Source organism: Minwuia thermotolerans (assembly GCF_002924445.1).
GTDB classification, from domain to species: Bacteria; Pseudomonadota; Alphaproteobacteria; order Minwuiales; family Minwuiaceae; genus Minwuia; species Minwuia thermotolerans.
In genome coordinates this window covers 110,184-155,948 of record NZ_PIGG01000037.1, presented here as the reverse complement: position 1 = coordinate 155,948, position 45,765 = coordinate 110,184, and the positions used below count along the sequence as shown (strand labels likewise).

The following is a 45,765-nucleotide window of genomic DNA, read 5'->3' as shown; positions in this document are numbered from 1 at the left end:
TTCGACATCGAGAACCCCGCATCCATCCCCGCGCGGCTGAACCGCTGCTGATCTCCGCCGACCCGGCGGTCCGCCCGCAGACCCAGGCGGCGATGCTGGAACAGCTTCGCGCCCACGGCCTCGCCCACATGGCCGAGACCCGGCGCACCGATGCGCTCTACGGCTTCGAGGCCGAAGACGCGCTCGACGGCGGCGACGCCCAGGACACGCCCCTCGATGAGGACGAGCCGGAAACGGCCGAACTGGCCGCTGAGGGTGAGGCCAACGCCCGGCCCGAGGCGGCGGCAGAGGAACACGGCGAGAACGGGGAAGCGGGAGAAGAACAATTCGAACTGCAAAATGATTTCAATTATGTACAGGGAACAAAATTCCTTCAGCAAACAGAATTCGTCCAAGCCATGGAAGATCGGGCCAGGTTTGACGAGATCTATGCAAGTGAGAAGGCGATATCTGAAAAATTGCCATTAGAGGGACACGAACAGAGGTTAAGAGGCTTGGTCTCCCGTACTCGTGTCCCGTTCGAAAAATACGGACCTCGAACCAATCCTTCCGATCAGAAATATATATTAGATTATTATCGTCGGATTGTCGCACAGACGATGTTACTTCGTGAAAGGTACCTAATAGAGAATGCAAGGCTGCATCCAGCCTATGTCAATCAGCAAGTGTTCGCGCGAGTTGCCGAAGGAATGGGTATTCCTCGCAAAGATGCCAAAGTTCTTTTGGATTTGGTACCTATCCTGGGCGAGGGCCTCGCTGTTGCGCAGGCGGTCGCTGCGTTTGCGGAGGCGGCGAAAGCCGAGTCCCCCAGCCTTCATCGCGAGCAGTTGCAGAGAGCTGCGAAGATACTGGTACTCGGTCTTTCTGGAGCCAAGAAGGCAAAAGCCATATTTGCACTTGTCGACACGTTTGGCGCATCTTCGTTCACCCAAACCAGCACACTTGCCGAACTCGAAGAGGAGTGGCACGTAAGTCAACCTACCTATAGCGTTCATCAAGCCGTAAGATTTTTTGGTCGGGGCGAAGAATTTACTCCGAAAGAGATACACATTGCTGAAGGGATAACCAGCTATAACAAGGGAAGACTTTCAGAAAAGAGAATTGATGAATTAATTGAAGGAAGTGCTTTAATTATAGAAAATTTTTATCATGGGTCAAGAAAATTCAAAATAAAACCATTTGGCAAAGATGAAATGAAGATCATATTTGATCAAGTCATCCGCGGACGATTTCGGAAGGATGACAATGGTGTGGTGCATCCCGTAGATCTCGACAAGCTATTTCCGGTGGAGACAAAGCAAGGTAATGCAAAATACTCCAAGAATCAAGCAATTGCATACCCTGCTCTGGCTGAAGATGGCACCACCATGGCGCCTGCGTCAAGCAAGGTAGCGAGCAGTGACTTGCCAGAAATACAGAAGTATCTTGTCAAAATTAGGGTTCCATTGTCGATTCTATCCGAAAAAGAAACAATAGAGGCGCTGTCATCGGAACTGGATCGACCGGAAATACCAAGCGCATTGAGATCGTTGATACTGGACTACTTCAGGACAGCATTCAAAATGGACCGGAAGCTGCAGCATCGTCGTGGAAAATTCCTGCTCTCAGGAGTCACCTTTCTTTCCGTCCTTGCAGCCGCGTTGGCGGAATTCGACCGGACTGATTCGCAAACGAGGGATCGGGGAGCGCCAGAAATACAAGATCCAAATCAGTAGCGTAGAAACGGCGCCGAAGGGCCATAATTTCTTTTTACGTACTGGTCAAAGGCAGAGAAATCCATGTGCGGCGGCGTTACGTCTATTTGGAGGGCTCGCAGGATCGCACGGGCCAGTTTGGCTCGTGCGTAAGCCTGAAGAAGGTTGTCGGTGACATGGGCGCGATGTTCGGAGCGCGGGCTCCCGACCTCAAGAGACGCAAGGTCAATACCCTCCTCCTGCGCCTTGTCGGCCCACTCTGAGGCCAGACTGTGGAGGTCAACCAGAGTTTCGCCGATGAACGCCAGGTCATCGGCAAGGGCCGCAGCGCCGAAATACCAGGGTGTGACAGTCGTCGGTGAATGGGTCCCTGGGCCCCAATGGAGCCGGTAGAGTTCCCTGAAACTCAGCCGCGACTCTATCCATTTCCAGCTATATGCTTCCCAGAGATCGGTAACAAAGCCCGAAAGTTCGCCAAGATCGTGACCCTTGGTCAGGAAGGCGCGTTCGCGGGTCCGTGGTCCGGCTTGACCCAGATACGGAATCTCGAACGGGCCGGGAAACTGTTCGCGCTGGCGCCATGTTGCCTGTCGAACATCCGTCCCGGTATCGCTTTGCATGTGGACGCGCTGGCCGCCGCCGTGGAGATATTCGCTGGCCTTCGAGCCGTCCCACCTGGCACAGAGTTCGTCCAGGCCGTGGACCAGCGCGCCGTGGACAGGCAGGAAGGATGTCGGCGTCGCCTAGTAGCCCTGCACGAGCCGGACCCGCCAGGTGAGCCCCTCGCTCTCCATCTTCCAGTGGGTGGCGTTGACCCGCTTGAATCCCTTCGATTCCACCGCATCGGCGAAACCCATCTCCGCGATCCGCTCCCAGACCGGTTTTTCCGTCTCCGCGCCCATGGCCGCAGGATGCCAGCCGCCACCCGTTCCGGCAATGTTCGAGAGCGCAAGGGGCCGGCTCGCCACCGGCAAGGCGCCAAACTGGCCGTCAATTTCTCGGCTACGATGGGGGCCTTGAACGACGAGATCGAGCATCAGGCCACCCATGCTGCCTAGTGCGACAGAACCGGCGCCCCGGGGCCATAATTTGTGAGGATGTATTTCTCAAATGCCAGCAGATCGATCTCTGGCTCTGGAATGCCAAGTTCGAAAGCGCGAGAGATCCCGACCAGCATACGCGCCTCCGAGAGACAACCAATCAATTGCCCGATAGTTCGGTCACGTGCCGTAGAATGCGGACGATCACGATGCAGCGTCGCCACCTCCTCCAGACGGAAACCCATCCGCGCTGCCATTTCGATGGCCGATTCCGCTTTCGCGAAAGTTCTCCTAGCCATTGAATCCATGAACGACCTGTCCTCAGCAAGCTTGGCAACAGCATAGTCGAATGGCAAGACCGCCTCGCAGCGATGCAGATTCCCTGCCCAATGAAGACGGTAGAGGTCGTCGAAATCTTGTCGCGCCTCAATCCAGGGCCAGCTGTATTTTCTCCAGTAGCCGGTGACGACACGGGCGACATCGCAAATGTCATGACCATCAGTCAGAAAGGCTCTTGCAGTGAGCCTGTTTCCGGCAACGCCCCAGAATTGGATATTTAGGAAGTCCCTGTCGAATATCGGTCGGGAACGTACCACGCCGACATCCTCAAGAATGTCCTTGAAGAGACCGAGCCAGCCGCCATAGATCCGGGGCGGCGGATACAGTCGGTCGAACTCCCGCTTCTGAGCATCCCAGACATTGCCGCCGGTATCGCTCTGCATGTGGACGCGCTGTCTGCTGCCGTGGAGATACTGGCTCGCCTTGCTGCCGTCCCACCTGGCGTAGAGTTCGTCCAGGCCGTGCACATAGGCGCCGTGGACCGGCAGGAAGGAGGTCGGCGTCGCCTTGTAGCCCCTGACCAGCAGAACCCGCCAGGTCAGGCCCCCGCCCTCCATCTTCCAGTGCGTCTTGCCGACCCGCGTGAATCCCTTCGATTCCACCGCGTCAGCGAAACCGAGTTCGGCGATCCGCTCCCAGACCGGCTTTTCCTTCTCCGCGCCCATGGCCGCAGGATGCCAGCCGCCGTCCGTTCCGGCAATGTTCGGCGTCCGGGCATGGCCGGAGGAACGACGGGATCAGAACATGGGTACAAATGGATCGAGGGGTAGATGGTGCCCAGGAGAGGACTCGAACCTCCACTCCGAATTTCGGAACCAGCCCCTCAAGCTGGCGCGTCTACCAATTCCGCCACCTGGGCAGGGGGCCGGCCGGAGCCAGAATGTCCGGAGCCGGGCCTTTGCCGCCGACCGCGCCGCGTGGTGCCCAGGAGAGGACTCGAACCTCCACTCGGTTACCCGAACTAGCACCTGAAGCTAGCGCGTCTACCAATTCCGCCACCTGGGCGGACGCGATCGTCGAGGGCGCGTATCTAGCGTGCGCCGCACCCCTGTGCAAGGCCCTTTTTCGCCCGCCTGTCCTTTGCCAAGCCGCCGCGTTCGCCGCTACAGTGGCGCGGGGCCGCAGCGCCCGACGGGAGGAGAGCATCATGACACTGGACGTCGATCTGTTCTGGTCGTTCCGCAGCCCCTATTCCTATCTGGGCATGGAGCGCTACAAGGCGATGGTCCGCCACCACGACCTGGTCATCAACGTCCGGCCGGTCTATCCCATCGCCATCCGCGATCCCGGATTCTTCCGGCAGATCAACCCGCTCTGGCCGCGCTATCTGATGCGCGACGTCTACCGCGTGGCCGAGTACGAGGGCCTGCCCTTCGACTGGCCGAAACCCGATCCTGTAGTGATGGACATGAAGACCCGCACCATCCCGAAGGAACAGCCTTACATCCACCGTCTCACCCGGCTGGGCATCGAGGCGGTGCATCGGGGCCGGGGGCTGGAATTCATCGATTCCGTCTCGCGCCGGATCTGGGGCGAGGGCGTGGAAAACTGGCACGAGGGCGGCCACATGGCCGAGGCGGCCGAACGCGCCGGGCTGGACCTGGCCGACATGGAACGGACCATCGCCGGCCGGGAAGCCGAATACGAAGCCGAGATCAGGGCCAACGAGGACGCGCTGGAGGCCGCCGGCCACTGGGGCGTGCCGACGCTGGCCTTTCGCGGCGAGCCGTTCTTCGGGCAGGATCGCATCGACATGTGCGTCTGGCGCATGAAACAGGCTGGACTGAAGGCGAGAGCTGAATGAGCGGACGCGGCGATCGCGACGAGGAAGACCGGACCGGCCGCGCCAATGGCCACAAGGTCAACGGCCACAAGCTGCCGCATCTGAGCGGCCTGCTGGGCCGGCCCACCGGCGAGGACGTGCACGCCGAACTGCCCGAGGACATACCGTTCGACGTGGAGGCGGCGCACCGGGCGCTGACGCCGCTGCAGGCGGAAATCCCCGAGGACGCCTTCACCGCGCCGATCCTGGGCACCGAGCGCCAGGGCGGGGGCATCGTCATCGGCTCGGGCGGGCTGATCCTGACCATCGGCTACCTGATCGTGGAGGCCGACAGCGTCGCCGTGCTGGACGGCGATGGCCGGCCCACGGAGGCGGAGGTGCTGGCCTACGACTTCGAGAGCGGCCTCGGTCTCTGCCGCGCCATCGCGCCGCTGAAGCGGCCGGTGCTGAATTTCGGCACGGTGAAGGATCTGGCGCCCGGCGCGCAGGTGGTGACCAGCTGCGGCGGCGCCGAGACCATCGTCCAGACGGTGGTCGAACGGCGGCCCTTCCAGGGCTACTGGGAGTACGCCCTGGACGAGGCGGTGATCACCACGCCGCCGCATCCGAACTGGGGCGGCGCGGCGATGATCGGCATGGACGGCCTGCTCTACGGCGTCGGCTCCCTCTACATCGAGGACGCGACCGAAGGGGCGGAAGGCGCCGCCGGCAACATGGTGGTGCCCATCGACCTGCTGCCGCCCGTGCTGGACGATCTGATCGCCCATGGCCGGCGCAGCGGCCCGGCGCGGCCCTGGCTCGGTGTCTTCGTCGACGAGCGCATGGGCCATGTCATCGTTCTCGGCGTCTCGCCCCGGGGGCCCGCGGCCTCGACCGGCCTCGACCAGGGCGACGTCATCCTGCGCGTCAACGGCGAGGCGGTCGGCGGGCTGGCGGATTTCTACCGCCAGCTCTGGTCGAGCGGCGAGGCGGGCGTGGAGATCGGCCTGACGCTGATGCGCCAGGGCCGGGTCTTCGAAAGCAAGATCCGCTCCGCCGACCGCGACAGCTATCTCAAGATCGACCGCTGGGAGCGATAGCGATGGTGAAGCGCACCATCCACGGCGGACCGCCCGCGGCGCACGCGATCGAACACCTGGCCGACACGGTGCACGCCGATCCGGCGCTGCTGCACCGCGGCCGTTTCGTCGACCTGGAATGGCTCTGGGAGATCGGGGAGACGCCCTATCACGTGCGCATCCAGAACGGCTTCATCGCCGAGCTGGTGCGCGGCCCGGTGCTCATGCGGTCCTGGGTCTTCGCCATACGCGGCCCGGTCGAGAGCTGGGAGCGGTTCTGGGCGCCCGTGCCCAAGCCCGGCTGGCACGACCTGTTCGCCATGACCAGGACCGGCCGCGCCACGGTCGAGGGCGAACTGCAGCCGCTGATGGCGAACCTGCGCTATTTCAAGGACGTGCTGGCCGCGCCCCGGGCCATGGAGGACCACTGACCATGGCCGATTTCCAGCCCGGCGACTTCGAACCCATCACCGGCCGCTACGTCCACCTGAACATCGCCGGCCGCCCGGCGCGGCTCTATTTCGAGGAGGCCGGCAGCGGCATCCCCCTCCTCTGCCTGCACACCGCCGGGTCCGACGGACGGCAGTTCCGCCACCTGATGACCGACGAGGACGTGACCGGCCGCTTCCGGGTCATCGCCTTCGACCTGCCGCACCACGGCAAGTCCAACCCCTATGCCGGCTACCAGGACGAAGAGTACCGGCTCACGACGGAGCTCTACGACGCCGCGGTGATGGCCTTCTGCGACGCATTGGCGCTCGAACGGCCGGTCGTCATGGGCTGCTCCATGGGCGGGCGGATCGTGCTTCATCTGGCCGGAGCCCACCCGGAGCGCTTCCGCGCGGCGATCGGGCTGGAGGCCGCCGACCACCAGCAGCCCTGGTATGACACGGACTGGCTGCACCGCCCGGACGTTCATGGCGGCGAGGTCTGCGCGGCGATGATCTCCGGCCTCGTCGCGCCCCAGAGCCCGGAGGAATACCGCTGGGAGACGCTCTGGGGCTACCTCGCCAGCGGCCCCGGCGTGTTCAAGGGCGATCTCCACTTCTACCGCGCCGACAGCGACTTCCGCGACCGGACGCATCTGATCGACACCACCGCCTGCCCGGTGTTCCTGCTGACGGGCGAGTACGATTACTCGTGCACGCCGAAGGACACGCTGCGCACAGCGAAGGACATCCCAGGCGCGGAGGCGGAGATCATGGAAGAGCTGGGTCACTTCCCCATGTCGGAGAACCCGGCGAAGTTCCGCGAATACATCCTGCCCGTCCTCGACAAGGTGTCGCGGCTGTGAGCGCGCCGGTCGCGCTGATCACCGGCGTCGGCCCCGGCACGGGCGCGGCGGTGGCGCGCCGCTTCGCCGCCGGCGGCTACCGCGTTGCCATGCTGGCGCGGACGGCCGAGCGGCTGGAAGCGCTGGCAGACGAGCTGCCGGGCGCCCGCGCCTTCGCCTGCAACGTCTCGAAGGCCGACGAGCTGGCCGCCGCGATCGGCGAGGTGCGCCAGGCGATGGGCGACCCCTCGGTGGTCGTCCACAACGCGGTGCGCGGCACCTTCGCCGAGGGCGTTCTCGATACCAGGCCGGACGACCTGGAGCGGAATTTCCGCACCAACACGCTGAGCCTGCTGCATCTGGCGCAGTTGCTGGCGCCTTCGATGATCGACGCCGGCGGCGGCGCCTTCGTGATCACCGGCAACACCGCCGCCCATCGCGGCACGCCGCGCTTCGCCGGTTTCGCGCCGACCAAGGCGGCCCAGCGGGTGCTGGCCCAGGCCATGGCCCGGGACCTGGGGCCAAAGGGCGTGCATGTCGCCTATGTCACCATCGACGCCATGATCGATCTGGCATGGACCCGCGCCGGTCCCGGCCGGGACAAGCCCGACGAATTCTTCATCAAGCCCGCCGCCATCGCCGAGGAGATCTGGCACGTCGCGCACCAGGACCGCTCGGCCTGGTCCTTCGACGTGGAAATCCGCCCCTTCGGGGAGACGTGGTGAAACCGCCAGCCCGGCGCTCCTGGACCTGATCCAGGGGCCCAGCGAAACAAGGGACTGGGTCCTCGGGTCAATCCCGAGGCCGCCCTATGGAGAGCGTGAGAAAGGGAGGAACCCGACCATGGCCCGTGTGCCGCTGCTCGGCGAAGCCGACATCAACGACGAGAACCGCGACGTCCTCGGCCGCCGCATCAACCTCTACTGGACCGTGGGCCATTCCCTGGGCGGCGCCCGCGCCTATTCCACCATGGGACTGTGGCTGCGCCATGAATCGAAATTCGATCCGCGCCTGAGGGAACTGGCGATCCTGACCGTCGGCTGGCTGGCCCGCGCCGAGTACGAATGGGCCCATCACATCGAGATCGGCTACGACTTCGGCGTCACCGATGCGGATATCGAGCGCCTGATCCGGGAGCTGGACGGCGAGGAGACGGACCTGGAGCCGGTGGCGCGTCACGTCATCCACGGCGCGAAGGAGATCGCCCGCGACGGCGCCATGGGCGACGACAATTGGGCCGCCCTGTCGAAGGCGTTCGACAACGAGTTGATGGTGGAGCTCACCCTCGGCACGGCCTTCTACTGCGCCATCGTCCGGGTGCTGAAGACCCTGCAGGTGCCGCTGGAGGAGGACGCGAAACAGTATCTGGAGAAGTACCCCTTGCCGGCCTGAACCGACGGGGTATTTTCGGGGCCGCAATACTGACGGGAGGAGCCGCGCAATGGATCTCGCGCTGACCGAGGACGAAATCCGCTTCCAGGACGAGGTGCGCGAGTTCCTCGCCACCGCCGTGACCGAGAAGGCGAAGGAGGCCGGGCGGCTGACGGCCGGCGTGGTCTCGGATTTCGAGGGCTCCATGGACTGGTACCGGGCGCTGGCCGAGAAGGGCTGGTCGACCCCGGCCTGGCCCGAGGCGCATGGCGGCACCGGCTGGACGCCGATTCAGCGCTACATCTTCGAATCCGAGTGTCAGCGCGCCAGCGTGCCGCGGCTGTTCGCCATGGGCGTGCGCATGGTCGGGCCCGTCATCATCAAGTACGGCACGAAGGAACAGCAGGATTACTACCTGCCGAAGATCCGTTCCGGGGAACACATCTGGTGCCAGGGCTATTCCGAGCCGGGTTCCGGCTCCGACCTCGCCAGCCTGCAGTGCAGGGCCGAGCGCGACGGCGACGACTATGTCATCAACGGCACCAAGATCTGGACCACCGGCGCCCACCACGCGAACATGATGTTCTGCCTGGTGCGCACCAGCCGGGAGGGCAAGCCGCAGCAGGGCATCAGCTTCATCGTCTTCCCCATGGACCTGCCCGGCATCACGGTCGAGCCGATCCTGACCATGTCGGGCGACCACGAGGTCAACCAGGTCTTCTTCGACGATGTCCGCGTGCCCGTCGCCAACCGCATGGGCGAGGAGAACGACGGCTGGACCGTCGCCAAGTACCTGCTGGAGTTCGAGCGCGGGGGCACGGCCTACAGCCCCGGCCTGCACGGCATGCTGGCGAAGCTGAAGAAGATCGCCGGCGAGGAGCGCGCGGGCGACGGCGGCCCGCTGCTGGCCGACGACGCCTTCCGCAACCGGCTGGCCGACATCGAGACCCAGGTGACGGCGCTGGAGTTTTTCGAGAAGCAGACCATGAGCGCCCTGACCGCCGGCCAGAACCCGGGCGCGTCGTCATCGGTGATGAAACTGCGCGGTTCCGAATGCCTGCAGGCGACGGCCGAGTTGACGGTCCAGGCCATTGGCTACTACGCCAATCCGTATGAGCCGGAAGCGCGGACGCCCTTCTCCAACGCAATTCCCGTCGGCCCCGACCATTCGGTCGGCGTCATGGCCAAGCATCTCAACAGCCGCGCGGCGACCATCTACGCCGGCGCCAGCGAGATCCAGCGCAACATCATGGCCAAGCTGGTGCTGGGGCTTTAGGGGCCCCTCGACAGCTCCACTAGGTGATGCGATCACTTGGCGTCCTGGGGCTTGACCCCAGGACCCAGTCTTTTGATCGGCTGGGCCCTTGGATCAAGTCCAAGGGCCACAAGACTGTACGATTCCCGCAAATATTCGAACGCTCCGGGCTGGAACGAGAACCCCGATCGCGCTGATGCGAGATCACCCTCCCCCTTCGGGAAGCGGGAGGGCCGGGGCGGGGGATCGTCTTCGATCGGGCCATGAAGGACGAAGGGCCCGGCGGATCGCTCCGCCGGGCCCTTCCCGTTCCGGTCCGTGTCCTTGGGATCAGGCGCCGTGCAGGCCCACGATCGCGATGGACGAGACGTTCTGGTGCGGCGCGCCGCCCAGATTGTGTGTCATGCCGATCTTCGGATCCTTGAGCTGGCGCTTGTCGGCGCGGCCCAGCAGCTGGCTGTACATCTCGTAGAGCATGCGCAGGCCAGAGGCGCCGATCGGATGGCCGAAGCACTTCAGGCCGCCGTCGATCTGACAGGGCACCTTGCCGTCGGCGTCGTAGAAGCCGTCCAGGAAGTCCTTCCAAGCCTCGCCCTCGCGGGAGATGAACAGGTCCTCGGTGGTCACCAGCTCGGTGATCGAGAAGCAGTCATGGCATTCGAACATCGAGACTTCGTCGCGCGGGTTCTTGATGCCGGCCTCGTCATAGGCCCGCTTCGCCGCCTGGCGCGTGGTCATGAAATAGCTGCCGTCCCAGGAGCTGTGCTGCGCCTCGGTGCCGTTGGAGACGGCGAGCTGCAGCGCCTTGACGGTGACCATCTCGGCGCGCTTGCGGCCCAGCTTCTCGGCGATTTCCGGCGTGGTCACGATGGCCGCGGCGGAGCCGTCCGAGACGCCGCAGCAGTCGAACAGGCCCAGCGGCTCGGCGATCATCGGCGCGTTCAGCACCGTGTCCATCGTCACTTCCTTCTGGAGATGGGCCTTGGGGTTCTTGGCGCCGTTCTGGTGGCTCTTGACCGAGACCTGGCCGATCGCCCGCTTGAGATCCTCGGGGGAAACGCCGTGCTTCTTGCGGTAGGCCGACGCCAGCTGCGCGAAGTTGCCGGGCGCCGAGCTGTTCGGGTTGACCATGTCGTTCAGCGGGCCGCGGCCGCGCTGCGGCAGGCCGCCATAGCCGGTGTCCTTCAGCTTCTCGACGCCGACCGCGAGCGCGATGTCGGCAGCGCCGGAGGCCACGGCGTAGACCGCGCCGCGGAAGGCTTCGGTGCCGGAGGCGCACATGTTCTCGACGCGGGTCACCGGGATGTACGGCAGACGAAGGGCGGTCGCCAGCGGCAGCGCCGACTTGCCGACATGCACTTCCTCGATCGCCGTGGAGAACCACGCGGCGTCGATCTGGGACGTCTCGATGCCGGCGTCCTGGAGGCACTCTTCATAGGCCTCCATCATCAGGTCTTCGGCGTCGCAATCCCAGCGCTCGCCGAACTTGGAGCAGCCCATGCCGAGAATGGCTACCTTGTCGCGAATTCCTGACGGCATTGTCGTGTCCTCCCACCGTGGAAACAGAAGCTTGTCTCAACCTAGCATGAAATGGGGAGGCGTGAACAAAGTCAAATGCAGGGGGGCGTTGCGCCGCGCTCAGGTCGCCCGGCGCCCCGCCGGCCCCTCCTGCGCCGCCCGCTCGCCGCGCGCACGGCGCAGTTCGCCACCCGCGCGGCGGATGATCTGCACCGCCGAGGTCACGAACAGAGCGGCCATGAGCCCGGCGACGATCAGGTCCGGCCAGCCGGTCGAGGAGCCCCAGACGCCCAGCGCCGCGATCATCACCGCGACATTGCCGATGGCGTCGTTGCGGCTGCAGAGCCAGACCGAGCGGACATTGGCGTCGCCGTCGCGGTATGCCAGCAGCAGCGCCACGCTGGCCAGGTTGGCCGACAGCGCCATGAAGCCGACGACGCCCATGGTCGCGGCCTCCGGCGTGCCGCCGGCGAAGACGCCCCAGACGGTCGAACCCAGCACCCACAGCCCCATGGCCAGCAGGCTGATCCCCTTGGCCATGGCCGCGGTCGCCCGGACCCGGAGCGACATGCCGATGACGAACAGCGAAATGGCGTAGGTCAGGGAATCGCCCAGGAAATCCAGCGCGTCGGCCTGCAGCGCCAGCGAACCCGACATGCGGCCGGCGACGATCTCGACCGCGAACATCGCCGCGTTGATGGCGATGACCATCCAGAGCCGGCGCCGGTAGCCTGGCGAAAGGCCTTCGAATTCCTGTTCCCCGCCACAGCATCCGGCACTCATCGGAACCTCCTTGATCCGTCCATGCGCCATACCTAATGTCTCTAGCAACTATAGCTTCAAGGGAAAATTCGATGCTCTCCATCGGAAATCTCGCCGAGCGCACCGGCGTGAAGGTGCCGACCATCCGCTATTACGAGCAGATGGGCCTGCTCGACGCGCCCGAACGCTCTGCCGGCGGGCAGCGCCGCTACACGGAGGCCGAGCTGGAACGGCTCGCCTTCATCCGCCATTCGCGCGATCTCGGGCTGTCGATCGAGGCGATCCGGGAACTGCTCCGGCTCAGCCGCCACCCGGATGCGCCTTGCGAGGATGCGGACCGCATCGCCACCGAACACCTGGCCGGCGTGCGGGCGCGGATCGTCCGGCTGCAGCGCCTCGAGGGCGAGCTGGAGCGGATGGTTGCGCACTGCCGCAACGGCACGGTTGGCGAGTGCCGGGTCATCAGGGCATTATCCGATCATGAACTCTGTGCGGGCGAGCACTGATCGCTCCGCATCCAACGAACAGCCGGCCCCGGGGGAGAGAGACGAGCATGGATCTGCAATTCACCGACGAGGAGATCGCGTTCCGCGACGAGGTGCGCGCCTTCCTGAAGGAGAACATCCCCGCCGACATCAAGGAGCGGGCGAAGATCGGCTGGAACTACCTGCCGAAGGAGGACTACATCCGCTGGCAGAAGGCGCTCTACGAGAAGGGCTGGATCGCGCCGGGCTGGCCGAAGGAGCATGGCGGCACCGGCTGGAACGCCGCCCAGCGCTTCATCTTCGAGGAGGAATGCGCCCGCGCCAACTGCCCGCGCGTGCAGCCCTTCGGCGTCACCATGGTCGGCCCGGTGATCTACACCTTCGGCAACCAGGCCCAGAAGGACCGCTTCCTGCCGCGCATCCTCTCCTCCGACGACTGGTGGTGCCAGGGCTATTCCGAACGCGGCGCGGGCTCCGACCTCGCCGGGCTGGCCACGAAGGCCGTGCGCGACGGCGACGAATACGTCGTCAACGGCCACAAGATCTGGACCTCCGGCGCCCACCGCGCCGACTGGATGTTCTGCCTCGTCCGCACCTCGGCGGAGGGCAAGAAGCAGGAGGGCATCACCTTCCTGCTGATCGACATGAAGACGCCCGGCATCGAGGTGAAGCCGATCATCTCCATGGACGGCTACAACAATCTCAACGAGGTCTTCTTCGACGACGTCCGCGTCCCGGTGGAGAACCGCATCGGCGAGGAGAACAAGGGCTGGACCTACGCCAAGTTCCTGCTGGGCAACGAGCGTACGGGCATCGCCGGCATCGGCCGCTCCAAGTCGCGCCTGGCGGAGCTGAAGGACATGGCCCGCGCCGAGCCTGACAACGGCGCCCGGCGCCTGATCGACGACCCGGGCTTCGCCGTGAAGCTGGCGCAGATCGAGGCCGACCTGAACGCCCTGGAAATGTACAACCTGCGCTGCCTGGCCGACACCGCGGCGGGCAAGCCGCCCGGCGCCGAGGCGTCGATGCTGAAGATCCGCGGCACCGAGATCGAACAGGCCATCAACGAGACCATGGTGGAGGCCATCGCCTATTTCAGCGCGCCCTATGTCCACACCGGGCTGAACTGGCAGGGCAACGAGGAACCGGTCGGGCCGAAGCACGCCGACGGGGTCATGCCCGAACACCTGCTGAAGCGCGCCGCCACCATCTATGGCGGCACCACCGAGGTGCAGAAGAACGTCATCGCCAAGGCCGTGCTGGGACTTTGACCTTCCGTTTCCTTCTCGCCGCGGCCGCCATGCTGATGACTGCCGCCTCCGCCGCGTCCGCCCAGACCGCGGCGCCGACCTACGCGGAGAAGTGCGAGGCCGCCGGCCATCCGGACTGGGCCTTCGGCGGCGAAGACACGCCGCTCCAGTACAGGCCGCTGTTCGGCTGCAGCGAGCGTTCCGGCCCGCGCCGGGACGCCGACCGGCAGTTCGTCGAGGAATTGAAGGCGAAGGGATTTTCGGACGCGCGGCTGGGCGATGAACTGATCGGCATGGGCTGGAAATGGCTCGGCGCCGGACAGCTTCCGGCGGCGCTGAACCGCTTCAACCTGGCCTTCGAATATGCGCCGGAAAACGGCGAGGTCTATCAGGGTATCGCCATCGTCATGGCCAACGCCGGGATGCCGCCGCGGGTCGCCGGGTACTGGTTCCGCCAGGCGGTCGAGGCGCCCGAGGGCCGCTCGGGCCGCTTCGCCGACTACGGCCAGTTCCTGACCATGCAGGGCGACTACGACGCCGCGCGTCCGCAGCTCCAAAAGGCGCTGGAGAAGGAACCCGGCCACGCCTGGGCGATGATGCACCTCGCCCATGGCTATTTCGAACAGGGCAAGGTCGAGGCCGGCTGTGACATGGTGGAGCGGATCGCGGCCGCCGCCCCGCCGCCGGGCGGCGACGCGGCGCGCTTCCGGGAACTGGTCGGCCACTGGCGCGGCCGCGCCGCAAAGGCCGGCTGCGAGTAGGTATCGCCGGCCAGCGCGCGAGCCCCCTTCCATCGGCCATGATCTGTGCTAAATGCTACCGGCGAGTAGCCATTTGCACGAGGTTCAGGGGAGGACCGAGAAATGAGCGTTGCCGAAGACCGCGCCGCGCCCGCCCGCGCCGATCTGCGCTTCGCCGTCATCGGCGCCGGCATGTCCGGCATTCTGGCGGCGATCCGGCTGGAGGAAGCCGGCTTCCGGAATGTCGAGATCTTCGAGCGGGAATCGAAGCTGGGCGGCACCTGGCGCGACAACACCTATCCGGGGCTGAGTTGCGACGTGCCGAGCCACGTCTACCGCTACCGCTTCGCGCCGAACCCGGACTGGTCGTACCGCTTCTCGCCCGGTCCGGAGATCTGGGAATATCTGAACCGCGTCGCCCATGATTACGGCATCGCCCGGCGCGTCCGCTACGACACCGAGATCGCGCGCGCCGAATGGGACGACGGCGTCTGGAAGGTCACGCCGAAGGGCGGCGAGACGGAGATCTTCGACATCGTCATCACCGCGACCGGCGTGCTGCGCGATCCCGTCTATCCCGACATTCCGGGCCTGGAGGACTTCGAGGGACCGATGTTCCACTCGGCCCGCTGGGACCACAGCCACGACTGGCGCGGCAAGCGCGTCGGCCTGATCGGCACCGGCTCCACGGCGATCCAGATCACCTCGGCCATCGCGAAGGAGGTGGGCAAGCTGTCGCTGTTCCAGCGCACGCCGCAATGGGTCGTGCCCGTCGAGAACCCGGAAATCACCGAGCGCGAGCGGGAGGCCCTGCGCAAGGACCCGAAGCGCATGGACGACCTCTACGAGTTCCTGGCCGACCGCTTCCAGAACACCTTCGCCCGCGCCGTGGTGGGCGACAAGGAGGAGCTCGACAAGGTGGCCCGGGCCTGCGAGGAGCACCTGGCGACGGTCAAGGATCCGGAGCTGCGGCGGAAGCTCACGCCCGACTACCAGGTCGCCTGCAAGCGGCTGATCATGTCCGACACCTTCTACCGGGAAGTCCAGCGCGACACCGTCGAACTGGTGACCGAGAAGATCGAGCGCATCGAGAAGAACGGCGTGCGCACCGCCGACGGCCGCCTGCACGAACTGGACATGCTGGTCTGCGCCACCGGTTTCGAGGCCCACAAGTTCATGCGCCCGATGGAGGTCGTCGGCCGCGGCGGCCACACGCTGGAGGAGGAATGGTCGGAGGCCAACCGCGCCTACCGCTCGGTCGCCGTGCCCGACTTCCCGAACTTCTTCATGATGGTCGGGCCCAACAGCCCGATCGGCAATTTCTCGCTGATCATGATCTCGGAGATGCAGTTCGACTTCATCATGCAGCTTGTCGACCGCATCGCCAGCGGCGAGGCGCGCGAGGTCGAGCCGACCCGCGAGGCCACAAACCGCTTCAACAAGGCGATCCAGGACGCCATGGTGAACACCGTCTGGGTCGCCGGCTGCTCCAGCTGGTACCTGGACAAGAACGGCAACCCGGCGATGTGGCCCTGGGATTTCGAGCGCTTCGAGCGCGAGATGCAGGCGCCGGATCTCAAGGACTTCAGGCTGGTGGCATGAGCGGACTGCCCGAGACGACGATGCTGCTGCTGAACCGGGACGGTTCGCGGCTGGACCTGACGCTGAACAACCCCGAGCGGCGCAACGCCCTTTCGGGGGAGATGGTCGACGAACTCCATCAGGTCCTCGACGCCATCGCGCCCGACCGCTCCATCCGCACCGTGGTCATGCGCGGGGCCGGCGGCATGTTCTGCGCCGGCGGCGACATCAAGGGCTTCAAGGCCGGCTTCCAGGCCGACGCCGACCCGAAGGCCATCGCCGCCTCCAACCGCACCTTCGGCGACTTTCTGATCAAGCTGAACAACCTGCCGCAGGTCGTCGTCATGCTGGTGGAGGGCGCCGCCATGGGCGGCGGCCTGGGGCTGGTCTGCGTCTCCGACGTCGCCATCGCAACCGCCGAAACCCGCTTTTCCATGACCGAGACCAGCCTCGGCATTCCGCCGGCCCAGATCGCGCCCTTTGTCGCCGAACGGCTGGGCGTCACCCAGGCGCGGCGGCTGATGCTGACCGGCGCGCGCTTCAAGGGCGGAACGGCGGCCGAACTGGGCCTGGTGCACTTCTGCGAGGCCGACACGGCGGCGCTGGAGGCGCGGCTGGACGAGGTGCTGGGCGAGATCGACCGCTGCGCCCCGGGCGCGAATGCGGCTACCAAGGACATCGTGCTCACCAGCCGCCGGGAACCGCTGGCGGCGACGCTGGACATGGCCGCCGACCACTTCGCGGCCTGCATGCTCTCCGACGAAGGCCGGGAGGGCGTCGGCGCCTTCCTGGAGAAACGCAAGGCGCGCTGGATCGAACGGCAGTAGCGCCGGCGGGCCGCACTTTCCCCGCCGGCCATTGCCCTTTCCGCCGCGGCGGCTAAGCTCGGGACGGTCGGGATCGCAGGGGGAGCCAATGGACGATCTGCCGCTGGTCGGGATCCGCGTACTGGATCTCACACGCGTGCGCGCCGGACCGACGGCGGTGCGCCAGCTCGCCGACTGGGGCGCCGAGGTCATCAAGATCGAGGTGCCCGACAGCGCCGGCGGCGACGGCGGCCTGGGCGGCCCGCGGGAGGGTCCGGACTTCCAGAACCTGCACCGCAACAAGCGCTCCATGACGCTGAACCTCAAGGACCGGCGCGGCCGCCAGATCCTGCTCGACATGGCCCGCCAGGCCGACGTGGTGGTGGAGAACTTCCGCCCCGACGTGAAGAAGCGGCTGAAGATCGACCACAAGGCGCTGAAGTCGGTGAACGAGGGGCTGATCTACTGCTCCATCTCCGGTTTCGGCCAGGACGGCCCCTATGAAAAGCGCCCCGGCGTCGACCAGATCGCCCAGGGCATGGGCGGGCTGATGTCGATCACCGGACAGCCCGGCCGGGGGCCGATGCGCGTCGGCATTCCCGTAGCCGATCTGACCGCAGGCCTGCTGGCCGCCCAGGGCATCCTGATGGCCCTGATCCAGCGCCAGCGCACGGGCCGCGGCCAGTGGGTGCGCACCAGCCTGTTGCAGGCGCAGGTCTTCATGCTGGACTTCCAGGCCGCGCGCTGGCTGGTCGGCGGGGAGGTCGCCGGCCAGGTCGGCAACGAACATCCGACCGGCGTGCCGACCAACGCCTGGGCGACCGCCGACGGCCACATCAACGTCGCCCCCGCCGGCGACCGCCTCTACACCCGCTTCTGCAATGCGGTGGGCGCGCCGGAACTGATCGAGCATCCCGATTTCGCCACCGGGGCGCTGCGCTACCGCAACCGCGCGGCGCTGAACGAACGCATCGCCGAGATACTGGCCGGCCGGACCACCGCGGAATGGGTCGAACTGCTCAACGCCGCCGGGGTGCCATGCGGTCCGATCAACGCCATCGACGAGGTCTTCGAGGATCCGCAGGTGCGCCATCTCGGCATGGCCCGCCAGGTCGAGGACGACGGCGACCCGCTGAGCCTGGTCGGCCAGGCGATCGAGATGGACGGCTGCGCGCCGCGCCTCACCCGCCGCGCGGGCGCCAAGGGCGCCGACACGGTGGCGATCCTGAAGGAAACCGGCTACGACGCCGAGACCATCGAGGGTTTCCGCCGCGACGGCGTCATCTGACGGGGAGAGGGATGCAGCTCAGCACGACGAAAATGAAGGCCGAGGCCCGCGACGGCGTCGGCTGGATCATCTTCAACCAGCCGGAAAAGCGGAACGCCGTCTCGGTGGAGATGTGGGCCGCGGTGCCGCAGATCATGGCCTACTACGACGCGGACCCGGAGGTGCGCTGCGTGGTGCTGAAAGGCGCGGGCGAGCAGGCCTTTATCGCCGGCGCCGACATTTCCGAGTTCGGCGAGAAGCGCAACTCGCCCGAGGCGACGAAGCACTACGACGCCGTCTCGGCCGAGGCGCACCGGGCGCTGGCGCTCTCGCCCAAGCCGACCATCGCCATGATCAACGGCTTCTGCATCGGCGGCGGCGTCGCCGTGGCGCTGTCGACCGACATCCGCATTGCCGCCGACAACGGCCGTTTCGCGGTGCCTGCGGCGCGGCTAGGGCTCGGCTATGGCGCGGGCGGACTGAAGCGGCTGATCGACGTGGTGGGCCCCGCCTTCGCCAAGGAGATCTTCTTCACCGCGCGCCAGTTCGACGCCGCCGAGGCGCTGGCCATGGGCCTGGTCAACCGCGTCGTCCCGGCCGCCGAGCTGGAGAGCTACGTGCTCGACTACGCGCGCCGCATCGCCGAGAACGCGCCGCTGACCATCCGCGCCGCCAAGATGACCATCGATGAATTGCTGAAGGACGCCGAGCGGCGCGACCTCGCCGCCTGCGAGGCGGCGATATCGCAGTGCTTCGCCAGCGCCGATTACGCCGAGGGCCGCACCGCCTTCATGGAAAAGCGCAAGCCCCGTTTCCGCGGGGTGTAGGATCTCCGGGCAGGCTGGCAGATATTGGTGTCATCCGCCGACGGCCCGCAGGGCCGCTCGGGTTTCGGGTGAAGCAGGAATGCAGCAGTCCTTGGGGCTCGCGATGCCCGCGCGCCCCAGAGCGGCGGGCATGACAATGATCTTTCCGCCGTCATTCACGCCCTCGCCGGTTTCGGCTCCCTCGGCAGGCCGAGGCCGCGTTCGGCGATGATGTTCTTCTGGATCTGCGCCGTCCCGCCGCCGATGATCAGCCCGAGATCGAACATGTAGCGGTACTGCCAGTTGCCGCCGTCGCGGAGGTATTCGCCCTCCTCGTAGAGCACGCCCAGTTCCCCCATCACGTCGATGGCGAGCGCAGCGAGCTGATGGTTCAGTTCGCAGCCCTGCAGCTTCACGATCAGTCCGGCAAGACCCTTCGATTCCCCACGCTGGGTCATGGTCATCAGCCTGAGCCCGTGGAACTTCATGGCGTGAACCTCCGCCTGGAGGCGGATCAGCCGGTCGCGGAAGACCGGATTGTCCATCACCCGGTAGCCGTCGACGGTTTCGGTCTCCATCAGACGGATGATGGCGCCGAGGCGGTTCAGCCCGGCGTTCGGGTCGCCCAGCATGCCGCGTTCGTGGGTCAGCACCGCGTTGGCGACCTGCCAGCCCTGGCCGCGTTCGCCGACGATCTGCCCGACTGGCACGCGGACGTCAGTGAAGAAGACCTCGTTGAAGGTCGCCGAGCCGGTCATGGTCTTGAGCGGCCGGACCTCGATGCCCGGCGTCGCCATCGACAGCAGCAGGAAGGAGATGCCGCGATGCTTCGGCGCCTCCGGCTCGGTGCGGACGAGCGCGAACATCATGTCCGCCTCCTGCGCCGTCGAGGTCCAGATCTTCTGGCCGTTGATGACGAAATGACCGTCCTCGACCGTCGCCGAGGTGCGCAGACTGGCGAGATCGCTGCCCGCCCCCGGCTCCGAATAGCCCTGGCACCAGACCACCTCGCCGCGCAGCGTCGGGCCGATCCATTGCCGCTTCTGCTCTTCCGTCCCCAGCTCCAGCAGCGTCGGCACCAGCATGGAGATGCCCTGGCTGGCGATGCCGCCCGGCACGCCGGCGGCGGCGAATTCCTCCGCGATGATGCGCGATTTCAGGATGTCCGGCTCGGCGCCGTAGCCGCCATATTCGGCGGGGATGGTGCGCGCGGCGTAGCCGTGTTCGATCAGCGTCTTCTGCCAGGCCAGCCGCTTCGGATCGCGCGGGTCCCGCGTGCCCCGCGGCGCCTCGGGGCCGCGTTCGCTCAGGAAGGCGCGCACCGCCTCGCGGAAGGCCTCGTATTCAGGGCTGAGGTTCAGTTCCATTCCGCTCTCCCTGAATGAAGCCCCTGGACTTGATCCAGGGGCCCAGCGAACAGAAAGACTGGGTCCCGGGGTCAAGCCCCGGGACGACAGATCGGATTCACTTCGCCTGCCAGACCGGCTCGCGCTTCTCGATGAAGGCGCGGGGGCCTTCCTTGTAGTCTTCCGTCTTCGACAACTCCTTCATCGACGCGGCGCTGGCGGCCCAGAGCTGATCGTCGGTGTCGGTCAGCGCGCGTTCGGTGATCTTCTTCGCCGCCTGCACGGCCAGCGGCGCGTTGGCGGTGATGCGGCCGGCGAGCGCCAGCGCCTCGTCCATCAGCTTCGCCTGCGGCACGACCTTGTTGACCAGGCCGAGCTCGTAGGCGCGGGCGGCCGGAATCGGGTCGCCGGTCAGCATCAGCTCCATGCCGACGGCCGGGCCCACCGCGCGCGGCAGGCGGAACAGCCCGCCGGCGCCGGGGATCAGCGACCGCTTGACCTCCGGCACGCCGAAGACCGCCTCCTCGGCGGCGACGCACATGTCGCAGGCCAGCACGATCTCGCAGCCGCCGGCCAGCGCCGCGCCATTGGCGGCGGCGATCAGCGGCTTGGTGCGGTCGCGCTTGACCAGGCCGGCAAAGCCGCCGCGGTCGGTCCAGAGCTCGTTGCCCTTGCCTGCCGAGACCGCCTTCAGGTCCGCGCCGGCGGAGAAGACCTTGCCCGAGGATGCGATGATGCCGACCCAGAGTTCGCGGTCGTTCTCCAGCTCGTCGATCGCCGCTTCGATGCCGCGGGCGACCTCGCCATTGACGGCGTTGCGCGCCTCCGGACGGTTCAGCGTGATGATCAGGATGTGTTCGCGGCGTTCGGTCTCGACGACGGCCATGGATGTTCCCTCCCCGGTATGTCCGCCGGCCATGATGACGCCGCGCGCGCGCCAGGTCCATCCATGCGGGCCGGGCGGCGGGTCCGCGCAGGAAGGGCTTGAACGCAGGCCACCCCCTGGACGATGCTTGACGCAAAGGTCAGTCGGGGAGGAAGGCCATGAAGTCGCCCATCTGCGAGATGCTGGGCATCGAATTCCCGCTGCTCGCCTTCAGTCATTGCCGCGACGTCGTCGTGGAGGTTTCGAAGGCCGGCGGCATGGGCGTGCTGGGCGCCGCCGGCATGTCGGCGGAAAAGCTGGAGCAGGAGCTCAACTGGATCGACGCCCATATCGGCGGGCGGCCCTATGGCGTCGACCTGATCGTGCCGGCGAAGTTCGCCTCCAAGGGCCAGACCACGAAACCGGGCGAAAGCGTCTCCAAGGTGCCGGAGGAGCACCGCGCCTTCGTGCGGAACCTGCTGGAGAAGCACGGCATCGATCCGTCCACCATCGTCACCGAGGAACGGCTGAGCCGCGGCACGCGGCTGGGCGACAACATGGGCGACCAGGGCGCGGGCGCGCTGCTGGACGTCTGCTTCGCCCACCCGATCCGGCTGATCGCCAACGCCCTGGGCACGCCACCGCCCTACATGACCGAGCGGGCCAAGAGGGAAGGCGTGCCGGTCGCCGCGCTGGTCGGCGCCAAGGAGCACGCCATCAAGCAGGTCGAGGCCGATGTCGACATCCTGGTGGTCGCCGGCGGCGAGGCCGGCGGACATTGCGGCGACGTCTCGACCCTGGTGCTGGTGCCGGAGATCGTGCAGGCGGTGAAACCCATTCGCGACGTGCCCATCCTGGCCGCCGGCGGCATCGTCACGGGCCGGCAGATGGCGGCCTGCATGGCCATGGGCGCGGACGGGGCCTGGACGGGCTCGGTCTGGCTGACGACCACGGAGGCCGAGACCTCGCCCGTGGTGAAGGAAAAGTATCTCGCCGCCTCCTCGCGCGACACCATCCGCTCCAAGGCCAGGACGGGGAAATACTCGCGCCAGCTCCGCTCGGCCTGGACCGACGCCTGGGAGGCCGAAGGCGCGCCGGCGCCCCTGCCCATGCCCTACCAGTCGATCATCACCGAGCCCGTCATGGGGCGGGTGACGCGGCTCGCCGAAGGCGGCCACGAGGGCGCGAAGCAGCTCGCTTCCTACTTCGTCGGCCAGGGCGTCGGCATGATGAACGAGACGCTCGGCGCCGGGCAGGTGGTCCAGGCCTTCAAGGAAGACTTCCTCGGCGCCTGGGAGCGGATGACGGGGCTGTTCGAGGAATGAAGGCGCACCCGTTGGCGCGCGGGGGTTGGCATGGCTGGCCAGCGCGCCTGCTGTACCGGCATCCCGGACCTCCGTCTTGCCGTCACCCCCGCCTTGTGCGGGGGTCCGGAAAGGGCAGCGCCTCCTTCAATTCGGCAACCGGATGCCCGCACAGGGCGGGCATGACACCGAGGTTCGGATGACTCTCCCCCTCGCGCCCCTGCACGAGGCCGTCGCGGCCGCCCTGCCCGAACGGGAGGCGATCGTCTTCCGCGACCGGCGGCTGACCTACGCCGAGGTCGCCGAGCGTTCCCGGCGGCTGGCCAATTTCCTGCTCTCGCAGGACATCACGATCCACCGCCCACGCAGCGAGTTGGAGAACTGGGAGTCGGGACAGGATCACGTCGCGCTCTACATGTTCAACTGCAACGAATACGTCGAGGCCCTGCTCGGCGGCTACAAGGCGCGCGCGGTCCCCTTCAACGTCAACTACCGCTATGTCCGCGAGGAGCTGGAGTATCTGCTGAACGACGCCGACGCGAAGGCGATCGTCTATCACGGCTGCTTCGCGCCGGTGGTCCGGGAGGTGCTGGCCGACGTGCCGACCTGCCGGCTGCTGATCCAGGTCGATGACGGCTCCGGCCAGCCACTGCTGGAGGGCGCCTTCGACTACGAAGCGGTGCTGGCGGAGAGTTCACCGGGACCCACCGGCCAGACCTGCGAACCCGACGACCTGTTCATCCTCTATACCGGCGGCACCACCGGCATGCCCCGGGGCGTGCTCTGGCGTCAGGCCGACGCCTATCTCAGCCAGATGGGCGGCCGCTATGACGGCGTGAACGTGGTCGGCAGCCTGGATGAAGCGGTCCGGCGCGCCGTGAACAAGAAGCGCTACACCATCTTCCCGCCGCCGCCCTTCATGCACGGGGCGGGCAAGTACCTGGCGCTGAGGACCCTGTTCGAGGGCAACACGCTGCTGATCCAGAACGTCACGGACCGCTTCGATCCGGCGGACGTGCTTTCGCTGGCCGAGAAGGAGCGGGCCAATCTGATGCTGGCGATCGGCGACGCCTTCGGCCGCCCGCTGCTCGACGAACTGCGCCGCAAGCCCTACGACACCAGCAGCCTGAAATTCGTGACCAACACCGGCGCGATCATGTCGAAGGGCGTGAAGGCCGGCCTGATGGAAATGATCCCCGGGCTCACCATCATCGATTCCCTCGGCTCGTCCGAGACCGGCATCCAGGCGCAGAACGTCTCCGGCGCGAAGGCGGGGGTGGAGAGGGGCGACTTCCGCACCATGGCCGACACGCGCGTGATGGCCGAAGACCGCCGCCGTTTTCTCGAGCCCGGCGAGCCGGCGGCGGGCTGGCTCGCCATCGGCGGACGCGTGCCCTATGGCTACTACGGCGACGAGGCGAAGACGAAGGAGACCTTCCCGGAGATCGCCGGCGTGCGCTACGTCATCGGCGGCGACAAGGTGCGGCTGCTGGAGAACGGCGAGATCGAGTATTTCGGCCGCGACTCCGTGACCATCAACTCGGGCGGGGAGAAGATCTTCGCCGAGGAGGTCGAGGAGGCGCTGAAGCACCATCCGGCCGTCGCCGACGTTCTGGTCGCCGGCCGGCCCAGCGAGCGCTGGGGTCAGGAGGTGGTCGCGCTGGTGCAGCTCGCCAACGGCGCGTCGCCGGACCCGGCGGCGCTCAACGCCGAGGCGGCGAAGCACATCGCCCGCTACAAACTGCCCAAGGCCTTCCGCTTCGTGGACCGGGTCGGACGCTCGGCCAATGGCAAGCCGGACTATCGCTGGGCGAAGCAACAGGCGGAGGGCGCGGCATGAGCGAAGACCTGACACCGGTCCTGATCGGCGTCGGCCAGGTGACCGACAAGGGCCGCGATCTGGACGATCTGCCGGGTCCTGTGGGACTGATCGAACAGGCGGTGCGACGCGCCTTCGACGACGCCGGGATCGGCGCGGCGCGGGCGGCCGATCTCGATCTGATCGCCGTGGTCCGGTCCTTCCGGGAATCGACGCCCAACACACCGGCCTCCGTCGCCCGCCGGCTGGGCGCGGAGAAGGCGCTCTGCCGGCTGATGCCGAACGGCGGCAACGGCCCGCAATACCTGGTCAACCGCTATGCGGAGGCCATCGCGAAGGGCAAGAACCGCTTCGTGCTGTTCGCCGGCGCGGAAGCCAAGGACAGCGTGCGGCGGTTGAAGAAGGCCGGCCGGCCCATCGACTGGGCGGAACCGCCGGAAACCGAGGCGGAATTCCTGGCGCCCGAACCGAAGATGGCGAGCGGCTACGAGACATCGCACGGGGTCTGGCTGGCCGCGCACGTCTATCCGATGTTCGAGAACGCCTACCGCCATCATCTGGGCCGGGGCATCGGCGAGCACCAGATGGCCATGGGACGGCTGTTCGAGCGCTTCACCGAGGTCGCGGCGGCAACGCCGGGGGCCTGGTTCCCGACGCGCCGCACAGCGGAAGAGATCGCGACGCCGGGGCCGGACAACCGCTTCGTCGGCTGGCCCTACACCAAGTTCATGAACGCCATGAATCATGTCGATCAGTCGGCGGCGATCCTGATGACCAGCCGCGGTTTCGCCCGGGAAATGGGCGTGCCGCAGGACCGGCTCGTCCATCTGCACGGCTGCGCCGACACCAACGAGCCGCTGCTGGTCTCGGAGCGGCAGACCTATCACGACTGCCCCGCGGTCCGGATGATGGGCCGCAAGGCGCTGGACATGGCCGGAACCGACATCGGGGCGATCGATCATTTCGATCTCTATTCCTGCTTCCCCGTGGCGGTCGAGATCGCCCGCGACGAGCTGGGCATCCCGGCGGACGATCCGCGCCCGCTGACCGTAACCGGCGGGCTGCCCTATCACGGCGGGGCGGGCAACAACTACGTCATGAACTCCATCGCGGCGATGGCCGACAGGGTTCGCGCCCGGCCGGGTTCGAAGGGCATGGTCACCGCCAATGGCGGCTTCCTGACCAAGCACGCCGCCGGCATCTACTCGACCGAGCCCTCGCCGGCCCATGACGGCCGCGGCTGGCGCCGCGAGAACCCGGCGGTCTACCAGGCCGAACTCGACGCGCTGGCGACGCCGCCCGTGGTCAAGGCGGCCGAGGGCGACGCGGTGGTCGAGACCTACACGGTCGCCTTCGGCCGCGGCGGGGAGCCCGAAGGCGGCATCCTGTTCGGCCGCCTGGGCAACGGCACGGACCCGATGGCGCCGCGCTTCATCGCCAACACGCCGCCCGATCCGGACCTGCTGCGCGCCATGACCGAGGAGGATTTCATCGGCCGGCGCGGCCGGGTGGCCAATGCCGACCGGCGCAATACCATGATGTTCTGAACGCCACGCATCCGACAAATCCGAAGGGGATGAACCAATGAAGATCTTCCACGCACCCAACAGCCGCTCGCTGCGCATCGTCTGGCTGTTCGAGGAACTCGGCCTGCCCTACGAACTTGAGAAGTTCAAGCTGGGGGACCCGTCGATGCGCTCGGCCGAGTACCGCCGCGTCCACCCGATGGGCCGCGTGCCGGCACTGGAGGATGGCGACGTGACGCTGTTCGAATCAGGCGCCATTGTCGAATACGTGCTGGCGCGGCACGCCCCGGGCAAGCTGAAGCCGGCCGTGGTTTCCCCGGATTTCCCGGCCTATCTGCAGTGGTTCAACTATGCCGAAGGCATGCTGATGCCGCCGGTCAATACCATCGTGGTGGAGACCATGTTCCTGCCCGAGGAAAAGCGTAACCAGACCAATGTCGATCGCGCGAAGAAGCTGCTCGGCAACATGCTGACGGCGATCGACGGCGCGCTGGCGGACCGCGAGTATCTCGCCCGCGACTTCTCCGGCGCCGACATCATGGCCGGCCATGCCACCATCGTCGGCTCGCGGCTGGCGGGCGACGTCAGCCACCTGCCCAACGTCACCGCCTATGTCGAGCGCCTGAAGGCGCGCCCGGCGCTGCAGAAGGCCTATGAGGCTTAGAAAATTCCAGTGATTGATTGCCCCCCGATCCCGCTGATGCGGGGTCACCCTCCCCCTGGCCAAGGGGAGAGCCGGGGTGGGGGATGGCCGGGCTGGTGCCCCCGGCGTCTCCATGATTCAGAAGGCGCGCGAGCCAGCCATGCCATCCCTCGCGCGCCGACCTGCCCTTCGTCAGACCCCGAAAAGGTCGTTCAGCGTCAGCACCTTGTGGACGGCGGTGACGGTCGCGGCAGGAAGCTCGAAGGTGCCGGCGGGGTTGTACTGCTCCAGCACCACGCGTTCGGCGTCGCGCCGCACGAGGCGCTTGCAATAGGCTTCGACGTCCTCGTCCCCACCGCCGACCTGGACCACGACATAGTCGCCGGCGCGGGCCGGGCGGCGGCCTGAGACATAGACGAGTTCCCCGTCCTCGAAACGCGGCGCCATGGAATCGCCGACGACGTAGATGGCGTAGATGTCGACCGCGGTCGCCACGCCGGGCGGGCGGCGCACATGATCGATCGGCGCGCCGGCGTGAAGCTGGAAGGCGCTCTGCAGGCTGCCGGCCGCGGTGCCCAGCACGGGCACGTCCGCCGGCATTCCGCGGCGCGGCGGCAGGGCCGGATCGCCGGAGTGCGCGGTCTCTGCGTCGCCGGGATTCTCCGGCGGCGGCGCCACCGGGCCGCGCCCGGTCGCCAGCCACTCGAACGAGCAGTCGAGCACGTGCGCCAGTTTCTCCAGCGTGTCGCGGCGGGGATTGCGCGACCGCCCGCGGCGGATGTTGCGGATGATCTCCGGCCGGCCCGCCGCCAGCATGGAGGCGCGGTAATCGGTCAGCCCCCTGGCCCGCAGCCGGTCGTCAATCCTGTCAAGAAGTTCCTGATTCATGCTGTCAATATGCCACTATTGCCCCGGCATTTCCAGTAACAATACCGATTTCATCGATCTTTTCGCAGTTGCAACATTAGCTTGGGCTTAACGAACTGCATGATAGCGTTCCCTTTCCCGGCATGATCAGGTCCAGAGGGGATTCCGGCGAGTTGATCGATCCGTCCGTAATTGATACCGCGTGGCTGGTGCTGGCCGCGGCCCTGGTATTCCTGATGCAGGCGGGCTTCTGCGCTCTGGAATCGGGCTTCGTGCGCGCCCGCAACACGATCAACGTCGCCGCCAAGAACCTGATCGATTTCTGTATCGCGGGCTGCCTGTTCTGGGCCGTGGGCTTCGGCCTGATGTTCGGCGAGAGCGAGATCAGCGCAGCCGGCGTCGAGCACGGCTGGCCGGCGGCCTTCTTCCTGTTCCAGCTGATGTTCTGCGGCACCGCCGTGACGCTCGTTTCGGGCGCCGTGGCCGAGCGTATCCGCTTCGGCGGCTACGCCGTGCTGGCGATCCTCGTTTCCGGCTTCATCTATCCCTTTGCGGGCTCCTGGGCCTGGGCCGGTCTCGACGGCGGCGAAGCCGGCTGGCTGGCGGAAATGGGCTTCGTCGATTTCGCCGGCTCGACGGTGGTGCATTCCGTCGGCGGCTGGGTGGCGCTGGCCGCGGTGCTGGTCATCGGACCCCGGCACGGCCGCTTCGACCGGGGCGCGGCGCCGCCGCAGCCCGACAGCCTGCCGCTCGCCTCCCTCGGCCTGCTGTTCCTCTGGTTCGGCTGGATCGGCTTCAATGGCGGCTCGGTGCTGGCGATGAACGGCGCCGTGGCCCCCATCATCGTCAACACCATGCTGGCGGCCTGCGCCGGCGGTCTCGCCGCTGTCACCTGCTCCCGGGCGATCTTCGGCCGCCCGCGCATCGACGGGCTGATCAATGGCGTCCTGGGCGGCCTGGTGGCAATCACGGCGGGCGCGGACGTGGTCGGCCCCACGGGGGCGCTCGCCATCGGCGCGCTGGGCGGCATGATCATCACGCCGTCCACGCTGCTGCTGGCCCGTCTCAGGATCGACGACGCGGTCGCCGCGGTGCCGGTGCACCTGTTCGCCGGCATCTGGGGCACGCTGGCCGTCGCGCTGTTCGGGGATCCCGAGATGCTGGGCCGGAGCTGGACGGAACAGCTCCGCATCCAGGCGATCGGCGTCGCCGCCTATGGCGGATTCACCTTTGCCGTCTCGCTCACGGCGATCTGGGCGCTGTCACGGGTCATGCGTCTGCGGGCGACCGCCACCGAACAGCAGATCGGCCTCAACGCCTCCGAGCACGACGCCTCCTCGGCCGCCCACGACCTGGCGCTGGCGATGGAGGAGCGCTTCCGCAGGGGCGATGTCGGCGAATCCGTGCCCGTCGAGATCGGCAGCGACGTCGAGATCGTCGCCCGCCAGTACAATCGCGTGGCCATGCGGGTGAAGAGCGACACGGCCCGGCTGGAGAAATCGGTCGAGGAACTGGCGGTCGCCCGCGACGCGGCCGAAGCCGCCAACCGCGCCAAGTCGGCCTTCCTGGCCAACATGAGCCACGAGCTGCGCACGCCGCTCAACGCCATCATCGGCTTCTCCGAGATCATGGTGAAGCAGACCTTCGGCGCGCTCGGCAACGACCGCTACAGCGATTATGCCGGGGACATCCATGGCGCGGGCACGCACCTGCTGGGCATCGTCAACGACATGCTGGATCACACCTCGATCGAGGCCGGCAAGGTGGACCTGAACGAACGCGAGATCGACCTGGCGCAGACCACCGAGACGGTGACCCGGAGCGTCCGCCCGATCGCCGACCGCTCCGGCGTCAACCTGCGCGCCGACAGCGACCCCGATCAGCCCCTGCTGTCCGGCGATGAACGGATCGTGCGCCAGATCCTGCTCAACCTGATCAACAACGCCATCAAGTTCACGCCCGAGGGCGGCCGTGTCGAGGTGGTCACCCGCCTGGAGCCGGACAACCGCCTGGCCATCGTCGTCACCGACACCGGCATCGGCATGGACCGCAGCGAGATCGCGCGGGCGATGGAGCCCTTCGTGCAGCTCAACGAGGACTACAACAAGACCCATGGCGGCACGGGCCTGGGCCTGCCCCTGGTCAAGTCCATGGTCAAGCTGCACGGCGGCACGCTGACCATCGATTCCATGAAGGACCACGGCACGACGGTCATTGTCCGCTTTCCGGCCGCCCGCACCATCGCCGCCGCCGAAGCGGCGGATTAGGGTCAGAGCCGGCCTGGCGACCTACGCCGCCATTCTCAGGGCATCGACCTCGCCGCCGATCTCCAGTTCCTTCAGCCGCGGCAGCACGGTATCGGCGAAGCACTTCATGTTCTCGCGCGCCATCTCGTGCGGCATGCCGCCATAGGAGAACGAGCACATGAAGCCGGCGCAGTCCGTCAGGTCCTGATACTCGCGCATCTTCTCGTAGACGGCGTCGGGCGTGCCCCAGACCTGAAGGTCCGCCAGGAAGTTGCAGAACGCGTCGACGCCGTGCTTCTTGATGTTCTTCGCCAGGCCCCCGTAGTACTCGTAGCCCTTGATGTCGGCCAGCCCCTCGTTGTGGAACTCGTAATGTTCCAGGGCCGAACGCGAATAGCCGCGGATGTACTTCTCGTGCATCTCGTCGGCGACGGACGCGTCCGGATGGGTCGCCGTGAAGCAGGCCACCAGCGGGCGGGGCGCCTCGGCGCCGTTGTTCTCCTCGCGGTAGATCTCGCGGTACATGTTCAGCTCTTCGACCGTCTTGTCCCAGGGCTTCTGGGCGATGATCATCACCCCGATGCCGAGGCGCGCCATGATCCGCGCCGATTCCGGGCTGACGGCGGAGGCGTAGGTGCGGCCCTTGAAGGTCTGGAACGGCGCCGGCCGGATTTCCTTCGCCGGCTGCTTGTAGTGCTTGCCGTCATACCGGATCACGCCGGTCTCGAGCGATTCCAGGATGGCCTCGGCGTACTCCACGAAATGCTCGCGGCTGTGCCCCATCTCGCGGCGGAAGCCCTCGAACTCGATCCGGCCCAGGCCGCGGCCGACGCCCAGAATGGCGCGCCCGTTCGAGACGTGATCCAGCACGCTCACCTCCTCGGCGATGCGCACGGGATCGTGCCAGGGCAGCACCATGACCATCGAGCCGAGGCGGACATGCTTCGTCCGGCCGGCCATGTAGGTCAGGAACTGCGCCACGTTCGGGCACATGGTGTAGTCGTCGAAGTGGTGCTCGGCCGACCAGACGGACTGGAAGCCCATGGGCTCCGCCCGCTCGGCCATGCCGACCTCGTGGGCCCAGACCTCCCGGTCCGACATCCCCTCGATCTTGTTCTGGAAAAACGTGGTCATTCCGACGTGCATGCTGTCCTCCCCAGGCGTTGCTCGGCTTGTCGTCGGGGAAGTGTAACATCGCAGGCCGCCGGGCGGCGAACGGTTCAGCCGGGCAGCGCCCCTGCAAAATCCACAATGGCCTGCGCCAGCCGCTCGGGCCGCTCCGCCGGCACCAGGTGGCCGCAGTCGGGCCAGTCGATATGGCGCGCGTCGGCGAACAGCTCGCGCAGGCGCTCCACCACCGCCTCGTCGTAGAACAGCCGGTCGCAGAGTCCCGTCACCGTCAGCACCGGCAGCGTCAGCGCGGCCCAGTCGACGTTCCAGTCGGTGTCCGCCTGGGTGGCCATCAGCCGGAAGTGGCCCGAGGACGGGTCCTCCGGCGTGTAGTCCGTGGTCTGCAGGTGGTTCGGACGCTGCGCCTCGACGAACTCCGGATTGGTCAGCAGCGGCAGCATCATGTCCATCAGCAGCGGGAAGCCGCCGACCTTCACCGCATGGAACGTGGCGTCGTTGATCCAGCGCAGCCGCGGCCCGATCTCGCGCAGCGTGTTGAGCAGGATCAGTCCCGCGGCTGGCGCGCCCTCAAGGATGGCCCGGGCAGCGTAGAGCCCGCCGATGGACAGGCCGCAGTACACCGGACGCGGCGGCGCCACCGCGTTCATCAGCCGCCGCAGATCTGCGACGATCAGGTCATCGCTGAACGCGATGTCCCCGGAGAACGGGCTGTCGACCTGGCCGCGGAAGTTGTAGCAGAGCGTGCCCAGCCCCACGGCGCGGCAGGCGGGCGCGACGTGCCCCTGCCAGGCGGCGGTGCTGCCGGTCAGCGCGTTGACGAAGACGATCGTCGGCCGGCCCTGCCGGGGCGGTTCGTATTCGTAGTGGAGTCCGTCTCCGGACCCGATTTCCAGCATGGCCATGACAACGCTCCCCGAAGACCTGAACCCAACCAACGCAATACAGCCATCGGCGCCAGTGGCCAACAGCGAATGGCCGGCGTCAAACTCCCGGCAGGGCCGCCTCCACCGCCTGTCGGACCTCATCGGACATGGGCTCCACCCGGCTGGGCCAGTGGCCGACGATGCGGCCTGCGCCGTCGATCAGGTACTTGTGGAAGTTCCAGCGCGGCAGACCCTGCGGGCCCAGTTCCGCGCCGAGCCAGCGGTATAGCGGATGCGCGTCCGGGCCGCGGACGGTCTGCTTCTCGGTCAGCGGAAAATCGATGGCGAAGTTGACCTCGCAGAATTCCTTGATCTCGGCCGCCGAGCCCGGCTCCTGGTTGCCGAAGTCGTTGGACGGCACGCCCAGCACCACCAGGCCCTGATCCCGGTAGGCGTCGTAGAGCGCCTGAAGCCCGTCATATTGCGGGGTGTAGCCGCAGAAGGAGGCTGTATTGACCACCAGGACCGGCTGGCCGCGATACTGCGCCAGGGGCAGGTCGGCGCCGTCGATGGCGCGGAAGGTGAAATCATGCGCGGTCTCGGCCCGCGCTTCGCGGCCGCCGAGGGCGAGACAGGCGAGGGCCAGGGACGCCGCGAGGGCGATGACGAGATGGCGTGTCTTCAGGATGCGCATGGCCGGCCTCCCCCGCTCATTACCGCCGTTAACCGAACCAAAAGGATTCTGGTTAACGATCGGTGCAGTATACGCCATTCGGGAAGAAGCGGATCCCATGCCCTTCGCCGCGCTTTCGATGTTCCACGCCGCGAGCGTCCTGTTCGCCGCCGCCGCCGCCGTGGCCGCCTTCAACCTGGTGCCGGACGCCGGGGTGAACGAGGCGGCGTTCGTCGGCCTGTGCGTGCTGCTGCTGGGGGTCACCCTGGCCGAAGGCGCGGCGCGGCGCATGGAACGCCGCACGCTGATGGAGCGGATCGATCTGGAACGCCGCGAACGCGAGGCCCAGTACCGCACCGTGGCCATGCTGACCTCCGAAATCGAGACCCTGCAGCAGAGCCGCGACAAGGGCGAACTGGTCGCCGAGATGCGGCTGGTCCGCTCCCAGCTGTCGCGGCTGAAGGAGCGCGCCGACGAGGCCGGCCGGCCCGCCGCCATTCCCCTGCCGGCGCCCGCTCCGCCGCTGACGGGGCAGCCACTGCTGGAGGCGACCACCGAGGCGCTGCGGGAGAACCGCATCGATCTCTACCTGCAGCCGGTGGTGCGCCTGCCGCAGCGCCGCGCCGTGTTCCACGAATGCCTCACCCGCCTGCGCGACGGTGCGGACCGCATCATCACCCCGGACCAGTACATGCCGATCGCCGAGGACCGTGGCCTGGTCAACGCCATCGACAACCTGTCGCTGTTCCGCTGCGTCCAGACCCTCAAGACCCGGCGCGGTCCCGACATGGCCGGCATCGGCTTCTTCTGCAACCTGTCGCCGGCGACGCTGGACGACGACGAGTTCTTCGACCAGTTCACCGAGTTCCTGGCCGGCAACCGCGACCTCGCCGACCGCATCGTCTTCGAGGTCGAGGCGGCGCGGCTGCTGGACGCCGGCGGGCGCATGCAAGCCAATCTCGACGCGTTGAGGCGGCTGGGCTTCCGCCTGTCGGCCGATCACGTCACCAGTCTCGACATGGACCTGAACGAGATCGCGGCGCGCGGCGTCGCCTTCATGAAGATCGATGCCGGGCCGCTGATCGGCGACGCCTCCATGAGCGCCGGGTCGGTGCGGGAGCGGCTGCAGGCGGCCCGCACCACGCTGATCGCCTCGATGGTGGAAAGCGAGGACCAGGTCGTCGAACTGGTCGACGCCGAAATCGGCCTCGCCCAGGGCTACCTGTTCGGCGAACCCCGTCCCATGCGGCCCGACGCCTGAACGGTCAGATCAGCGCCCGCAGATAGACGCCGCTCGCCAGCGCGCCGAGGACAGCGCGACCTGCATGCAGCCGGCCCCAGCGTGTCACCATCGCCCGCAATTCGCTTTCGCCCGACCTTTGCGGCGTCGCCATCAGGCGCTTGTTGAGCGGCATGATGGCCAGCAGCGTGTAAGGCCAGTTGGCCAGGATCAGCGCCGCGCCGGCCAGCCAGCGCCAGTCGCCGGAGTTCCACCACGCCCAGAGACCGAGCAGGCCGGAAAGAACGGCGAGGCTCGCCTGCATGGCGAAGCCGCGCTTGTAGCTCGGCTTCCACTGGGCCAGCAGTGCCGGCCCGTCGAGCCGGAGCCGCGCCGGCTGCTCGGCAACGAGGATGTAGACGGCCGCCCCGGTGAACAGGGCGGCGGCGAGGAAGGCGAACTGTCCGGTCGGCATGTCGGTCTTTCCATGCAATTTGACAATATATTGTCATATCGGTAACTCATTGTCTTATGAATGACAACGCCCATGATCCGGGTGGCGCGGTCCTGACCGCGCTGATCCTGGAAACCTTCCGCTTCAATGGCGCGCTGCTGCAGGCAGGGGACCGTCTGGTGGGCGACCTCGGCCTCACCAGCGCACGCTGGCAGGTGCTGGGCGCCATCGCCCTGGCCGACCCGCCGGAACCGGTGGCGCGGCTGGCCCGGGGGATGGGACTGGCCCGGCAGGGCGTGCAGCGGATCGTCAACGAACTGGCGGCGGAGAGCCTGGTGGCGTTCCGGCCCAATCCGCATCACCGGCGCGCGCAGCTGGTGGTGCTGACGGCAGCCGGCGAAGCCGTTTACGCCGCCGCCTTGGCGCGCCAGGCGCCCTGGGCCAACGCCCTAGCGCGCGGCCTGCCCCCGGGGGAGATCGACGCAGCGCGCGCTCTGCTTCAGCGCCTGCGGGCAAGGCTGGAGGAGAGACGGGAAGAACCATGAACGCTTCCTTTCCGAGCCATGCGCCAGATGCATGACGTGGCTGGAAAGGTGTTTATTGTGCACCTGCGAAATGACACTACCTTCCCCCGTCATGAGCGAGTTGTCCGTCCGCCCCGTCAGCGCCCTTCCGACCGAGCCCCGCGCCGGCATGGACCCGACCCTGAAGGGGATCGGGTTCTACTGCCTGGCGCTGATCCTGTTCGTCGGCATGGGCACCACCGCGAAATGGCTGTCGACCATCTACCCGGTCGAGCAGGTGATCTGGGGCCGCTACTTCTTCCACGTGCTGCTGATCATGATGCTGTTTCCGACGCGCATCCTCTCGCTGTTCCGCACGAAGCGGCTGGGTCTGCAGATCACCCGTTCCGTGGTCGTCTTCATGGCCACGGCCTTCGGTTTCACCTCGCTCAGCCTGATGCCCATGGCCCAGGTCTCGGCGATCGGCTATGTCGCGCCGCTGATCGTCACCGGCCTGTCGATCCTGATCCTGAAGGAGAAGGTCGGGCCGCGCCGTCTGGCCGCGGTTCTGGTCGGCTTCCTCGGCGTCTTCGTCATCCTGCGGCCCGACCAGGCCGATTTCTCCTGGTGGTCGCTGCTGCCGCTGGCCATGGCGGCCTGTTACGCGACGTTCATGATCATGACCCGCATGATCCGGGGCGCCGCGCCGCAGATGAACTCGCTGTTCTACACCGCGATCGTCGGCGCCGTGGTCGCGACGATCCCGCTGCCCTTCATCTGGCAGACGCCGGAGCCCTGGCACTGGCTGGCCTTTGCGGCCATGGGCCTGATCGGCGGCACCGGCCATTTCCTGATGATCCGCGCCTTCGAGCAGGCCGAAGCCTCGGCCATCGCGCCCTTCGTCTACACCGAGCTGATCTGGGCGATCGCCGCGGGCATGCTGATCTTCGGCGACATGCCGACGCCGGAAATGCTGATCGGCGCGGCGGTCATCATGGGCTCGGGCGCCTACGTCCTCTACCGGGAGCGCAAGGTCGCCGGCAAGGCGGCCTGAACCCGGCCTACTCCCCCGCCGCCATCATCGGCCCCTGTTTCGGGGCGCGGTTGTCGGGCGCATGCGCCCGTTCCCAGTCCAGCATGTAGTCGCGGGTCATCGGCACGGCGCCGATGGACTTGGCGATCTGGATCTGGAAGACCGTCAGGAACGACTCCCGGAAGTTGGCTTCGCAGGACTGCAGGTAGAACTCCCACATGCGGCAGAATCTCTCGTCGTAGAGATCGTCGCGGATGTGGTCGCGGTGCCGCTGGAAGCGTTCGTTCCAGGCCTTCAGGGTCTCGGCGTAGTGGAAGCGAAGGCTCTCGAAGTCGGTCATCCACAGGCCGAGCCGCTCCAGGTGCGGCGCGATCTCCGACAGCGAGGGCAGATAGCCGCCGGGGAAGATGTACTTGCGGATCCACGACGCCACCGGCCCGGGCACGTCGGCCGAACCGATCGTGTGCAGCAGCGCGATCCCGTCCGGCTTCAGCAGCCGGTCCAGCTTGGCGAAGAATTCGCCGTAATGAAGATTGCCCACATGCTCGAACATCCCCACTGAGACGATGCGGTCATAGACGCCAGGTTCCTGGCGGTAGTCGAGCAGCTTGAAACGGACCCGGTCGGCGAGCCCGGCCTCCGCGGCGCGGCGGGTGGCGACGCCGTGCTGCTCCCGCGAGAGCGTCAGGCCGGTGACGTCTGCCCCGGTCTCGCGCGCAATGTAGAGCGCCAGCCCGCCCCAGCCGCAGCCGATGTCGAGCACCTTCTGGCCCGGCTCCAGCAACAGCTTGGCGGCGATGTGGCGCTTCTTCTGCTCCTGCGCGGATTCAAGATCGTCGGACGGATCGTGGTAGTAGGCGCAGGAATACTGCCGGTCCTCGTCGAGGAACAGGCTGAACAGCTCGTCGGACAGGTCGTAATGGTGGGCGACGTTCTTCTGCGCCTTGCCGATGGGGTTGTAGTGCTGCGCGGCCGTGAGGAGCTTCTGAAGCTTCAGGGCCAGCCGGCTGCGGGTGCGGTTGTGCCAGGCGAGGTTGCGGACCGCGACCTCGAGGAAGTCGTACAGCGTGCCCTCGGGGATGGTCAGGCGGCCGTCCATATAGGCCTCGCCGACCTTCAGGCGGGGGTTCCGCGCGATCTCGCCGGCCACCTTCGCGTCGTGCAACCGGATGACCGCGGACGGCCCCTCGTGCTCGCCGGGAAACTCGTGGCGCTTGCCATTGTGGTCGATGATGGTCAGCCGGCCGACCCTGATCAGCCGGCGTATGAACATCGATAGCAGAATCATGGCGTCCACCCTCCGCACATCACCGCTTTAGCAAACACACTGTTGCAAAGGGGCAAAATAGCGGAGGCATGGCAAGACCTGCAAGCCGGGCGCGCCGCCCGGCCGCAGGGCGGCCCGGATCAGGCCTTTTCTTCTTCCTCCGCCGCGGCGCCTTCGTCGTCTTCCTCATCGGTGGCGCGGGAGATCGCCTCGATCAGCTCCTCGTGCGAGGCGGGACCCTTTTCGAAGATCTCCTCGGCCGCCTCTTCGACGTCGAAGTATTCTTCCTCGTCCTCGTCGCCGCGGGTGAAGACGTTCTCGCCGCGGAGCTGCGCCGCCGCCTCGTCCTCGGACCGGGCGACGTTGATGCCGACGTCGACCATCACCTCGGGATGCAGGCGGATGGTGACGTCATGGACGCCGATGGTCTTGATCGGACGGGTCAGCTGCACCTGGCGGCGCTCGATGGTGAAGCCCGCCTCGGAGATCCCGTCGGTGATGTCGCGGGTGTTGACCGAACCATAGAGCTGCCCGGAATCCGACGACTGACGGATGACCGTGACCTTCAGGCCCTTCATGCGGCCGGCAATGTCCTCGGCCTCCTTGCGGAGCTCCAGGTTCTTGGCTTCGAGTTGCTTGCGGCGGGACTGGAACTCCCGCAGCGTCGCGTCGGTGGCCCGCTGCGCCTTGCCGTGCGGCAGCAGGAAGTTGCGCGCGTAGCCGTTCTTCACGGTGACGACGTCGCCCATCTGACCGAGCTTGTCGATCCGCTCCAGCAGAATGACCTTCATTCCGTCTTCTCCTTCAGGTTCCCGTGCCGCTGGTATTGCGCCGACGCAGGTCGAGGAAACAGTCGGCGACGCCCAGAAGCATCAGCATAAGAATCACCAGCGGCGTCAGCACGAACAGCATGATCAGCGCCGCCACGTAAAAGATCGCCAGCCCGCCTCCGCCGCCGGTCCGCGAGCCGATCAGTCGGTGCGCCACGGCCAGGCCCTGCAGCACGAACAGCGTCGACAGCACCGCCGCCGCGGTCGCCAGCAACAGGCCGGCATCGCCGGGGATCACGGCCGATCCCAGCGACGCCGCCGCCAGCGCCACTGCCGCAGCCATCGGCAGCCGGAGCCCGGCGAGCGGCAGTTCGGCGCGCACCGCGCGTCCGCTGCGCCGCGCGATCCACTGCGCCAGCGCCCCGTTGAACACCAGCAGCAACATGGTCGAGCCGGCGAAGACCGGCGGGATGATCCGCCGGAACATCTCCTGGAACCGGGCCAGGTCCGTCTCGCTCATCTCCGCCGTGGCGAACACGGCCTGGAAGACCTGGTCCACCGTCTCGCGGAAGGGCCCGGTCTCCATCACCATGAAGACGCCGAGACCGAACAGCAGCCCGATGCCCCCCAGCCACCAGGCGAGACGGTCGACCGGATACCAGATCAGCCCCCCGTCCTGCAGCGGCTGGGCCAGCAATGCCTGGCGCACCAGAACGATCACCGGCATCGCGGTCGCGGCCAGGAAGATCAGCGCCATCCAGCCCCCGCCGAAGGCCAGCATGACCCCCGTGGCCACCAGTCCCGCAACCAGGGCCCAGAGCCAGCTCTGGGTCAGGCCGGCGTAGAACAGCGGCAATGAGGTGACCAGGGACAGCATCAATCCTCCCGGAAAACCGGACTGCGGGGCCAGGTTGCACAGCGCCGCGGCGAGGCCGCAGGCGATAGCGATCGGGACGCGCGAATTCATCGTGCGTCCGGCCCGGCTGCCTCAGTCCTGCACGTAGGGCAGGAGCGCCAGGAACCGCGCCCGCTTGATCGCCCGCGCCAGTTCGCGCTGCTTCTTGGCGGAAACGGCGGTGATCCGGCTGGGAACGATCTTGCCGCGCTCCGACAGGTAGCGCTGCATGAGCTTGGTGTCCTTGTAGTCGATCTTCGGCGCGTTCGCGCCCGAGAACGGGCAGGTCTTGCGGCGGCGGAAGAACGGACGGCGGCCGCCCTTGACGGCGGCGCGGACAACGCCCTTGTGCTCGGTGCCGATGCTCATGCGCGCTCTCCTTCCTTGGTACGGGCCGGACGCTCGCTGCGGTCGCCACGATCACCACGGTCGCCGCGGTCACGGTCACCACGGTCGCCGCGGTCACGGTCGCCGCGCGGGCCCCGGTCACGGTCGCCGCGAGGGCCGCCGCGTCCGCCGCGGCCGGCGTCGCGTCCGCCGCCGCGGGACTGCATCTGCGCCGAAGGTCCTTCCTCCAGCTCTTCCATGCGGATGGACATGTAGCGCAGCACGTCGTCGTGCAGGCGCATCACCCGCTCGAACTCCTGCAGCGCCGCGGCCGGTGCGTCCAGATTGAACAGCACGTAGTGGCCCTTGCGGTTCTTCTTGATCTTGTAGGCAAGCGACTTGAGACCCCAGTATTCGGTCTTCTTGATCTCGCCGCCTTGCTCCTGAACGAGGGTGTTGAACTCTTCGTTCATCTGCTCGACCTGCTGGGCCGAGATGTCGGGCCGTGCGATGTACACGGTTTCGTAGTAGGCCATTGCTTTCCTTCCGGGTTCTCGACGCCCGCCCCAAGGTTCCGGAAAGCCCGGGGCTCGGACGCCCGGAACCGCTTCATGCGGGCCCGGACGGGACGCCAAGGCGCGGGATATGGCGCAATTAGCGCCCCCGCGCAACCCCTCATTCGCGGTAAACCGGGCCCTGCCGGGCGAAGTCCGGCCGGTCAGCCGATGCGGAAGGCCCTGACGTGCCCGGGAACATCCAGCCCCGGCAGGTTGCGCGGATCGGGCTCCGGTTCGCCGACCTGCTGGCGTATCGGCACCACGCCCGCCCAGATGGGCAGCGCGTAGTCCTCCTCGTCGTCGATGGGGCCGCCATCGCGCACCTTGGCCGCGCCTTCGTCGATGGGCATGGTCAGGATCGTGGTGCCTTTCAGCTCCTGATCGGTCATCGGCCTGAGGGTTTGCCAGCGGCCCGGCGTGATCATCTCGACGAAGGTCTTCAGCCGCTCGGTCTTCTCCGCCGGATCCTCGATCTTCCTGGCGCGCCCGAACAGCATCACCGAGCGGTAGTTGACCGAGTGGTGGAACCCGGACCGCGCCAGCACCAGCCCGTCGAGCAGGGAGACAGTGAGACAGACCTCGGCGCCTTCCGCCGCGCGCAGCGCCCGGCTGGCGCTGGAACCGTGCCAGAACACGTCGTCCCCCTCACGCCACTCGAAGGTCGGCGTGACATAGGGGCTGCCGTCGATGGTGTAGCCCACATGGCAGTGCATGGTGGCGTCCAGGATGGCGTAGGCGGTTGCCCGGTCCGCATGGCCGCGCAGGTGCGCGCGCCTCAGCCGGGTGCGGTCGGTCGTGGTCAGTTCGTGCTCGGTCATGGCTCTTCCTCCTCGGCGGCGGCGAAGCTAGGCTGAGACTGGCCTGATCGAAATGGCCAATTCAGAAGAATTTGAACAGTCCAATATGTCCGACGCCCTGCTTGCCGCCCTGACCCTGGACCGCACCCTGCCCGCCCCGCTGGCGGCGCAGGTCTATGACGCGCTGAGAGCGCTGATCGCGGACGGGCGGCTGAAGCCGGGCGCCGCCCTGCCGGCGAGCCGTCCTTTCGCCGCCGAACTGGGGGTCAGCCGCGCCACGGTCGTCGCCGCCTACGATCAGCTCGTCGCCGAGGGCTATGCCGAGGGGCGGCGGGGTTCGGGCGTCTATGTCGGCGATATCGGCGTCGTGCCCGCCCCGGCCGCGGCCACCGCACCGTCCGAACGCCGGCGGCCGCAAGCCGCGCGCTCCAGACCGGTGGCCTTCGATCCGGGCGTGCCGGACATGCGCGCCTTTCCCTATCGCGCCTGGGGCCGCACGGTGGCGCGGACCGCCCGGGCGACGCCGGAAGCGCTGGTCCAGGAAACCGAGGCCTTCGGCGACCCGGACCTCAGGACGGAGATCGCCCGCCATCTGGCCGAATGGCGCGGCGTCGAGGCGCGGCCCGAGCAGATCATCGTGACCGCCGGCGCAGGCGACGCGCTGGAGATCGCCATCCGCACCCTGGCCGGGCCGGGCGACACGGTGGGGCTGGAGGATCCGGGTTACCTGCCGCTCCGCGAATTCGTCCTCGGCCTCGGCCTGCGGCCGCTCTGGCTCGATGTCGACGCGGAAGGCGCCGCGCCGCCCCCGGCCGCCGACCCGCCCCGGCTCGGCATCCTGACGCCCTCGCACCAGTTCCCGCTGGGCGGTGCGATGCCGACCAGCCGCCGCTTCGCCTTCCTCAACTTCGCCGAGGCCACTGGCGCCTGGCTGGTGGAGGACGATTTCGACAGCGAGTTCCGCTATGCCGGCCGGCCAATCCCGGCCCTCGCCAGCCTCGACCGGGGCGGGCGCGTGATCTATGTCGGCAGCCTCTCCAAGGTCTTCTCCATGGGCCTCCGGCTCGGCTACATGGTGGCGCCGGAAGCCCTGCTGCCGGCTTTCCGCGACACGCTGGAGCGACGCTCCCGGCCCAAGGCGTCGGCTGCGCTGCAGCGCCCGCTGGCCGCCTTCATGGCGGAGGGGGAGTTCCACCGCCACATCCGGCGCATGCGCCGGATCTACGCCGAGCGCTACCGCGCCTTCCTGGGCCTGCTCGCCGCGTCGGTGGGCGGGCGGTTCGCCTGGGAGGAAAGTCAGGCGGGCATGCAGATCGCGCTCCGCCTCGAGGAAGGCGCCGACGATGCGGCTCTGTCGCGGCTCGCGGCCGAAGCCGGCGTGCGCTGTCCGCCGCTGTCGCGCTACCGCGCCCGACCGGGCGGCCCGCGCGGCCTGCTGCTGGGCTTCTGCGCCTGTGAACCGGCGGAGATGGCCGGCGGTTTCGCGCGGCTGGAGCAGGTTCTGACGCGCTGGGACGGGTGAACTCAGATCACGCCGAGCCGCCGGGCCGCGGCGTCGAGCTGACCGAAGCCCTCGATCACCAGATCCGCGCCGAGCTCGTGCGCCGGCGTCGAGCCATAGCCGAAGGTGACGGCGATGCAGGGCACGCCGGCGTCGCGCGCCGCGCCCACGTCGGCGGACGAATCGCCGATCATCAGCGCCCGGCCGGGATCGCCGCCGGCCGCCTTGATCGTCTCGCTCAGATGCCGCCCGTCCGGCTTGCGGAAGGGGAAACTGTCGGCGCCCTTGACCGCATCGAACAGGTGGCCGATGCGCCAGATCCTGAGCTGCTCGGCGGCGAATTCATAGCGCTTGTTGGTGCAGATGGCGATCTTCGCGCCCCGCGCCCGGAAGCGGAGGATCGCCGCCAGCGCCTCGGGGAAAGGCTCGCTGTGATCGGCCAGGTGCTGCGCGTAATAGGCCAGGAACATGCGCAGCAGCCGCTCGAACCCGTCGCCCTCGGGCACGCCGCCGGTGTCGCCGAAGCTGCCGCGGATCATCGGGCCTGCACCGTCGCCGATCAGGCCCTTCATCCGCTCGAAGGTGACGCGCGGGCGGTTCTCCATGGCCAGCAGCCAGCAGACGGTCTGGTAGAGGTCCGGCGCGGTGTCGGCGAGCGTGCCGTCGAGATCGAAGACGATGGTGGGTCGGGTCATGACCGATCCTTTGCCCCAGTGGCGCGGCTTCTGCAAGGCTTTGAAACAGTGTTTGAATTGGCCCTGCCGACGCCGGCATGGCATAGCAGTTCGCGAATTCGGGAGCGGAGAATCACGAAATGACCCAACGCGCGGTCGCGGCCGTCATCCTGGCGGCCGGCATGGGAACGCGGATGAAGTCGGCCCTGCCCAAGGTGCTGCATCCGGTGGCCGGCCGTCCGATGATCAACCGCATCATCGACACCCTGGCGCCGCTGGCGCCCGAGCGCACGGTCGTCGTCACCGCGCCGGATCACGACGCGGTCCGGGCGGCGGTCGCGCCGGCGAAGACCGCGGTGCAGCAGCCCGCGCTCGGCACCGCCCACGCCGTACTGGCGGCCCGCGAGCATCTCGAGGGTTTCGACGGCATCATCCTGGTCATGTTCGGCGACACCCCGCTGCTGACCGAAGAGACCATGCGCGCCATGGCCGGGGCGATGGAGGGACCGGCGGATCCGGCCGTCGCCGTGCTGGGCTTCCGTCCCGAGGACCCGGCCGCCTATGGCCGGCTGGTGACGAGCGGCGACGGCGCGCTGGAGGCGATCGTCGAGTTCCGCGACTGCGACGAGGCGCAGAGGCGGATCGGGTTCTGCAATGCCGGGATCATGGGCCTGGACGGCCGCGTGGCGCTGGCCCTGCTGGACCGCATCGGCAACGACAACGCCAAGGGCGAGTACTACCTGACCGACATCGTGGCCCTCGCCCGCGCCGAGGGCCGGGCCTGCGTCACCGTCGAGGGCGATGCGGAGGAGGTCATGGGCGTCGACGACCGGCTGCGGCTGGCGGCGGCGGAGCGGGTGGCGCAGCGCCGCCTGCGCAATGACGCCATGGCGAACGGCGCGACGCTGATCGATCCCGAGACCGTGCATTTCTGCTGGGACACCAGGCTGGGCCGCGACGTCACCGTGGAGCCCCATGTCGTCTTCGGCCCCGGGGTCACGGTGGGCGACGATGTCCATATCAAGGCCTTCAGCCATCTGGAGGGGGCCGATGTGCACGCCACCGCCGAGATCGGCCCCTATGCCCGTCTCCGCCCCGGCGCCGAGATCCAGGCGGCGGCCCGCATCGGCAATTTCGTCGAGGTGAAGAAGGCGGTGATCGAGGCGGGCGCCAAGGTCAACCACCTGAGCTATATCGGCGACGCCCGCGTCGGGCGGCAGGCCAATGTCGGCGCCGGCACCATCACCTGCAACTATGACGGTTTCGACAAGCACCATACCCACATCGGCGCCGGCGCCTTCATCGGCTCCAACTCGGCGCTGGTGGCGCCGGTCCGCATCGGCGACGGCGCCATCGTCGGCGCCGGCAGCACCATCGCCGAGGACGTCGCCGACGACGACCTGGCGTTCACCCGCGCGCCGCAGACGGCGAAAAGCGGCTGGGCCGCAGGCTTCCGCGCCGGTCGGCAGGACCGCAAGAACAAGAACGCCAAGTAGAAGGAGCACAGGGCATGTGCGGCATTGTCGGCGTGATCGGCAGGGGCGAGGCTGCGCCCCGGCTGCTGGAGGGGCTGAAGCGCCTCGAATACCGCGGCTATGATTCGGCCGGCATCGCAACCCTGGTCGACGGCGGCATCGAGCGCCGCCGCGCCGAGGGCAAGCTGGTCAATCTGGAGAAGGCGCTCGCCGAATGGAGCCTGGACGGCGACATCGGCATCGGCCACACCCGCTGGGCGACGCATGGCGTGCCCAACGAAGCCAACGCCCATCCTCACGCCACCCATCGCGTGGCCCTGGTCCACAACGGCATCATCGAGAACTACCGGGAACTGGCCGCCGAGCTGAAGGCCGCCGGCTGCGTGTTCGCCTCCGAAACCGACACCGAGATCGTCGCCCATCTGATCACCCGCAATCTGGAAGAAGGCATGGGCCCGCGCGAAGCCGTGGCCGCGGCGCTGAAACGCCTGGAGGGCGCCTTCGCGCTGGGCATCGTCTTCGCCGGCGAGCACGAACTGATGATCGGCGCGCGGCGCGGCAGTCCGCTCGCCGTCGGCTTCGGCGACGACGAGATGTTCCTCGGCTCCGACGCCATGGCGCTGGCCCCGATGACCAACCGCATCGCCTATCTGAAGGAAGGCGATTACGTCGTCGTCACGCGCAAGGGCGCCAGCTTCTACGACCACGACGACAACGCGGTGGAGCGGGAAATCAAGCAGTCCGCGATCTCCGGCGCCATGATCGGCAAGGGCAATCACCGCCACTTCATGCTGAAGGAGATCTTCGAGCAGCCGGCGGTCATCGGCGACACCCTGCACAGCTACCTGACGCCGGCGACCGGCGAGATCGTGCTGCCGCCCATGCCCTTCGACGTGGCGGCCCTGCCGAAGATCACGATCATCGCCTGCGGCACGTCCTTCTACGCGGCGATGGTCGCCAAGTACTGGTTCGAACAGGTGGCGCGGGTCTCGGTGGAGGTCGACGTCGCCAGCGAATTCCGCTACCGCGAGGCGCCGATGCCCGAGGGCGGTCTCGGCATCTTCATCTCCCAGTCCGGCGAGACCGCCGACACCCTGGCGGCGCTGCACTACTGCCGCGAGCAGAAGCAGCACATCGTGGCCATCGTCAACGTGCCCGAGAGCTCCATCGCCCGGGAGTCGGACGTCGTGCTGCAGACGCTCGCCGGGCCGGAAATCGGCGTCGCCTCGACCAAGGCGTTCACCTGCCAGCTGGCGACGCTGGCCTGCATGGTGATCTCCTTCGCCCGCGCCCGCGGCGCCATCGACGAGGCCGAGGAGGACCGCCTGGCCTTCGCCCTGGCGCACGTGCCGGCCATGGCCGCCCAGGTGCTGAACCACGACGAGGCGATCCGCGACCTGGCCCACGCCATCTTCGAGAAGCGCGACGTGCTTTATCTGGGGCGCGGGACGGGTTATCCGCTGGCGCTGGAAGGCGCACTGAAGCTGAAGGAGATCAGCTACATCCACGCCGAGGGCTATGCCTCCGGCGAGATGAAGCACGGCCCCATCGCGCTGATCGACGAGGAGGTGCCGGTGATCGTGATCGCGCCGACCGACCGCTGGTTCGACAAGACCGTGTCCAACATGCGCGAGGTCATGGCCCGGGGCGGCAAGGTGATCTTCCTCTCCGACGTGACCGGCGTCGACGCGGTGGGCGAGGACGCCTTCGCGGCGATCGAACTGCCGAGCGTCGATCCCTTCGTCGCGCCGCTGCTCTACGCCATTCCGGTGCAGCTTCTGGCCTATCATGTGGCGGTGCTGAAGGGCACGGACGTGGACCAGCCGCGCAATCTGGCGAAATCCGTCACGGTCGAGTGAGCGGCCGCGGCCTCGTCTCGACGCCGCCGCCGCCCATATGCAGAATATGCGCATGTACCGACGTTCCATGAGAATGCCGCTTGCGGCGGCGGCCCTGGCCGGCCTTCTGACGGCCTGGACGCC

46 protein-coding genes and 2 tRNA genes (1 of these 48 cut by a window edge) are annotated in these 45,765 nt (G+C 67.4%); 27 read left to right on the top strand and 21 right to left on the bottom strand.

Features of this window, described 5'->3' with window-relative positions; all coding sequences use genetic code 11:
• A partial coding sequence (locus CWC60_RS23655) for a hypothetical protein (protein WP_164516521.1) occupies positions 1–1,715 on the top strand: 1,715 nt, incomplete at its 5' end.
• Here the strand turns inward: CWC60_RS23655 and CWC60_RS12610 are convergent.
• The 5 genes from CWC60_RS12610 to CWC60_RS12595 all read right to left on the bottom strand — a co-directional run bounded on the left by CWC60_RS12610 (position 1,709) and on the right by CWC60_RS12595 (position 4,078).
• On the bottom strand, positions 1,709–2,314 hold the full coding sequence (locus CWC60_RS12610; protein ID WP_109794296.1) for a hypothetical protein: 606 nt from the start codon (positions 2,312–2,314) through the stop codon (positions 1,709–1,711). The genes CWC60_RS23655 and CWC60_RS12610 overlap by 7 nt on opposite strands.
• Positions 2,315–2,437: 123 nt before the next feature.
• Positions 2,438–2,731 carry a hypothetical protein gene (locus CWC60_RS23280; protein ID WP_125182778.1) on the bottom strand — a complete coding sequence of 98 codons (294 nt, stop codon included), beginning with the start codon at positions 2,729–2,731 and terminating at the stop codon, positions 2,438–2,440.
• 17 nt (positions 2,732–2,748) lie between these two features.
• Positions 2,749–3,738 (bottom strand): hypothetical protein, encoded by a 990-nt coding sequence (locus CWC60_RS12605; RefSeq protein ID WP_109794295.1) that lies wholly within the window; start codon positions 3,736–3,738, stop codon positions 2,749–2,751.
• A gap of 106 nt (positions 3,739–3,844) precedes the next feature.
• Positions 3,845–3,932 (bottom strand) — tRNA-Leu (locus CWC60_RS12600).
• Positions 3,933–3,991: 59 nt separating this feature from the next.
• Positions 3,992–4,078 (bottom strand) — tRNA-Leu (locus CWC60_RS12595).
• Positions 4,079–4,220: 142 nt separating this feature from the next.
• Here CWC60_RS12595 and CWC60_RS12590 point away from each other — a divergent pair.
• The 7 genes from CWC60_RS12590 (at position 4,221) to CWC60_RS12560 (ending at position 9,834) form a co-directional block, all read left to right on the top strand.
• On the top strand, positions 4,221–4,877 hold the full coding sequence (locus CWC60_RS12590) for a 2-hydroxychromene-2-carboxylate isomerase (protein WP_109794304.1): 657 nt from the start codon (positions 4,221–4,223) through the stop codon (positions 4,875–4,877).
• Positions 4,874–5,935, top strand: a complete 1,062-nt coding sequence (locus CWC60_RS12585) for a S1C family serine protease (protein WP_109794294.1) — start codon at positions 4,874–4,876, stop codon at positions 5,933–5,935. The genes CWC60_RS12590 and CWC60_RS12585 overlap by 4 nt, the downstream gene beginning before the upstream one ends.
• 2 nt (positions 5,936–5,937) lie before the next feature.
• On the top strand, positions 5,938–6,345 hold the full coding sequence (locus CWC60_RS12580) for a hypothetical protein (RefSeq protein ID WP_109794293.1): 408 nt from the start codon (positions 5,938–5,940) through the stop codon (positions 6,343–6,345).
• 2 nt (positions 6,346–6,347) lie between these two features.
• A complete protein-coding gene (locus CWC60_RS12575; protein ID WP_109794292.1) occupies positions 6,348–7,208 on the top strand; it encodes an alpha/beta fold hydrolase in 861 nt (286 codons plus the stop codon).
• A complete protein-coding gene (locus CWC60_RS12570) occupies positions 7,205–7,912 on the top strand; it encodes an SDR family NAD(P)-dependent oxidoreductase (protein ID WP_109794291.1) in 708 nt (235 codons plus the stop codon). The genes CWC60_RS12575 and CWC60_RS12570 overlap by 4 nt, the downstream gene beginning before the upstream one ends.
• A 118-nt stretch (positions 7,913–8,030) precedes the next feature.
• Positions 8,031–8,579, top strand: coding sequence for a carboxymuconolactone decarboxylase family protein (locus CWC60_RS12565; protein WP_109794290.1), 549 nt, complete (start codon positions 8,031–8,033; stop codon positions 8,577–8,579).
• Between the two features lie 49 nt (positions 8,580–8,628).
• A complete protein-coding gene (locus CWC60_RS12560; protein ID WP_109794289.1) occupies positions 8,629–9,834 on the top strand; it encodes an acyl-CoA dehydrogenase family protein in 1,206 nt (401 codons plus the stop codon).
• Positions 9,835–10,143: 309 nt separating this feature from the next.
• Here the strand turns inward: CWC60_RS12560 and CWC60_RS12555 are convergent, their stop codons facing one another.
• Positions 10,144–11,352 carry an acetyl-CoA acetyltransferase gene (locus tag CWC60_RS12555; RefSeq protein WP_109794288.1) on the bottom strand — a complete coding sequence of 403 codons (1,209 nt, stop codon included), beginning with the start codon at positions 11,350–11,352 and terminating at the stop codon, positions 10,144–10,146.
• Between the two features lie 99 nt (positions 11,353–11,451).
• A complete protein-coding gene (locus tag CWC60_RS12550; RefSeq protein WP_109794303.1) occupies positions 11,452–12,114 on the bottom strand; it encodes a cation efflux transmembrane domain-containing protein in 663 nt (220 codons plus the stop codon).
• Positions 12,115–12,185: 71 nt separating this feature from the next.
• On the opposite strand from CWC60_RS12550, the gene CWC60_RS12545 reads away from it, so the two are divergent.
• The 7 genes from CWC60_RS12545 to CWC60_RS12515 all read left to right on the top strand — a co-directional run bounded on the left by CWC60_RS12545 (position 12,186) and on the right by CWC60_RS12515 (position 19,049).
• The gene (locus CWC60_RS12545) at positions 12,186–12,599 is read left to right on the top strand and encodes a MerR family transcriptional regulator (RefSeq protein WP_109794287.1); all 414 of its coding nucleotides are present in this window, start codon (positions 12,186–12,188) and stop codon (positions 12,597–12,599) included.
• A gap of 47 nt (positions 12,600–12,646) precedes the next feature.
• The gene (locus CWC60_RS12540; protein WP_109794286.1) at positions 12,647–13,849 is read left to right on the top strand and encodes an acyl-CoA dehydrogenase family protein; all 1,203 of its coding nucleotides are present in this window, start codon (positions 12,647–12,649) and stop codon (positions 13,847–13,849) included.
• Positions 13,850–13,878: 29 nt separating this feature from the next.
• Entirely contained in the window at positions 13,879–14,589 is a 711-nt protein-coding gene (locus CWC60_RS12535) for a tetratricopeptide repeat protein (protein ID WP_125182777.1), read from the top strand.
• Between the two features lie 102 nt (positions 14,590–14,691).
• Complete coding sequence (locus CWC60_RS12530) at positions 14,692–16,170, top strand: flavin-containing monooxygenase (RefSeq protein ID WP_109794284.1); 1,479 nt, start codon at positions 14,692–14,694, stop codon at positions 16,168–16,170.
• Positions 16,167–16,976, top strand: coding sequence for an enoyl-CoA hydratase/isomerase family protein (locus tag CWC60_RS12525; RefSeq protein WP_109794283.1), 810 nt, complete (start codon positions 16,167–16,169; stop codon positions 16,974–16,976). The genes CWC60_RS12530 and CWC60_RS12525 overlap by 4 nt, the downstream gene beginning before the upstream one ends.
• 88 nt (positions 16,977–17,064) lie before the next feature.
• The gene (locus CWC60_RS12520) at positions 17,065–18,243 is read left to right on the top strand and encodes a CaiB/BaiF CoA transferase family protein (RefSeq protein ID WP_109794282.1); all 1,179 of its coding nucleotides are present in this window, start codon (positions 17,065–17,067) and stop codon (positions 18,241–18,243) included.
• Between the two features lie 11 nt (positions 18,244–18,254).
• Positions 18,255–19,049 carry an enoyl-CoA hydratase gene (locus tag CWC60_RS12515; RefSeq protein WP_109794281.1) on the top strand — a complete coding sequence of 265 codons (795 nt, stop codon included), beginning with the start codon at positions 18,255–18,257 and terminating at the stop codon, positions 19,047–19,049.
• A gap of 155 nt (positions 19,050–19,204) precedes the next feature.
• On the opposite strand, the gene CWC60_RS12510 is transcribed toward CWC60_RS12515, so the two are convergent.
• Both CWC60_RS12510 and CWC60_RS12505 read right to left on the bottom strand, forming a co-directional pair.
• Positions 19,205–20,395: an acyl-CoA dehydrogenase family protein gene (locus CWC60_RS12510; RefSeq protein WP_109794280.1), complete on the bottom strand. Its 1,191-nt coding sequence runs from the start codon at positions 20,393–20,395 to the stop codon at positions 19,205–19,207.
• A 97-nt stretch (positions 20,396–20,492) separates the two neighbouring features.
• Positions 20,493–21,260 carry a crotonase/enoyl-CoA hydratase family protein gene (locus tag CWC60_RS12505; protein WP_109794279.1) on the bottom strand — a complete coding sequence of 256 codons (768 nt, stop codon included), beginning with the start codon at positions 21,258–21,260 and terminating at the stop codon, positions 20,493–20,495.
• A gap of 158 nt (positions 21,261–21,418) precedes the next feature.
• On the opposite strand from CWC60_RS12505, the gene CWC60_RS12500 reads away from it, so the two are divergent.
• The 4 genes from CWC60_RS12500 to CWC60_RS12485 all read left to right on the top strand — a co-directional run bounded on the left by CWC60_RS12500 (position 21,419) and on the right by CWC60_RS12485 (position 26,552).
• A complete protein-coding gene (locus CWC60_RS12500) occupies positions 21,419–22,564 on the top strand; it encodes an NAD(P)H-dependent flavin oxidoreductase (RefSeq protein ID WP_109794278.1) in 1,146 nt (381 codons plus the stop codon).
• Between the two features lie 178 nt (positions 22,565–22,742).
• Entirely contained in the window at positions 22,743–24,383 is a 1,641-nt protein-coding gene (locus CWC60_RS12495) for an acyl-CoA synthetase (RefSeq protein ID WP_109794302.1), read from the top strand.
• Positions 24,380–25,909 carry an acetyl-CoA acetyltransferase gene (locus CWC60_RS12490; protein ID WP_109794277.1) on the top strand — a complete coding sequence of 510 codons (1,530 nt, stop codon included), beginning with the start codon at positions 24,380–24,382 and terminating at the stop codon, positions 25,907–25,909. Before CWC60_RS12495 ends, CWC60_RS12490 begins: the two co-directional genes overlap by 4 nt.
• Before the next feature lie 37 nt (positions 25,910–25,946).
• Positions 25,947–26,552, top strand: a complete 606-nt coding sequence (locus tag CWC60_RS12485) for a glutathione S-transferase family protein (protein WP_109794276.1) — start codon at positions 25,947–25,949, stop codon at positions 26,550–26,552.
• A 171-nt stretch (positions 26,553–26,723) separates the two neighbouring features.
• On the opposite strand, the gene CWC60_RS12480 is transcribed toward CWC60_RS12485, so the two are convergent.
• Complete coding sequence (locus tag CWC60_RS12480; protein ID WP_109794275.1) at positions 26,724–27,419, bottom strand: S24 family peptidase; 696 nt, start codon at positions 27,417–27,419, stop codon at positions 26,724–26,726.
• A 152-nt stretch (positions 27,420–27,571) separates the two neighbouring features.
• On the opposite strand from CWC60_RS12480, the gene amt reads away from it, so the two are divergent.
• Positions 27,572–29,665, top strand: coding sequence for an ammonium transporter (gene amt, locus CWC60_RS12475; protein WP_164516520.1), 2,094 nt, complete (start codon positions 27,572–27,574; stop codon positions 29,663–29,665).
• 21 nt (positions 29,666–29,686) lie between these two features.
• On the opposite strand, the gene CWC60_RS12470 is transcribed toward amt, so the two are convergent.
• From CWC60_RS12470 to CWC60_RS12460, 3 genes are all read right to left on the bottom strand, one after another.
• A complete protein-coding gene (locus CWC60_RS12470; RefSeq protein WP_109794273.1) occupies positions 29,687–30,790 on the bottom strand; it encodes an LLM class flavin-dependent oxidoreductase in 1,104 nt (367 codons plus the stop codon).
• A 74-nt stretch (positions 30,791–30,864) separates the two neighbouring features.
• Entirely contained in the window at positions 30,865–31,677 is an 813-nt protein-coding gene (locus CWC60_RS12465; RefSeq protein ID WP_164516519.1) for an alpha/beta fold hydrolase, read from the bottom strand.
• A gap of 79 nt (positions 31,678–31,756) precedes the next feature.
• Positions 31,757–32,332 (bottom strand): glutathione peroxidase, encoded by a 576-nt coding sequence (locus tag CWC60_RS12460; RefSeq protein WP_109794301.1) that lies wholly within the window; start codon positions 32,330–32,332, stop codon positions 31,757–31,759.
• A gap of 97 nt (positions 32,333–32,429) precedes the next feature.
• Between CWC60_RS12460 and CWC60_RS12455 the strand changes: the two genes are divergently transcribed.
• Positions 32,430–33,572, top strand: coding sequence for an EAL domain-containing protein (locus tag CWC60_RS12455; RefSeq protein WP_164516518.1), 1,143 nt, complete (start codon positions 32,430–32,432; stop codon positions 33,570–33,572).
• A gap of 4 nt (positions 33,573–33,576) precedes the next feature.
• On the opposite strand, the gene CWC60_RS12450 is transcribed toward CWC60_RS12455, so the two are convergent.
• The gene (locus CWC60_RS12450; protein ID WP_109794270.1) at positions 33,577–34,005 is read right to left on the bottom strand and encodes an anthrone oxygenase family protein; all 429 of its coding nucleotides are present in this window, start codon (positions 34,003–34,005) and stop codon (positions 33,577–33,579) included.
• A 56-nt stretch (positions 34,006–34,061) separates the two neighbouring features.
• Here CWC60_RS12450 and CWC60_RS12445 point away from each other — a divergent pair, with 56 nt between their 5' ends.
• Together CWC60_RS12445 and CWC60_RS12440 are read left to right on the top strand one after the other, a co-directional pair.
• Entirely contained in the window at positions 34,062–34,529 is a 468-nt protein-coding gene (locus CWC60_RS12445; protein ID WP_109794269.1) for a MarR family winged helix-turn-helix transcriptional regulator, read from the top strand.
• A gap of 91 nt (positions 34,530–34,620) precedes the next feature.
• Positions 34,621–35,541, top strand: coding sequence for a DMT family transporter (locus CWC60_RS12440; protein WP_164516517.1), 921 nt, complete (start codon positions 34,621–34,623; stop codon positions 35,539–35,541).
• Between the two features lie 7 nt (positions 35,542–35,548).
• Here the strand turns inward: CWC60_RS12440 and CWC60_RS12435 are convergent, their stop codons facing one another.
• The 6 genes from CWC60_RS12435 to CWC60_RS12410 all read right to left on the bottom strand — a co-directional run bounded on the left by CWC60_RS12435 (position 35,549) and on the right by CWC60_RS12410 (position 40,154).
• Positions 35,549–36,808 carry an SAM-dependent methyltransferase gene (locus CWC60_RS12435; protein WP_109794267.1) on the bottom strand — a complete coding sequence of 420 codons (1,260 nt, stop codon included), beginning with the start codon at positions 36,806–36,808 and terminating at the stop codon, positions 35,549–35,551.
• A 119-nt stretch (positions 36,809–36,927) separates the two neighbouring features.
• Positions 36,928–37,578 carry a 50S ribosomal protein L9 gene (rplI, locus tag CWC60_RS12430; RefSeq protein ID WP_109794266.1) on the bottom strand — a complete coding sequence of 217 codons (651 nt, stop codon included), beginning with the start codon at positions 37,576–37,578 and terminating at the stop codon, positions 36,928–36,930.
• Positions 37,579–37,591: 13 nt separating this feature from the next.
• The gene (locus CWC60_RS12425) at positions 37,592–38,524 is read right to left on the bottom strand and encodes a DUF2232 domain-containing protein (RefSeq protein WP_109794265.1); all 933 of its coding nucleotides are present in this window, start codon (positions 38,522–38,524) and stop codon (positions 37,592–37,594) included.
• A 21-nt stretch (positions 38,525–38,545) separates the two neighbouring features.
• Complete coding sequence (gene rpsR, locus CWC60_RS12420; RefSeq protein ID WP_109794264.1) at positions 38,546–38,821, bottom strand: 30S ribosomal protein S18; 276 nt, start codon at positions 38,819–38,821, stop codon at positions 38,546–38,548.
• A complete protein-coding gene (gene rpsF / locus CWC60_RS12415) occupies positions 38,818–39,315 on the bottom strand; it encodes a 30S ribosomal protein S6 (protein WP_109794263.1) in 498 nt (165 codons plus the stop codon). The genes rpsR and rpsF overlap by 4 nt, the downstream gene beginning before the upstream one ends.
• Positions 39,316–39,497: 182 nt before the next feature.
• Positions 39,498–40,154, bottom strand: coding sequence for a pyridoxamine 5'-phosphate oxidase family protein (locus CWC60_RS12410; protein WP_109794262.1), 657 nt, complete (start codon positions 40,152–40,154; stop codon positions 39,498–39,500).
• A gap of 85 nt (positions 40,155–40,239) precedes the next feature.
• Between CWC60_RS12410 and pdxR the strand changes: the two genes are divergently transcribed.
• Entirely contained in the window at positions 40,240–41,655 is a 1,416-nt protein-coding gene (gene pdxR, locus CWC60_RS12405) for a MocR-like pyridoxine biosynthesis transcription factor PdxR (protein WP_164516516.1), read from the top strand.
• 2 nt (positions 41,656–41,657) lie between these two features.
• Here the strand turns inward: pdxR and CWC60_RS12400 are convergent, their stop codons facing one another.
• Complete coding sequence (locus CWC60_RS12400) at positions 41,658–42,329, bottom strand: HAD-IA family hydrolase (protein WP_164516515.1); 672 nt, start codon at positions 42,327–42,329, stop codon at positions 41,658–41,660.
• 119 nt (positions 42,330–42,448) lie between these two features.
• On the opposite strand from CWC60_RS12400, the gene glmU reads away from it, so the two are divergent.
• The 3 genes from glmU to CWC60_RS12385 all read left to right on the top strand — a co-directional run.
• The gene (glmU, locus tag CWC60_RS12395; protein ID WP_109794259.1) at positions 42,449–43,804 is read left to right on the top strand and encodes a bifunctional UDP-N-acetylglucosamine diphosphorylase/glucosamine-1-phosphate N-acetyltransferase GlmU; all 1,356 of its coding nucleotides are present in this window, start codon (positions 42,449–42,451) and stop codon (positions 43,802–43,804) included.
• A 14-nt stretch (positions 43,805–43,818) separates the two neighbouring features.
• Positions 43,819–45,642: a glutamine--fructose-6-phosphate transaminase (isomerizing) gene (gene glmS / locus CWC60_RS12390; RefSeq protein ID WP_109794258.1), complete on the top strand. Its 1,824-nt coding sequence runs from the start codon at positions 43,819–43,821 to the stop codon at positions 45,640–45,642.
• A 67-nt stretch (positions 45,643–45,709) separates the two neighbouring features.
• Positions 45,710–45,765 carry the beginning of a tetratricopeptide repeat protein gene (locus CWC60_RS12385; protein WP_206419910.1) on the top strand. 496 nt of this gene lie beyond the right edge of the window, so 56 of the gene's 552 nt are visible here — the first part of the coding sequence; the start codon lies at positions 45,710–45,712; its stop codon lies off the right edge, out of view.

Bases quoted from the DNA above. Each gene is read 5' to 3' on its own strand.
- CWC60_RS12555 (WP_109794288.1), bottom strand. From the start codon at position 11,352: ATGCCGTCAGGAATTCGCGACAAGGTAGCCATTCTCGGCATGGGCTGC.
- CWC60_RS23280 (WP_125182778.1), bottom strand. From the start codon at position 2,731: ATGCTCGATCTCGTCGTTCAAGGCCCCCATCGTAGCCGAGAAATTGAC.
- CWC60_RS12460 (WP_109794301.1), bottom strand. From the start codon at position 32,332: ATGCGCATCCTGAAGACACGCCATCTCGTCATCGCCCTCGCGGCGTCC.
- CWC60_RS12465 (WP_164516519.1), bottom strand. From the start codon at position 31,677: ATGGCCATGCTGGAAATCGGGTCCGGAGACGGACTCCACTACGAATAC.
- CWC60_RS12410 (WP_109794262.1), bottom strand. From the start codon at position 40,154: ATGACCGAGCACGAACTGACCACGACCGACCGCACCCGGCTGAGGCGC.
- CWC60_RS12445 (WP_109794269.1), top strand. From the start codon at position 34,062: ATGAATGACAACGCCCATGATCCGGGTGGCGCGGTCCTGACCGCGCTG.
- CWC60_RS12400 (WP_164516515.1), bottom strand. From the start codon at position 42,329: ATGACCCGACCCACCATCGTCTTCGATCTCGACGGCACGCTCGCCGAC.
- CWC60_RS12565 (WP_109794290.1), top strand. From the start codon at position 8,031: ATGGCCCGTGTGCCGCTGCTCGGCGAAGCCGACATCAACGACGAGAAC.
- CWC60_RS12585 (WP_109794294.1), top strand. From the start codon at position 4,874: ATGAGCGGACGCGGCGATCGCGACGAGGAAGACCGGACCGGCCGCGCC.
- CWC60_RS12530 (WP_109794284.1), top strand. From the start codon at position 14,692: ATGAGCGTTGCCGAAGACCGCGCCGCGCCCGCCCGCGCCGATCTGCGC.
- CWC60_RS12505 (WP_109794279.1), bottom strand. From the start codon at position 21,260: ATGGCCGTCGTCGAGACCGAACGCCGCGAACACATCCTGATCATCACG.
- CWC60_RS12590 (WP_109794304.1), top strand. From the start codon at position 4,221: ATGACACTGGACGTCGATCTGTTCTGGTCGTTCCGCAGCCCCTATTCC.
- CWC60_RS12545 (WP_109794287.1), top strand. From the start codon at position 12,186: ATGCTCTCCATCGGAAATCTCGCCGAGCGCACCGGCGTGAAGGTGCCG.
- rplI (WP_109794266.1), bottom strand. From the start codon at position 37,578: ATGAAGGTCATTCTGCTGGAGCGGATCGACAAGCTCGGTCAGATGGGC.
- rpsR (WP_109794264.1), bottom strand. From the start codon at position 38,821: ATGAGCATCGGCACCGAGCACAAGGGCGTTGTCCGCGCCGCCGTCAAG.
- CWC60_RS12455 (WP_164516518.1), top strand. From the start codon at position 32,430: ATGCCCTTCGCCGCGCTTTCGATGTTCCACGCCGCGAGCGTCCTGTTC.
- CWC60_RS12580 (WP_109794293.1), top strand. From the start codon at position 5,938: ATGGTGAAGCGCACCATCCACGGCGGACCGCCCGCGGCGCACGCGATC.
- CWC60_RS12450 (WP_109794270.1), bottom strand. From the start codon at position 34,005: ATGCCGACCGGACAGTTCGCCTTCCTCGCCGCCGCCCTGTTCACCGGG.
- CWC60_RS12485 (WP_109794276.1), top strand. From the start codon at position 25,947: ATGAAGATCTTCCACGCACCCAACAGCCGCTCGCTGCGCATCGTCTGG.
- CWC60_RS12515 (WP_109794281.1), top strand. From the start codon at position 18,255: ATGCAGCTCAGCACGACGAAAATGAAGGCCGAGGCCCGCGACGGCGTC.
- CWC60_RS12425 (WP_109794265.1), bottom strand. From the start codon at position 38,524: ATGAATTCGCGCGTCCCGATCGCTATCGCCTGCGGCCTCGCCGCGGCG.
- glmU (WP_109794259.1), top strand. From the start codon at position 42,449: ATGACCCAACGCGCGGTCGCGGCCGTCATCCTGGCGGCCGGCATGGGA.
- CWC60_RS12550 (WP_109794303.1), bottom strand. From the start codon at position 12,114: ATGAGTGCCGGATGCTGTGGCGGGGAACAGGAATTCGAAGGCCTTTCG.
- pdxR (WP_164516516.1), top strand. From the start codon at position 40,240: ATGTCCGACGCCCTGCTTGCCGCCCTGACCCTGGACCGCACCCTGCCC.
- CWC60_RS12435 (WP_109794267.1), bottom strand. From the start codon at position 36,808: ATGATTCTGCTATCGATGTTCATACGCCGGCTGATCAGGGTCGGCCGG.
- CWC60_RS12605 (WP_109794295.1), bottom strand. From the start codon at position 3,738: ATGGGCGCGGAGAAGGAAAAGCCGGTCTGGGAGCGGATCGCCGAACTC.
- CWC60_RS12440 (WP_164516517.1), top strand. From the start codon at position 34,621: ATGAGCGAGTTGTCCGTCCGCCCCGTCAGCGCCCTTCCGACCGAGCCC.
- CWC60_RS12535 (WP_125182777.1), top strand. From the start codon at position 13,879: ATGCTGATGACTGCCGCCTCCGCCGCGTCCGCCCAGACCGCGGCGCCG.
- CWC60_RS12520 (WP_109794282.1), top strand. From the start codon at position 17,065: ATGGACGATCTGCCGCTGGTCGGGATCCGCGTACTGGATCTCACACGC.
- CWC60_RS12490 (WP_109794277.1), top strand. From the start codon at position 24,380: ATGAGCGAAGACCTGACACCGGTCCTGATCGGCGTCGGCCAGGTGACC.
- CWC60_RS12500 (WP_109794278.1), top strand. From the start codon at position 21,419: ATGAAGTCGCCCATCTGCGAGATGCTGGGCATCGAATTCCCGCTGCTC.
- CWC60_RS12495 (WP_109794302.1), top strand. From the start codon at position 22,743: ATGACTCTCCCCCTCGCGCCCCTGCACGAGGCCGTCGCGGCCGCCCTG.
- CWC60_RS12470 (WP_109794273.1), bottom strand. From the start codon at position 30,790: ATGCACGTCGGAATGACCACGTTTTTCCAGAACAAGATCGAGGGGATG.
- rpsF (WP_109794263.1), bottom strand. From the start codon at position 39,315: ATGGCCTACTACGAAACCGTGTACATCGCACGGCCCGACATCTCGGCC.
- CWC60_RS12560 (WP_109794289.1), top strand. From the start codon at position 8,629: ATGGATCTCGCGCTGACCGAGGACGAAATCCGCTTCCAGGACGAGGTG.
- CWC60_RS12480 (WP_109794275.1), bottom strand. From the start codon at position 27,419: ATGAATCAGGAACTTCTTGACAGGATTGACGACCGGCTGCGGGCCAGG.
- CWC60_RS12540 (WP_109794286.1), top strand. From the start codon at position 12,647: ATGGATCTGCAATTCACCGACGAGGAGATCGCGTTCCGCGACGAGGTG.
- CWC60_RS12610 (WP_109794296.1), bottom strand. From the start codon at position 2,314: ATGCAAAGCGATACCGGGACGGATGTTCGACAGGCAACATGGCGCCAG.
- CWC60_RS12525 (WP_109794283.1), top strand. From the start codon at position 16,167: ATGAGCGGACTGCCCGAGACGACGATGCTGCTGCTGAACCGGGACGGT.
- CWC60_RS12510 (WP_109794280.1), bottom strand. From the start codon at position 20,395: ATGGAACTGAACCTCAGCCCTGAATACGAGGCCTTCCGCGAGGCGGTG.
- glmS (WP_109794258.1), top strand. From the start codon at position 43,819: ATGTGCGGCATTGTCGGCGTGATCGGCAGGGGCGAGGCTGCGCCCCGG.
- CWC60_RS12575 (WP_109794292.1), top strand. From the start codon at position 6,348: ATGGCCGATTTCCAGCCCGGCGACTTCGAACCCATCACCGGCCGCTAC.